The sequence below is a fragment of the Celeribacter sp. genome (assembly GCF_048259695.1).
Classification (GTDB): domain Bacteria; phylum Pseudomonadota; class Alphaproteobacteria; order Rhodobacterales; family Rhodobacteraceae; genus Celeribacter.
The window spans coordinates 170,737-216,344 of the sequence record NZ_JBLXHL010000007.1; the positions used below are offsets into that span (position 1 = coordinate 170,737).

The window sequence follows — 45,608 nt, forward strand, 5'->3', positions numbered from 1 at the left end:
CGAGACCCCCACCACAAAGGTGGACAGCATTGGCGTTGGCAAGCAGCAGCTTGTGGAGATCGCCAAGGCCTTGTCCAAAGATGTGAAACTGTTGATTTTGGACGAGCCGACAGCGGCGCTTCAGGAAAACGACAGCCGCAAATTGCTTGATCTGATGTTGGAGCTGAAATCGCAGGGCGTGACCTGTATTATCATCTCGCACAAATTGAACGAAGTGCGCTATGTCGCCGACACCGTGACCGTGATCCGCGATGGTCAAACCGTTTCCGCCCATGCCGCCAAAGGTCTGTCCGAGGACAGGATCGTGGCCGATATGGTGGGGCGCGATATGACGCACCGCTACCCTGAACATGTGCGCACACCGGGCGAGATGTTGATGGAGGTCGAGGCTTGGAATGTCTGGCATCCTGAGCACGGCGACCGGCAGGTGGTCAAAAACGCAGCGTTCAACGTCCGTGCGGGCGAGGTTGTCGGTATCGCGGGCCTGATGGGGTCGGGGCGCACGGAACTGGCCATGTCGGTGTTTGGCAAATCCTACGGGCGCAATATTTCGGGCAGCGTCAAACTGCACGGCAAAGAGGTTGATGTCTCCACGGTGGGCCGTGCGATTGACGCGGGTCTGGCCTATGTGACTGAGGACCGGAAATCTCTGGGTCTCGTGTTGGAGGAAACAATCCGGTTCAACACCACGCTGTCCAACCTTGAAGGGGTCTCCAAAGGCGGCATCCTCAACAAGAACGAAGAGACCAAAGCGGCGGAACGGTATCGCGAGGCCTTGGCCACGCGCACCCCGTCGGTGTTCCAAAAGGTGATGAACCTGTCGGGCGGCAACCAACAAAAAGTCGTTCTGGCCAAGTGGTTGTTTACCGAGCCCGAGGTTTTGATCCTCGATGAGCCGACGCGCGGGATCGATGTGGGCGCGAAGTACGAAATTTATACAATCATCAACGATCTGGCCGCCCAAGGAAAAGGCGTGGTTATGATCTCGTCGGAAATGCCCGAGCTTTTGGGCATGTGCGACCGGATTTATGTCATGAACGAGGGCGCGTTGGTCGGTGAATTGACCGCCGCCGAGGCGAGCCAGGAGCGCATTATGTCGCTCATCGTCAGCGAATAGGAGAGCAGGGATGGACAACACAAATAAAACGGGGCTCAAGGCCTACCTCGCCGCGAACTTGCGCGAATACGGTCTGTTATTTGCCCTGATCGGGGTCATGGCGTTTTTTCAGATCGTCACGAACGGCACGTTGCTGCGGGCGGTGAACATCACGAACCTGTTGCTGCAAAACTCCTACATTATCATCATGGCCCTGGGCATGTTGGTGATTATTGTTGGTGGCCACATCGACCTGTCGGTCGGGTCGGTCATGGGATTTATTGGCGCTTTGGCCGCTGTCATGATCGTGAATTGGAACATGAACCCGCTCCTCACCATCGCCATCTGTCTGGTCGCAGGCGGGGTCATCGGCGGGGCGCAGGGCTATTGGGTCGCCTATTGGCGCATTCCGCCCTTTATCGTCACGCTCGCGGGGATGTTGGTGTTTCGTGGCCTGTCGCTGTGGTTGCTGCACGGTCAGTCCGTCGGGCCGTTCCCACGTGAATTTACCGTGATCGCCAACGGGTTTGTTCCCGATGTGTTTCCTGCGGCGTGGGGCGAAAGCCTTGCCGTGATGACGGGTGTGCGTCAGGTCAATGTGTTGGCTGCCGTCATGGGATTTGTCGCGGCTGCCTTTGTGATCTGGCGCGGGATGAAACAGCGCGCCACCAACAAGGCCTACGGGATCGAAGACGAACCACAGAGCTTTTTCGTGGTCCGCACAGGGATTGTGGCCTTTGCGCTGATCTTTGTGATGTGGAAACTGGCAACCTTTCGCGGACTGCCAAACGTACTGATCACCATGGGTGTGCTCACCGTGATCTACGCCTTTCTCACCGAAAACACCGTGATCGGCCGGCGCGTTTACGCGATGGGCGGCAATGAAAAAGCGGCGAAGCTTTCGGGCATCAACACCGAGCGTTTGACCTTTCTCGCCTTTGTGAACATGGGTGTTCTGGCGGCGGCTGCGGGACTTGTGTTTGCCGCACGTTTGAATACGGCAACGCCGAAAGCGGGCTTTGCGCTTGAGCTTGACGTCATCGCGGCGGTGTTTATCGGCGGTGCGTCCATGTCGGGCGGGGTCGGAACAATTGTTGGGGCGGTTGTTGGCGCATTCTTGATGGGGGTGCTGAACAACGGCATGTCGATCATGGGCATCGGCATCGATTACCAACAGATGATCAAAGGCCTCGTGTTGCTGATGGCTGTGGTCTTTGACGTCTATAACAAACAAAAACAGGGGTAACGGATTATGTTGCTGTCACAAATTCAAAACGCGTCAGGCGGTATTAGCGTTGTCGTTCGCTCCGGCTCCGAGGCCTATGTGGTCCAGAATGCACCATCCTCCTATGCGCTCGCTATGGAGGCGGCGACAACGGGTCGCCCGCTTGCCGATGTGATCCGTGGGCACGGGTTTGGCGAGGCGGTGGATCTTGAGGCGGCCTATGCCGAAGGGCGGATGCTCTTGCCGATCCACCACGACGATCCGGCGCATTGCCACCTGACGGGAACGGGGCTGACCCATTTGGGGTCTGCCTCGACGCGCAGCTCCATGCACGCAAAGAAAGACAAAGAGGCGGTCATGACCGACTCGATGAAGATGTTCCAAATGGGTGTCGAAACGGGCAGGCCAGCGGATGGCGAGGTCGGCGCACAGCCCGAGTGGTTCTACAAAGGCAACGGTACAATGGCGGTGGCTGCGGGCAAGCCGCTGCATTCGCCCTCCTTTGCCGAGGACGCAGGCGAAGAACCCGAGATTGCAGGCATCTACATCAACGGCCCGGATGGGGTGCCGTTCCGTGTCGGCTTTGCCCTGTCCAACGAGTTTTCCGATCACATCACCGAGCGCGGCAACTATCTTTGGCTTGCGCATTCCAAATTGCGTCCTGCGGCCATCGGTCCCGAAATGCTGATCGGCGATTTGCCCGCTGACGTGCAAGGCATGTCGCGGATTTACCGTGATGGTGCGGTGTTGTGGGAAAAACCGTTCGTGTCGGGCGAGGCCAACATGTCTCACACCCTTGCCAATCTCGAACACCACCATTTTAAGTATGATATCTTCCGTCAAGAGGGCGATTTGCATGTGCATTTCTTCGGCACGGCGACCCTGTCGTTTGCGGATAGCATCCGCACGCAAGATGGCGATGTGTTTGAAATCGAAGCCGCCGATTTCGGTATGGCCCTGCGTAATCCTCTTGCTCAAGCGCCCAAAGTTGCCGGTACAACCAAAGTGAAAGTCCTGTAATATGAGTTTTAAACCCGCCGAATGGCCCCGCAAACTCCGGTCGCAATCCTGGTATGGCGGCAATAGCCGCGACACGATTTACCACCGTGGGTGGCTCAAGAACCAAGGGTATCCGCACGACCTGTTCGACGGACGTCCGATCATCGGCGTGCTCAACACGTGGTCGGAACTGAGCCCGTGCAACGGCAGCCACATGAAAGAACTGGCCGAAAAGGTCAAAGCAGGGATTTGGGAGGCCGGTGGTTTCCCCGTCGAGGTGCCTGTGTTTTCCGCGTCCGAGAACACCTATCGCCCCACCGCGATGATGTTCCGCAACCTTGCCGCTCTCGCGGTCGAGGAAACCATTCGCGGACAACCGATTGATGGCTGTGTCTTGCTTGTGGGCTGTGACAAAACCACACCGTCCCTGATCATGGGGGCCGCGTCATGTGACCTGCCGTCGATCGTTGTGACGGGCGGGCCAATGCTCAACGGTATCTACAAAAACGAGCGGATCGGTTCGGGGACGCACCTTTGGAAATTCTCCGAGGACGTCAAGGCGGGCAAGATGACCCAAGAGGAATTCCTCGAAGCCGAACAGGGCATGTCGCGCTCTACCGGTACTTGTAACACGATGGGAACCGCGTCGACGATGGCGTCGATGGCCGAGGCGCTCGGGCTTGCCCTGTCGGGCAATGCCGCGATCCCCGCCGTGGATAGCCGCCGCCGCGTTATGGCACAGATGTCGGGGCGCCGCATCGTGCAGATGGTCAAAGACGACCTGAAGCCGTCCGACATTATGACCAAACAGGCGTTTGAAAACGCTATCCGCACCAACGGCGCGATTGGTGGCTCCACCAATGCCGTCGTTCACTTGCTCGCGATGGCGGGCCGTGTGGGCGTTGATTTGTCGCTTGACGATTGGGATCGCTGTGGCCGCGATGTGTCGACCATTGTAAACCTCATGCCATCGGGCAAATATCTGATGGAAGAGTTCTTTTACGCGGGCGGTTTGCCTGTGGTGCTCAAGCGATTGGGCGAGGCGAACCAGTTGCACAAAGACGCGTTGACCGTGTCGGGCCAGACGATTTGGGACGAAGTCAAAGATGTGGTGAACCACAACGAAGACGTGATTTTGCCCGTCGACAAACCGCTTATGGAGCAGGGCGGTATTGCGGTCGTGCGTGGCAACCTTGCACCCAATGGTGCCGTTCTCAAGCCGTCCGCTGCGACGCCCGCCTTGTTGCAACACAAAGGCCGCGCGGTCGTGTTCGAGGACATCGACGACTATAAGGCCAAGATCAATGACGAGGATCTCGACATTGACGAGACCTGCGTCATGGTGATGAAAAACTGTGGCCCCAAAGGGTATCCGGGCATGGCGGAGGTCGGCAATATGGGGCTGCCGCCCAAGGTGCTGCGCAAGGGCATTACCGATATGGTGCGCATTTCTGACGCGCGGATGTCGGGGACGGCCTATGGTACGGTTGTCTTGCACACCTCGCCCGAGGCCGCCGCAGGTGGGCCGCTCGCCGTGGTGCAAAATGGCGATATGATCGAACTGGATGTTCCGAACCGCAAGCTGCACCTCGATATTTCCGACGATGAACTGGCCGCGCGTCTGGCCGCGTGGACCCCGATCCACGAACAGGCCACAGGTGGCTACGCATGGCTGCATCAAGCCCACGTCGAGGGTGCGGATACCGGTGCCGATCTTGATTTTCTCAAAGGGTGCCGTGGGGCGCCTGTCGGAAAGGACAGTCACTAATGGCGCGTAAAATCGCATTGGTCGGTGTCGGCAAAATCGCCATCGACCAACACATACCCTCTCTTGCGAAATCGGACGATTGGGACTTGGCGGCAGCGGTGTCGCGCAACCATCAGGTCGCGGATGTGCCAAATTACACCGATATGACCGAGATGCTTGCCGCCCATCCCGAGATCGGTGTGGTGAGCCTGTGCATGCCACCCGTCCCGCGGTTTGAATACGCGCGGGCGGCGATTGCGGCGGGGCGGCACGTGATGTTGGAAAAGCCCCCCGGTGCAACACTCTCCGAGGTCTACGCGCTTGAAAATCTGGCGCGTGAGGCGGGTGTGACGCTCTACGCCACATGGCACTCGCGCAAGGCGGCTCAGGTTGCTGCGGCAAAGGCGTGGCTTGCGGGGAAAACGCTTGAGCGGTTCACGGTGACGTGGAAAGAGGACGTGCGCAAATGGCACCCGAACCAGGACTGGGTGTTCGAACCCGGCGGTATGGGAATCTTTGACCCGGGTATTAATGCGCTGTCCATCGTGACCGAAATCTTGCCCGATCCGATCCACCTCGAAAAGGCGGTTCTGAACTTCCCCGCCAACCGTGACACACCGATTGCAGCCGATTTGGCGTTCTATCATCCCTATGGGGCCATCGTGTCCGCCGAGATGAATTGGGATCACAGCGGCGCAGATATTTGGGACATCGAGGCCGTATGCAAAGAGGGGGTTCTCAAGCTCGAGAAAGGCGGCGGGGTGTTGCGTCTCGACGGCGTTGAACAACCCGGCGCCATTGGCCAACTCGACGGTGAATATCCGCAGCTTTACGCCGATATGGCGGCATTGGTCGCATCTGGCCAAAGCGAAGTGGACCTGCGTCCGATGCTGCACGTCTCCGATGCGCTGACGCTTGGAAAGCGTAACGAGGTCGCTGCTTTCGAGTGGTAGGGCGTGCCCCTCGGACATGAAAAAAAGGACGGCCGTCGCATTGCGTTGGCCGTCCTTCAAGTTGCTCCCGTCACGACGGGAAACACGCAGTTCAAGCTGCGTTATGGGCGGTTTCCAATGGCACATACGATGCGTGAACGGGGTCCGCGCGATTGCGCCATTGGGCGTTGTTGACGGGAGCCTGCAACAGCGCCAGTTCCAGAGATGCAATCGTCACCGGAATGCGCAGCGACACATCGGCGAGCATCAGGCGATGGGTGCCGAACTCGTTCATGGAAAAATCATCTGACAGCAAAATAATGCTGAGACCGGGATGGCTGTCGCGCAAATGTCTGATGCTGTCGAACTGTGCCGCGATGCCGCTAAAGCTGTCGATATCGATGAACGCGTGCGTCACCGTGGTATCGTTGGCCAACGCAGCCCAAAGTGCCGCGTGATCCGTGCAGACGCGCACTGTGACATCATTGTCCTCGAGCATCGCAGGCAAGGTCCGGGCGAGTATATGGGACGCCGTCAATAGGCAACAATTGGCATCGAAGCCGTCAAAAATACTGAACATGGTACTCTCCCGTTTGGTTACCCGAAAGTTAGCACGCGTGTCCGGACCACGGGGCGGCGCAAATGGCGTTAACCATGTATCTTAAGTGTGGCGATGGCCCGTTAGTTGAGTGTTAACCATACCAAACTGCATGGATGGAGGCCTGTGAGGGCATTGGTGAGGGTGCAGGGTGGGGGGTAATAAGGCCCGATGCACTGTGGAAGCTCCACTGGGGGGTGGGACGCATTGCATCGGGCCAAACCGAACCCATATGGCGATATCACGAGGTCGTGATAGTGCCGCATGGGCGCGAGCAGGCTTGTTTTTTAGTAAACGGTGCGCCCCTTGAAAAGCTGCGCGAAAGGAGTTGTGCGGGCGCTTTGGTATAGAGGCGCGCGCGAGCAAGTGCGGCGCCGTGGAAAAATGATGTTGGAAAGTGAAGATTTCAGACCGGATTTGACCGGCGGATAAAACTTTTGAGTGACGGTGCGCTCCAATGAGATAGCCGTTACAACCTATGCGCCCCTGACGAAGGGTCCGCTACAACTTTATGTTAACCAAAAGACGCATGTTCAAACCTGCGCTCCTTGAGCGAAAAAATGACCAAAAAGGCCAGACATGAAACTTATCGGTTACACAATTGCATCCCTTCTGATTGCGGTTCTTGCATCTGCGATTGTGTGGGCGGTGTGGCATAATGTGTGGATGGCGGCCGTGTCGTACATCGTTTCCGGTAACGCCACGATGTTTGTTCTGGTGTATTCGAGCTTTCGCGCCCAGGTAGCGAAAGACGCAGCGCAAGACGCCAAGGAGAGGGGGCGCGCACACGCATGAGTGCCGTTCACGGGCATTGTGGGTGACGGACACGCCGAATGGTTATATACAGCAGTTTGCGGCACGGATCCGGTTTGTGTCATGTGGTAGATAGTTTTTATGGGGATCACTTTTGAAATTACTTCTTGCAGATGACCATGATCTGGTTCGCGACTCTGTCGCCGCCTATTTGAAGGGCGCCGGGATCGAGGATGTCGTCACCGCTGCCTCTCTTGAGGCAACCGTGACGCTGTTGCGCGAACAAGGTGGCTTTGACCTTGTGCTTCTGGATTACCAGATGCCGGGGATGAACGGGCTCAAGGGGTTAGAGCAGATTCTCCGCGAGTTTCCCGATACGCCCACAGCCATAATTTCCGGCACCGCCAGTCCCGATGTTGCGCGCCGCGCGATCGACAGTGGTGCGGCGGGGTTCGTGCCGAAATCCATGCCCGCGAAATCTATTGCAGGTGCGGTGCATATCATGGTGTCGGGGACTGTCTTTGCGCCATTTGAATTCATGCAGCAAAAAGATGCGATGACGGACACGGGCCTTACACCGCGTGAAACGCAGGTTTTGCGTGGCCTGTGCGAAGGGAAGACCAACAAGGAAATCGCGATCGACCTCAATCTGAGCGAGGTTACGATCAAGCTGCATGTGCGCACCCTGTGCCGTAAACTGGATGCCCGAAACCGCACCCATGCGGCGATGTTGGCGCGTGAACGTGGATGGTTCGAATAGGCGGGCATCACGTCATCCGTGCGTGAGAGCGCGTAACAGGCGGATCCCGAATGCGTCCAGATCTGCGGCGATATGTGCGTCAATCGCATCACTGACCTCACTCAAAAGCGATAGATAGTCGTTCAGTATCGGCGATTCCCGTAGGGCCGCAGACGGATATGCGTTCAGGTTCGCCGCACAATTCGGGGCGTGAGGCATCTGGACCGGCGCATACCCTGTACACTGGATGTGCGCGATCTTGCGCGTGGTATCAGACGTCATTTCAGATATTCGGGATTAATTGGTCGGCTTTGATGTGATCAGCCAGAACGGCGAGCATCGCGTGGGGAGATTCGCGTAGCCGCGTTGCGTGATCCGCCCCGAGCGCCATCAGGAATGTTTTGAACTCGTTTGGAAAATGCGGACCGATCGCGATGAGTTTTCGATCAGGCGTCCCCTCGATGAGGGCGCTGATGGTCCGCACGCGGTCCACGAGATTCGGGTCCATACTGTCGGAAAACAGACAGATATACTCGGCATCCACGGCTTTATAGAAATCACGCGCCCAGTCGAACGAGCATCGTGCGATGTGAAAGCGGGTTGGATCGATTTCGGTGCAGGGCAGGTGCGCGCGGTGGGGGAAGCCTACAAAAAGCAACCGGATCGGCACAAACGATGGCGTTGCGGCGACCGTATCTAAAGGTATGGTGTGGCGTGTTTTTCTGTTGTCATCCTCGTGTGCTTCCCTTTGGGTGGTCTTTTGGCTTTGAAAGGGCCAGTTAACCATAAATGCCATCGTTGGTTCCTATCGCGTTGTTTTTGTGCTAATTTTTTTCAATCTTTACGCAATCAACGCTAACACACCCGCGTTCGCGCCTTGATCTGCGCAGGGGTATGGTTCTGGATGTCATTGTTATTGTTGGTATAAACTTTGGTTTTTCCCTTGCCCGAAAGGCTATGTTTTTGGGGAGGCCTGATGCCGATGCGTGTCGCCCTTTGTGCGGTTGGCGTTGATCCGTGCGGGCTTTTGCATTCGAGTAGGCTGGCAATATATCCTTTTGGGTATTTGGATATACCTTAGAGAGGGTGTGAAAAACGAACCCCCCATGAGAATGTCCGACAGTATTTTCAAAAGGAGTGGATGTGTGAAAAAGATCTCGTTTGCCTGTTTAGCCGCGTTCTCGCTGTTGGCTTTCACAACCGTATCGGGTGGCGCTCAGGCGACCGGAAGCGGTCCCGTTCTGAGCGTTGTGGGGGATTTCGATCATGATGCGACAGTCGACACGGCCGTGTTCGAGCGTGCCGATCTGGATGCGATGCCCAACGACTCGTTTGAGACCACAACGATCTGGACCGAGGGGCCACAGGTGTTTTCGGGGGTCTACCTTGATACACTCCTGTCGTCGCTTGGCACGTTTGACGGCACCCTTCAGGTGGTCGCAATCAATGACTATATGGTGTCCATCCCGCTGACCGAGATTGCCGCGGGCGGTGCGCTTCTCGCGACCAGACGCAACGGCGACCAAATGTCGGTGCGCGACAAGGGGCCGTTCTGGATCGTCTACCCGTATGATGCCGATGATGCCTTTCGCAACGAAGTGATCTATTCGCGCAGCGTCTGGCAGGTCAAAGAGCTGCGCATCACACCTCCGGAATAAATCAGGTGGCACAACGCAACAGGGAACGCGGTTTTGTGGACCGCGCGATTGAGGCCAAGGGGGTCGCACTTGCGGCGATCCTCATCCTTGTTGTGTCCATCGCGGTGTGGGAAATCCTTCGATACGGGACGCAGGTGCGCAACGAGATCGAAGGCCTCGCCATCGCCAATTCCGATAGCCAACAGTGGTCTTTGGCGCAGTTGGAGGTGGAGTTCGACCAGATGCGCATTGCCCTGTTACAGGTCGATGACGCCACGGGCGCGGGGTTGGATGCCTTTGTCCAACGCTTTGATGTGTTTTACAGCCGCGTCAGTACGGTGACCGATGGCAATACGTTTGGCAACGTCCGAACGGACGAACGCATCAAGGACCAGCTTCGAAACGTGACCGCGTTCACACAAGATACAGCGCGGATCGTGGACGCAGGGGATGATGTTCTGCGGTCCGAGCTTGATGTGATCGAGATGCATATCAATGCGTTGGCGGTCGATGTGCGCGCGATTTCCCTACAAGGTGTGCGCGAATTTTCCGAAGTGGCAAAGGCGCAGCGCGAGCGCGTGTATGAATCGCTCTTGCGGTTGGGGGTTGTTGCGGTCGTTCTGGTGTCGGCATTGTCGTTCGGGATTTTCGGCCTGTGGTGGCTGTGGCAGTTCGGCGCACGTCAGACCCGTTCGCTGAGGTCGGCCAAGCTGCGTTTGGAATCGGTCATCAACACGGCTCTGGATGCTGTGATCGTGGTTGATTGCGAGGGGCGCGTGTTGGAATACAACCCTGCCGCCGAACGCATTTTCGGGTTCTCTGCGCGAGAGATGTGCGGAAACGATTTCGCGGAGATGATCGTCCCCGATCACTTGCGTGAGGGCCATCACCGCGGTTTTCGCAGATACCGCGAGACCGGAGAGGCGTCATTGGTTGGCATGGGGTTGGTCCAGATGGAGGCCCTGCGCAAATCGGGTGAAATCTTTTTGGTGGAGATGTCGATTTCATCTGTGCAGCTTGGTCATAAGGAGGTGTTCGTGTCCTATATGCGCGACATCACCGACCGTGTGGCCGCTGAACAGGAACTGATCTCGACCCGCGACAAGGCGATGGAAAGCGAGCGGGCAAAGGCGGCGTTTGTGGCAGTGATGAGTCACGAAATGCGCACGCCGCTGAACGGTCTGCTCGGCACTTTGGAAAACCTCAAGTCCACACCGCTGACGGATCACCAGAAGCGCCATGTGAGCACGATGGAACAATCGGGTGCCATTCTGCTCGGGCATGTCAATGATGTGCTTGATGTGGAAAAACTCGAATCGGGGATGTTCGATTTCGCCCATGTGCCATTCTCGGCGCTCGATCTGGCGCAGCGGGCCTGCGATACGATCGGGGCGGGAGCACGTGAGCGTGGCAATCAGGTGACGGCGGTCAGCGAGGGCGATGTGCCGCCCGCCGTGATCGGTGACCCGAACCGTATTTTGCAAATTCTGATCAATCTGGTGAGTAACGCGAACCGGTTTACCACCAACGGCGAGGTGCAGGTCGAGGTTGAATACCATCGCCGTGATGGTGAGTTGGAGTTTCGGGTTGTTGATACCGGCGTGGGCATTCCCGAAGCGGATCTCGAGCGGGTGTTCGACGATTTTGTCACTGTCGGCCTTGATCACGCGCACCGTGAGAGCGGGACGGGATTGGGTCTTGGCATTGCGCGGCGGCTTGTGCGCGGGATGAAGGGCGAGATCGGCGTGGAAAGCGATGTGGGCGAGGGCAGCGTGTTCTGGTTCCGCATTCCGGCGGCGGCGGGTGAGACGGCGACATGGGGCCATGCGGTCGATCCCGGGCTGTTGCGTCCTGCTGGCCAACCCGCGACGTCGCTGCGCATTCTGGTGGTTGAGGACAACGCCATCAACCGTGAGGTTCTGACCGAGATGCTGATGACCGGTGGGCATTCGAGCCGCTCGGTGGTGAATGGTCAGGAGGCGGTCGAGCTTACGGCGCATACGCCGTTTGATGTGATTTTGATGGACCTCAACATGCCCGTTCTCGACGGGCGGCTTGCCACGCGGGCCATTCGCAGCAGTTTGGGACCGAACCGTCAGACGCCCATTATTGCCGTGACGGCCAATGCATCCCCGCGGATTGCACAGGAATTGCGGGGTGAGGGGTTCACTGATGCGATCATGAAGCCGATTACCCTGCGTCGTCTGGCGGAGGTGTTGACCGTGCACACGGGCGAACGGATTGTGGCCACGCCGTCAGAGCCGTGCGTAGAGGGTCTGGATCTATCGGTGTTGGCCGAGCTTTGTGATATCCTCGGGCCCGAACGTGTGGCGCATACCTGTGAGCAGTTCATGCGTGAGGGACATGACCAACTGGCGCAGCTGCGTGAGGCGCGTGATGCCGGTGACGTGGCCGGCTACCAACAGACGGCCCATAAATTCGCAGGGGCCGCAGCCCTCGTCGGTGCGCTTGAGTTGCGGACGTCCCTTCAGGCGCATGACGCCAATGCCGCGCTTTACCTGACCCCGCCGTATGCTGCGAAACTGGATCAGGTGGCGCAGGTGTTCGCGCAAACCCGCAGTGCGATCTCACGCTATCTGGACCGCTTGCCCGCCGCGTGAGGGCCTGTGTTCTGCCAGGATCCTGTTCCCCGCCGTTGTCCCGCTCCGGTTCGATGTTGCATCCCGCGACCTTTTTCGTGGTGCGCGCGAGGGGGCCATGGCGTCGTTTCAGGTGAGCATCACTCCCCCTTCCGAATACACAGATGACCTACCAAAGGGACACGTTCAAAACGGAATTGGAACGCGATCGCGCTGCGTCGGTAAAGTGGAGGGAGAGTGACGCATCCGGATGTATCTTTGGGATAGTTGCCTCGATCAAATGGAGGTGTCTGGCGGCTCATTGGGCTAATTGCGGTTCAAACTGCGTCAGCGGACTAGCGTTGTAGGGCGAAGCGGTTAGGTTGCGCACAACACAGGAGAACCCGAATGACAATGAAAGCGGTTAAATCGCGTGAGGAGGAGGCTATCGAGCGCCCGGCTTCTATTTCAGTCCTGATTGCGGACGATCACACGCTTGTTGCTGATGCGATTAAAATGGTGTTGCTCGAAGAGCGCGATTTTGATGTTCGCGTCTGTAATTCCTACGGTGACACGCTAACGGCGCTTAAAGAGGGCGACGGGTATGACGTGGTTATGCTCGATATTTCGATGCCCGACATGCAGGGGCTCAAGTCGGTAAAGTCGGTTGTTGAGGCCGTCGGTGAGGGATCGGTTGTGATCTTTTCGGGAACGGCTGATGAGGATTTCATCTGGCAGGCATTGTCGATGGGGGCAAAGGGCTTCATCTCCAAGGCCCAAGCGTTCAAGAGCTTTCCCAACACCCTGCGTCTGATCGCGGACGGAAACGAATTTGTGCCGATTTCTCTGGCCCGGAAATCACAGGACGGTGTGCGCGGGACGAGTGCGATTGATGGCCGCGAGCGGTTGATCTTGCGTTCTGCCGCGGCAGGAAAGACCAACAAGGAGATCGCCATCGAGCTCGAAACCACCGAGGTCGCGATCAAGATGAAGATGCGGGCAATCTGTTCCAAACTGGACGCCCGTAACCGCACACATGCGGCAATGATTGCAAAGCAGACCGGCCTGCTGTGACGCCGGCGATGCCCGACGACACAGAATGACGACCCAAGCAATGAGGCGCCTTGCACCGTGTGGTGGGGCGCCTTTTATATGCGGTGAGGTGCGGTCACGCCCGCGACATGAGGCGAGCGGGCGGTTGGCGACGCGGGAATGGGGCGTATCGGGCGGGGCGTCCGGCTGACACTGCGTGGTGGCGCAATGCGTTCGTGACATTCACCGCAATTAGCACCGCAAACGGATGCGCCCGAAGCTGTCGCTAATAACTTCACTCATTGCGCTATGAGCGACGGTTGCCTCCCCCCGTGCGATGGCCAACGCGATGTTGCGGTGCTTGTGCGAGACGTCCACTTTACTTTGCGGAAAGGCATCATTCGCCTCTGTCATGAACAACGAATACAGTGCGGTTTGCACCGTTTCTCCCAAGGAATGGAGGAAGCGGTTTTGGGAAAGTTTCAGGATTTGTTTGTGGAACTCGTAGTCGGCCACGGCAAAGGCCGCCCGGTCTTTGGCAAATTCCATCTCGTCGCACAGCTGTGTCAGTCGGGCGGAATCCGTCGTATTTGCCATCTTGGCGGCCTTTGCCGCCGCCGCCGGTTCAAAAATCATGCGCACTTCGAACAGTTCCTCATAGAACTGCGTGGGGTTCTTTTGTGCGGCATGCCACATAAGCACATCTTCGTCGAACATGTTCCAGTCATCGGCCGCACGCACATGTGTGCCGACCTTTGCCTTTGACTGGATCAGTCCTTTCGCGATCAGCGTCTTTTTCGCCTCCCGTACAACGGTGCGGGACACCCCGAACATTTCACAAATATCGGGGTCCAAGGGGATCATGGTGCCGGCGGGATAGTCGCCCGCGACAATGGCCTGACCCATCTGGTCAACAACGAAAGTGGTATGGTTCGATGCCCTCTCGTCCCGCCCGTTGGGCTGAACAAAACTCATGACGGCATGACGAAGCCAGTTGCCGTTTTTTTGCGTGTCGTCGATGCCCACGTCAGTCCCTTTTGCAAAAGGATGAAAGCGAAGAGTAAACCCCCGATAACGATCTTTGTCCACCAACTCGACAGAGATCCATCGAAGACAATGAACGTCTGGATCAGACCCATAATCAGGATGCCAAAAAATGTACCGGCAACAAACCCGTATCCGCCCGTTAAAAGTGTACCACCAATCACAACCGCAGCAATAGCGTCCAGTTCAACGCCGACAGTCGCCAAGGAGTATCCGGCGGATGTGTAAAGGGAAAACACGATCCCCGACAGACCTGCAAGGCCGCCAGAAATTGCGTATACCCCGATGGTCGTTGATGCCAAAGGAACCCCCATCAAGCGCGAGGTGGCCGCCCCGCCGCCCAAGGCATAGACGTTCTGGCCAAACCGCGTGCGGTGTGCGACGAGCGTTCCCACGATGAAAGTCAAAAGCATCACTCCGCCGATGAGCCGAAAGCGACCGCCACTTGCGGTCTTCCAGTAGATTTGTTGGAGCGTGTCATAGAACGGGTGCAGGATCGGCACGGAGTCCGTCGACAAAACATAGGCGGCCCCACGCGCCAGAAACATGCCGGCGAGCGTCACGATGAACGCGGGCATCTCAAGGTAGTGGATGATTGCGCCCATGGCGGCCCCGAAGGTCGCGGTGATGACCAACACAAGTGCAAAGGCGGCCAGTGGATGGATGTTTGTATCGCGCAAGATCACCGCGAGGAAAACCCCCGTGAAGGCGATGACGGACCCGACGGACAGGTCGATTCCGCCCGACAGGATAACAAACGTCATCCCGACCGCGACGATGCCGAGGAATGCGTTATCCGTCAAAAGGTTGGCCACAACACGCAAAGACAGCATCGCGGGATATTGGGACGCACAAAGAGCATAGGCCACGATGAACGTTACGAGTGTGATTATGAGAGGCAGATGGCTTGAGCGGATCATCGCGGACCCTCCTTCAACACGGGTTTCGACTTGGATGGCGCATTCGGTGTCGAGGCGCGCATGATATAGTGCAAATGGGCAACTTTGGGTGACTGGATGACCAGAATGGCCAGGATCAAGAGAGCCTTGATGATCAGGTTGAACTCCGGCGGAAGGCCGGACAGCAGGATCAATGAGTTAACGGACTGGATGATCATGGCGCCAAGCAGCGATGCCGTAATGGAAAAGCGCCCGCCAAGAAGCGAGTTGCCTCCGATCACAACGGCGAGGATCGCGTCCAGTTCGAGCCAGAGCCCCGCGTTGTTTGCGTCCGCGCCCTGGATGTCCGCGGCGACAATGACACCCGCAATCGCAGCACCTATGCCGGAAACCACATAGACACAAACAAGCAAAACGCGGCTATTGATCCCCGCAAGGCGCGATGAGGCTTCGTTGATGCCGATGGCTTCGATCAACATCCCGAGGGCTGTCTTGCGCACAAGGAGGCCCACAAAGGTGCCCAGAACAATCCAGATCAAAACGGGCGTCGGCACCCCGAACACTGTCCCCGCGCCAAGGTGAATAAGGCCGGGGTCGAGAAATGTCAGAATGGTGCCGCCGGTGATCAACTGTGCGATGCCGCGTCCGGCGACCATCAGCACCAACGTGGCAACGATGGGTTGAATGCGCAAGACCGCCACAAGGATACCGTTCCACAAGCCGCATAGCATGCCGACGGCGAGAGCGCCGGTGACGGACACAAAAACGCCGTGTCCCTCCACGACCAGAGAGGCCGCTGTCGCACCTGCGATTGCCATAACGGCCCCCACGGACAGATCAATGCCTTTGGTCGCAATGACCAGGGTCATGCCGAGACAGAGTAGGGCCGTAGGCGCGCCACGGTTCAGAACGTCGATCCCGTTGCCGAACAGGCGGCCGTTTTGCATTTCGACCTTCAGAAAGTCGGGAAAGACGATCAGGTTGAGGGCCAGTACAATGGCCAGAATGATCAGTTGCGGTGTAATCCGCCGCACGAATGCGGAACGCATCATGTTACGCCCTCCGTTTGTGGGTCGGCTGCAATGGCCTTTATGATGTTGTCTGATGTCACCTCGTCGCCAACGAGTTCGCCAACCTGTTTGCGGTCGCGCAATACGATGACACGGTTGGAATAGGCGACGAGTTCTTCCATCTCCGAAGAGGCCACAAGGAGCGCCATGCCGTTTTGTTGGAGGCGCTCTATCAAGGCGATGATTTCCGCATGTGCGCCGATGTCGATGCCGCGTGTGGGTTCGTCGAGGATGAGAAAATCCGGTTCGGTGGCGAGCCAGCGCGCCAACAGCGCCTTTTGTTGGTTGCCGCCCGATAGCAACCGGATGGGCATATCCAGATTGGCCAAACGGATATCGAGTGTGCGCACGTAGTGTTGGGCAATCGCATCGATTTCTTTTCGTGGAATGGGGCGCGTCCATCCGCGCCGGGCCTGTAGGGCCAGTGCAATGTTGTCGCGTACACTCAGATCCCCCACAATGCCTTCGGTTTTGCGATCCTCGGGGCAAAGGGCAAACCCGTGGGCCACAGCATCGCGAGGGTTGCGCAGCTGAATCTCTTTTCCGCGCAGCTTCAGACGCCCGTGGTCTGCTTTCACAGCGCCAAAGATCAGGTTTGCCGTTTCGGTCCGCCCCGACCCCAACAGCCCCGCCAAACCGACAACCTCGCCTTCGCGAAGGTCAAGCGAGAAGGCATCAAGCATACCGGTTTTATGCAGCCCGTCGATTTCGAGCAGGGTATGGCCCTCAATCTGACTGGCGGGTTTATTCACGCGTGTGGCCAGTTGACGGCCCAACATCAGTGTAATCACGTCGTTTCGTGTCGCGGTCTCCAGATCAATACGCCCCACGACCTGCCCGTTGCGCAGCACCGTCGCGCAATCGCAAATGTCGAAGACCTGATCGAGGAAATGGGTGATAAAGACCACAGCAAGGCCGCGTTCTTTCAATGTGCGAATGACGCCGAAAAGCAGCTGCACTTCCTCATTATCAAGGCTGGCGGTCGGCTCGTCGAGGATCAGGATTTTCCCCGACATTTCAACGGCACGCGCAATGGCGACGACCTGTTGGATTGCAACCGAAAAACTCGAAAGAAGTTGCGCGGGGTCGATCTGGACGCCGAAGCCTCGCAGTGTCTCCCGTGCCGCGGAATTCATCTTGCGCCGGTCCACAAACGGGCCGCGCATGGGCTGACGGCCAAGGTACAGGTTTTCGGCCACGGTCAGGTTCGGCAGGAGATTCACCTCCTGATAGACGGTGCCGATGCCGAGTGTCTGGCTGTGGTGGGTTGATTTGGGATCGACGACTTCTCCCCCCAATTCGATCTCGCCACCATCACGGCGATAGACGCCCGTCAGACATTTGATGAGGGTCGACTTTCCCGCGCCATTTTCACCCAATAGCGCATGGATTTCGCCGCGGTGAAGGGTCAGATCGACATTGTCGAGCGCAATGGTGCCGGGAAAGAATTTTGATATGCCTCTCGCGTGGAGCGCGAGGTGGGGGTCATTCGTCATAGAAGGGTCCTTGGGCGGATGTGCGGAGATGACACCGCGCGAGGGTCGCACGGTGTCATCGGGTTGATCAACAGGGATAGTCGTGCCCGTGTTGGGTCAGTAGCCCAGACCCTTCTTCTCTTCGTAGATCGCCTGATTGTCGTCGGCCGCAGTATAGAGGCGGCTTTCGGTTTGGATCCACTTGGCAGGGACTGTGCCGTTTTCCAAATAGGCTTCGAGCGCATCCAGAGCCGGACCTGCCATGTTGGGCGTCAGTTCGATCGTGGCGTTCATTTCGCCCGCCGCGATGGCAAGGTGCGCGTCCGGAACGGCATCGATAGCGACGATTTTGATATCCTCGCCGGGTTTCAGACCCGCCTCTTTGATCGCCTGAATCGCGCCTACGGCCATGTCATCGTTGTGGGCATAAAGCGCACAGATGTTCTCGCCTCCTTCTGCCTTCAGGAAGCTTTCCATCACGACCTTTCCCTGGCTCCGCGTAAAGTCACCCGTTTGGGACCGCACGATTTCAAGGTTGTCGTGGCCTGCAATTGCGTTGCCAAAACCGGTTTTGCGGTCGATTGCGGGGGAAGAGCCTGTGGTGCCTTGAAGCTCGACAATACGGCACTGTGCGCCGGCTGTTTCGTCCACCAACCATTGCCCCGCGACTTCGCCCTCATGGACCAGATCGGACGTTACGGCGGTCAGGTACAAGTCATCGGATGCGTCGACCGTGCGGTCCAAAAGGATAACGGGGATGTCGGCATCTTTGGCTTCTTCCAGAACGCCGTCCCAACCCGTTGCAACAACAGGTGCAATAAGAATGGCGTCAACGCCTTGGGCGATGAACGAGCGCAACGCGGAAATCTGGTTCTCTTGTTTTTGCTGCGCATCCGCGAATTTGAGGGTGATCCCGCGATCTTCTGCTTGCTGCTTTGTGACGGTGGTTTCCGCAGCGCGCCAACCGGATTCAGAGCCGATTTGTGAAAAGCCGATGGTCAGGTCCTCTGCGGCCACTGCGAGTGGGGACAAGATAAGGACGCTCGAAAGTAGTACTTTTTTGATAGACATGGTGTTCCTCCCAAAACATGTTGTCCTGCCAATAAGTATTACTTTAATACTTTTGTAAATCTTTTTTTTACAATCTGCATGACATCGGTCTCAATACAAGGGCGCCCTGATGGGATGAACGGGCCAATCTGAACCGTTGCGTTGGGTGGGTTTTCGGGTCTCGATCCGGCCGCTGTGTGGGGCGAAGGGGGCATGAACGTGGCGCGGCCACAGTCCCTTGACCGGATGCAGGCATGCTTTGGGGATCAACCGAAAGGATACAAAGGCGCCTGTTGCGGTTGTGTGACGGTCATCCATGATCGAACGGGGGAGGAGCGCGATCCGGCTGTGCAATGCGACCGCCAAAGAGGTCGGGACATGTTTGGCGGAAAGCTGTCCGGCTTAAATTGCGTCGGTGTGGGGTGGGGGAGCGCACTTGTCGCCTTTCGCAAGGCGTTCGACCAAATCGTGAAAGTGCAATGGTAGCGGAGGAGGGACTTGAACCCCCGACACGCGGATTATGATTCCGCTGCTCTAACCAACTGAGCTACTCCGCCGAAGTGCCGCGTAGGTAGTCGGTCCCGCGCGGGGGGTCAAGAGGGAAATTGCCATATTGTTTCGCTTCCCGAGCGGCAGCGTGCTTGTTGCCGGACGAGGCTTGTCCTACTTTGCCTCAAATCAGGGTCAAGGGGTCATCATGACAGACAAAAAATGGGATTTCTGGATTGATCGAGGCGGCACCTTTACGGATGTTGTCGGGCGTGATCCGCGCGGGACATTGCATAGCCACAAGCTGTTGTCGAACAATCCCGAACGCTACCGTGACGCCGCAGAACAAGGTGTGCGTGATCTGTTGGGGTTGAGTGCGGACCAACCGATTCCAGAGGGCGCGATTGCCTCGGTCAAAATGGGGACCACCGTGGCCACCAACGCGTTATTGGAGCGCAAAGGCGAGCGGGTTCTGTTGCTGATCACCCAAGGTTTCGGGGATATCTTGCGCATCGGCTATCAGACGCGCCCCGATCTTTTTGCGCTCGATATCAAACGTCCGGATCTTTTGTATGAAACGGTTGCCGAGGTGCCTGAACGCCTTGCCGCTGATGGGTCGGTTGTGGTGCCTTTGGATGAGAGCGCGGTGCGTGGGGTGCTTCAACGTGCGTTTGAGGACGGAATACGTGCGGTGGCTGTGGCCTTTGTTCACGCCTATCTGGAGCCTGCCCACGAGATCCGCGTGGCGCAGATTGCGCGTGAGATCGGCTATACCCAAGTGTCGACCTCGCACGAGGTGTCGCGTCTGGCCAAGCTTGTTTCGCGCGGCGACACCACGGTGGTTGATGCCTACCTGTCACCGATTTTGCGCCGCTATGTCGAACAGGTGGCCGGGGCGCTATCGCTTGGCGTCTCGTGCGAGCGGTTGCTGTTTATGCAATCCAACGGTGGACTGACCGATGCGGCGTTGTTCCAAGGGCGCGATGCGATCCTGTCGGGACCCGCGGGCGGCATTGTCGGCATGGTGCGCACGGGTGAGGCCGCGGGATTTGGCCGCTTGATCGGGTTCGATATGGGCGGCACCTCCACGGATGTCAGCCACTATGCGGGGGCGTTCGAACGCAGTTTCGAGACCGAAGTCGCCGGCGTGCGGATGCGTGCGCCCATGATGGATATTCACACGGTGGCCGCAGGTGGCGGATCGATCTGTTCGTTCCGTGACGGGCGGCTGCAAGTCGGGCCGGAGAGCGCGGGTGCGGATCCCGGTCCCGCCGCCTATTGCCGTGGCGGGCCGGTTACGGTCACCGATTGCAACGTGTTTCTGGGCAAGCTGTCGCCTGATCATTTCCCACCTGTGTTTGGCCCCGATGGCAATGCGCCGCTTGATCTGGATGCGGCGCGTTGCGGCATCGTGGCACTCACCGAAGAGGTCAATGCCGCAACGGGTCAGAGCCTTGATCCCGTCGAGGTGGCCGAAGGGTTTCTGAAAATCGCGGTCGACAATATGGCCAACGCGATCAAGAAAATTTCGGTCGAACGCGGCCATGATGTGACGGATTATGCCCTGCAATGTTTTGGCGGTGCGGGCGGGCAACATGCCTGTCTGGTGGCCGATGCGCTCGGGATGCGCCGTGTGTTGATCCATCCGTTCGCCGGTGTTCTGTCGGCCTACGGCATGGGACTGGCCGAGGTACGTGCGCTGCGCGAACGACAGGTGGACAGCCCCGTTACCGACCTCGATGCGGCGCAAGCACTTGCGCAGGACCTCGCCGAGGATGCGCTGTCCGAGGTCGCCGCACAGGGCGTCAGTGCCACGCGCACCGAGGTCCGTGCGCACCTGCGGTATGACGGGTCTCACCAGACACTGGATGTGGCGTTTGGCGATGCCGCGTCGATGGCGGCGGATTTTCATGCGGCGCATCGGGCGCGGTTCGGTTTTGCCCGCGAGGGGCGCGCGCTGATTTTGGATATGGTGGCGGTCGAGGCCATTGGCGACACCGGCGAGGCCCCCGCGCCCGCCGCGATGGGACAGGGCGCGGCGCATCCTGTGGCGCATCTTGATGTGGCGGCTTCGGGGTGGGGGCGCGTGCCGCTTTACGCCCGCGACAGCCTGTCCCGCGAGACGGTAATCCGTGGTCCCGCGATCATCACCGAGCCGACCGGCACCAACGTGATCGAACCTGATTGGACCGCCACGCTCGACGCTTTGGGCAATCTCGTTTTGACCCGTGACACGGCGCCCGAACGGGCGCTTGCGGCGGGGACTGAGGCCGACCCTATTTTGCTCGAAGTCATGTCGAACCTGTTCATGTCGGTCGCTGATCAAATGGGTGCGACACTGGCCAACACGTCGTGGTCGGTGAACATCAAGGAACGGTTTGATTTTTCCTGTGCGATTTTTGATGCCCGCGGACATTTGGTTGCGAATGCGCCGCATGTGCCTGTTCATCTCGGGTCGATGTCCGACAGTATCCAGACAATCATCCGACTGAATGCCGACGCCGCTGATGGTGATGCGTTCGTGCTCAATTCGCCCTACCGTGGCGGGACGCACTTGCCTGATGTGACCGTGGTCACGCCGGTGTTTGTGGATGGGGTGCCGGCCTTTTGGCTCGGCGCGCGCGGGCATCATGCCGATATCGGCGGGCGCACCCCGGGATCGGCTCCGCCCGACAGTCGCACCATCGACGAAGAGGGCGTTTTGATCGACAACGAACGCCTTGTGGCGGCGGGTGAGTTCCAGGAGGGCCTGATGCGCGACCTCTTGTCGTCGGCGCGGTTCCCCGCACGTAATATCGACCAGAACATCGCGGACCTACAGGCGCAGGTGGCCGCAAACGAGACGGGCAAACGCGCCCTTTTGGATGTCGTGGCGCGCTACGGGGCGGATGTTGTGACGGCCTATATGGAACATGTGCAAGACAACGCCGAAGCCTCGGTCCGTGCCGTGATCGACCATCTGCAGGACGGTGATTTTACCTATCCGATGGATGAGGGCGCACAGATCAGGGTGGCGGTGCGGGTGGACCGCGCCGCGCGTCGTGCGGTGGTGGACTTCACGGGGACAAGTGCGCAGCAGAGCGGAAATTTCAACGCGCCTTTGTCGATCTCGCGGGCCGTGGTGCTGTATGTTTTCCGTACGCTTGTTGGCAAGAATATCCCGCTCAACGAGGGGTGTTTGGCGCCGTTGGACATCATTGTGCCAGAAGGATCGATGCTCAACCCCCGCGCCCCTGCGGCGGTGATTGCGGGCAATACCGAAGTTTCACAGGCGGCGTGCAATGCGCTGTTCGGGGCGCTCGGTGTGATTGCGGGCAGTCAGGGGACGATGAATAATTTCGTATGGGGAAATGCCACGTTCCAGAACTACGAGACGATTGCGGGCGGAACGGGGGCGGGGCCGGATTTTGACGGCTGCGACGCGGTGCAAAGCCATATGACCAACACGCGCATGACCGATCCCGAGATATTGGAAACGCGGTTCCCCGTGCGCCTTGAGGCGTTCAGCATTCGTCACGGGTCAGGCGGCAAAGGCAGGCACACGGGCGGGTGCGGCTCTGTGCGCCGGTTGCGTTTTTTGGAGCCTGTGACTGTCACCACATTGTCGTCCCACCGCGTCATTGCGCCCTTTGGTGTGGGTGGGGCCGAGGGGGGGGCTGTCGGGTTGAATTACGCCATCTTGCCTGATGGCACGCGGGTCGATCTTAAGGGTAACGACGAGATTGATTTGCCCGCGCAGGGTGTCTTTGTGATGGAGACGCCGGGCGGTGGCGGGTTTTCGTAAGCGCACCCGCGACATGGGACGCGACATGGAAAAGGGGCCGTGTGGCCCCTTTGGGTCGCTTGGTGTCATGGGGCTTACGCCTTGGAAAAGCTCCATACCGTCTCTTGGCGGTAGCTCTCGCCGGCTTTGAGCAGGCACGACGGGAACCCCGTTTGGTTGGGACCATCGGGCCAACGCTGTGGTTCCAACGCGGCACCGCTAAAGGCCCCGTAGGGTTTGCCGTTCAGGCCGACAAAGGGCGCAGACGAATTTCGTCCCGCGTCATAGACTTGCAGTCCCGGTTCGGTGGTGTCTATGCGCAAGGTCAGGCCGCTGGTTCCTGATAACGTGCAGGCGTGTTGTAGCGATGGAACGGGGGCATCCGACAGGCACAGGTTGTGATCGATGCGCGGTGTGTTCTCCCCCAAGGCGCGCCCCCTGCGAAAATCGAAACCGGTGTCCGCGACAGGCGCCACACCGGTTGGAATGAGGGCCGCATCGACGGGCGTGTAGCGATCGGCGGGGGCGGTCAGCGTGTGACCCGTGATGGTCGCGTGGCCGTCAAGCGACCAATAGGAATGGTTGGCGATATTGATATAGGTGTCTTTGTCTGTCTCGGCCTCAATGACCAGTCGCAGATGTGCAGGTGCATCGACCGAGAACCGCGCCCGCAAAGACCGGACCCCGGGAAAGCCGCCTTTGCCATCGGGCAGGGTGAGTGTGAGGGTTAGAGCGCTTTCGGTATGGCTCTCGATGTCCCAAATCTCGCGGTGCATCCCGTCAGGGCCGCCATGCAGACAGGTGGTGCCTTCGTTCGCGGTGAGGTTCAGGGTCGCGCCATTCAGGGGCACGCTTGCCCCCGCGATGCGGTTGGCTACGGGGCCGACCAGGGCGCCGTAGTACTGAAGCGGTCCGGCATCGTAGGCGGCAAGGTCGTCCGACCCCAATGTGAGCGGGTATGCGACACCTTTGAGGCGGACATCATTCACGATGGCGCCGAGGGTCAGGATGGTGACGCTCAACTCACCTGCGTGCAGGGAAGCCGCCTCGACCTTGCGGCCATCGGCGGTGGTGCCAAAGGGACGTCTCATAGGATCACCTGATGTTCTTTTTGGCCCATGGCCACGTTGTCGATTGCAAAGACACAGCCGTGTGCGTCGCTCTTGGCGAGATCGTCGTCGGGGAGGTTTTGCTGTGCGGATGTCACGAACATGGTGGTGCCATCCACGCCACCGAATGCGGGGCAGGACGATTGCAAGCCGCCCACATCCACATAGCGCAACACCTCGCCTGCGGGGGAGTAGCAACACACGCGGTATGCGCCCCACTGTGCGTTCCACAGGTTGCCGTCCGCATCGACGACGGAACCGTCGGGATGGTTCGCGCTTGCGATAAAGACCTCGGGTTTGCCGTGGGGCCACCCGTCATCGTTGAGGGCAACGCGCATGATCTGATCGGTGGCCGTGTCACAAAAGTAGGCCGTTTTGCCATCGGGGGCGAAGCTGATGGAGTTGGTAATGGTGATGTCGCCAAACAGCTTGCGCAATGTTCCGCGATAATACCGGTAGATCGCGCCGGCGTTTGCCTCGGCGTGTTTGCCCATGGTGCCGATCCAGAACCCGCCTTGCGGATCGGCGCGGCCATCGTTGGACCGTGTGTCGGGGTTGTCGGCCTCAAGGGCGCAAACGAACGAGGTCTCCCCCGTCTCGATGTCAAAGGTCGATAGCGCGGTTTCGGACGCCATCAACAGGGTGTCCTCGTCGACCCAACCTGCCGCAGAGACATGTTCGTCGAATTGCCATGTCACTGTCTCGTCATCGACTCGGGTGTGCAGGCGCATTCCCATGATGTCGAACCAGAAAAGTTGGTTGCGCAACGGGTGCCACAACGGGCCTTCGCCCAATTCGCATTTTGTATCGTCGTAAACGTAATAGCTCATTTTCCAGCCTCATCTTGTGTGGCCGCCAAAGCGCGGGCGCGGGATGCGACCTCATCGCTGGCGATCCGTTTGGCAAAATCATTTGGCCCCATGTCGCACCTCATGGAACGCTCCGTGGGTCGGTCCCGAATTGGGTGTGGGCGGCACATAGTCCCGCCAATGTCATGGCGGTGGCATCGGTGCGAATAGCGTCGAGGCCTTGGGCTTTCAACGCGCGCGCGTAGAGTTCTGCGAGGTTGGTGTCGCCTATCAGGGCAAGAGGTTGGCCAAGCCAATAAGGTTTGGATGCGGCGATCTCGGCGCCGATCAATAGGCCAGACAGGCGGGCTTTGGCGGTCTCGCACGGCATTGCGTTGAGCAAGCCTTCTGCGCGGAGTGAAAACAGTTTGGCGGCGAGTTTTTCGGGGCGCGACAGGACTTCGTCTACCGCCGTGTCAAATGCCGCCGCATCCCATCCCTCCGAGATGACGAAGTGGCGTAGGACGGTGTGACCCGACAGGGCGGCAAAGAGTTCGCCCGTCATCACGGTCTGGAATGATACGATTTCGCGCGCACTCATATGAACCCATTTGGTGTGCGACCCCGGAAGGGTAATGACACCATCGAAATCGGGGTGAAGGGATTGAAACCCCGCGATCTGGGTCTCTTCGCCGCGCATGACATCGGCAGGCGACATTTGGCACACACCCGGCACGACATGCACCTCAAGGCGCGGATCGGTGGTGGGCGCACGGGTCAGTTTCGTGGCGGTGGGCGCACAGGGCGCGCGGATATATTCGGCCTCTACCCATCCTTGGCGTGCGCCGATCATGCCGCAGGCAACCACACGGGTTTGCCCCGCAGCAAGCCAGTCTGTGATCAGGTCGAGCAAGGCGGCCTCGAAATCGTCGGGCAAAAGCGACCCCATGCCTTTGTCTGACCGGGCTTTGGCCAGAACTGTGCCGTTCGGCCCCATGGCCCAGGCGCGAAGTGAGGTGACACCCCAGTCGACGGCGATCCAGTCTGCTTTGATCATCACAGTCCCCAATTTTCAAAAGTCATACTATTGACGCAACCTTTATCGCGTGCGCGGGGGCGCTTGCAACGGATGAAATGCGAACAGGGGGTGCGTGCCCGATCATGAACGCAGCTGGGCGGGATAGCCGGCGTCATTGAGCGCCTTGAGGATTGCGGCGTCACCGGCGGTGGAGCGCACATCGATTTCGCGGGTTTGCATGTTGGCCTCGATTTCAACACCGTCATCGACGGCCTCGAGGGCTTCGGTGATGGCGGCGCTGCAATGGCCGCAAGTCATATCGGGAACGGAAAAGAGAGACATAGCAAAGGCCTTTCATGGCTGGTGTGTGTGGTTTCAGATTAACGCATGGACGGGCGGTTGCGTTCACTTTTGTGCGCAGCGCCTTGACGGTTTGTCCCATTGTTACCTAGGTGGAGGTGAAACTGCCAGAGGCGAGGTTTATGAAATGACGACGATCCGTTTGAGTGTGGCGAACATGACCTGTGCGTCCTGTGTGGGACGCGTTGAACGTGCGCTCGGGGCGTCTGAGGGGGTGCATTCGGCCAGTGTCAACCTCGCCACGGAAACCGCAGAGGTGACGTTTGATGCGCCTGCCGATCTGGCGAGCTTGAGTGCTACGCTTGCCAAAGCGGGCTATCCCGCACGGGTTGAAACATTCGTATTTGATGTCGAGGGCATGTCGTGTGCCTCTTGTGTCGGGCGGGTCGAACGGGCGTTGGCGGCGACCACGGGGGTTGTCTCGGCCTCGGTTAATCTGGCGGCTGAAACCGCGAGTGCGACGGTTGTGGCGGGTGTCACGGATGCCGACGCGCTGCGCCGCGTGATGGATGGCGTCGGGTATCCGGCCAAAGCACGGGAGCAAGATGCGCCACAAGTCGACCGCAAAGCCGAGGATGCGCGCGGGTATCGGGGGCGCTTGATCCTTGCCGCTGTCCTGACCTTGCCTGTGTTTGTGGTGGAGATGGGCGGCCACTTGGTCCCCGCGTTCCATCATTGGTTCATGGGCGTTATGGCGCCGCAAGTGTGGCGGCTTGTCCAGTTCATCCTGACCCTTGCCGTTCTTGTCGGGCCTGCGCGCGGGTTTTTCGTCAAGGGCATTCCGGCGCTATTGCGCGGGGCGCCCGAAATGAATTCCCTCGTCGCGATGGGGGCGGGATCGGCCTTTGCCTATTCTTGCGTGACGACATTCGCTCCGTGGCTGTTGCCGTCATCGGCACGGAATGTCTACTTCGAGGCCGCCGCGGTGATTTGTACGCTGATCCTGTTGGGGCGGTATCTGGAGGCGCGGGCCAAGGGGCGCACAGGTGAGGCGATCCGTAAGCTCGCCGGAATGAAAGTCAAAACCGCGCGTGTCGAGCGCAGCGGCGAGGTGGTCGATGTGGCGATTGGCGAGGTAGCCGTTGGTGATGTCTTGCATCTGCGTCCGGGTGAAAAGATCGCGGTCGATGGTGTTGTGGTGAGCGGTGAAAGCCACGTAGACGAGGCGATGATTTCGGGTGAGCCCCTGCCCGTGGCAAAGGCCGGGGGCGCGGGCCTGATCGCGGGGACGGTGAATGGCGAGGGCGCGATGCGCTACCGTGCGCAAAAGGTCGGCGGTGACACCATGTTGGCGCAGATCATCCGCATGGTCGAGGATGCGCAGGGCGCCAAGTTACCGATCCAGACGCTCGTTGATAAGGTGACGATGTATTTCGTGCCTGCCGTGATGGGCCTGGCCGGTTTGACGGTTCTGGTCTGGCTGATATTCGGTCCTGATCCGGCGTTGCAATATGCGCTTGTGGCGGGTGTGTCGGTTTTGATTATTGCCTGTCCCTGTGCGATGGGGTTGGCCACGCCGACGTCGATTATGGTGGGCACAGGCCGCGCCGCGCAGTTGGGCGTGCTGTTTCGCAAAGGCGATGCCCTTCAGGCGTTGCAAAGCGTCAAGGTCGTGGCCTTTGACAAAACGGGGACGTTGACCGAGGGCAAGCCCGTGGTGACGGATGTGGCGCCGTTGAGCGGCGATGAGGCGACGGTTCTTGCGTGTGTCGCGGCGGTCGAGGCGCAGTCCGAACACCCTATCGCCAGAGCGATCGAGCGCCTTGCGCAGGAGCGTGGATTGGCGTTGCCCGAGGTGGCGCAATCACGGGCGGTTGCGGGTCAGGGTGTGCGGGCTCGGGTCGGCGCGCAATCGGTGTTGGTTGGCAATCTGCGGCTGATGGAGCGTGAAGGTGTTGCGGTGGCGGCCTTTTCCGGGCCGCTTGAGGCCTTGGCCGATCAGGGGCGCACGCCTGTTCTGGTGGCGATTGATGGCGTGCCGGCAATGGTCCTTGGCGTTTCCGATCCCGTGCGCGAGACCTCCCGCGCAGCGGTTGATATGTTGCACGCTCGTGGGCTGTCGGTGGTGATGGTGTCGGGTGACACGACCCGTGCGGCACAGGCGATTGCGGCCGAGTTGGGGATCGAACGGGTCGAGGCCGAGGTGCTGCCCAAGGGCAAGGCCAAGATTGTTGCGGCGCTTCGGGCCGAATTTGGCGAGATCGCGTTTGTCGGGGACGGGATCAACGATGCGCCTGCACTGGCCTCCGCGGATGTCGGGATTGCCGTTGGCACCGGTACGGATGTGGCCATCGAGGCGGCGGATGTGGTGTTGATGGGGGCCGATCCGCGCGGGGTCATCACGGCCTTGGATTTGAGCGCTAAAACCATGCGCAATATCCGTCAGAACCTGTTTTGGGCCTTTGCCTATAACGTTGCTCTCATTCCCGTGGCTGCGGGGGTTCTTTTCCCGCTGTGGGGTCTTTTGTTGTCCCCGATGTTGGGCGCGGGGGCGATGGCAATGTCGTCGGTTTTCGTGATTGGCAATGCCCTCAGATTGAGCCGTGTGGGTGACGTTAAGTAAGGGGATCGCGTTATTTCCCGCTCCTGTGGGCCAATTTCAAGATGTCGTGCGGTCCTCTACATCTTGAATATATCCAGACGCTGCTGTCGTTATCTGGTGGTAAAATGGCGTTTTTTGTCAGCCGGTATGAGAAAAATCTAGCAAGTGATTCGACTATACGTTAGTATCGAGAGTTGAGCGTAATGATAGCTGTGGCCAAATTCGGGATACACGGCACATACTTGAGCAAAAGTGAATATGTACAATGGTAGGTTTACAATTTACCGTCCGCAACACTGCGGGCGAAATCGACACAGGCAGTCTTTCTCTCGCGGGTGATGTCGAAGTTATCCGTATGGCGGGGATCGAAGATATTTCCTTGAATACAACGCAGGCCGCGATTTCCGGTTATGCGCGCGACGGCGGGGATTTGGTCCTCACGTTGGTCGGTGGCAAGGAAATCCGCCTTGAGGGGTATTTCGTTGGCGGCGAGAAGGAGCTTCTCCTCTCCGAGCGCGGATTTATTTCCGAAGTCGAGTTTGCGGATACATCCGAGGGCGTACTTGTTGCGAGCTATGGCGATGTCGATCTGTCCGGCAAGTGGAGCGAATACGACCAGATGGTCTTTCTCGACCTTGAGCGGATCGAGCCGGTTGTTGCCCCGATCGCGGGCGCATTGGGTCTGGGGCCGCTTTTGGGTCTTGGTGGCGGTGCTGCGGCGGCTTTGGCAGCGGGGACGATCATTGATGGCAATGGCGGCGGGGGCGGCGTTGCCGATACAACCGCGCCCGACGTCACGATTACGGATGGCACCGAGGGCACCGGAACAATCGTCAATGGCGACGATTACGATAGTGGCAGCTTCACCATTTCGGGTGATGGCGAGCCGGGCGCGACGGTTGATGTGACGGTCAATGACACCACCGAGACAACTACGGTGGGTGAGGACGGCTCCTGGTCGGTTGATTTCGACAGTGATACGATCGACGAGGGCGAATACTCCACGGATGTCACTGTGACGGCCACCGACGAGGCGGGCAATTCGACCACCGTAACCGATACGCTTTTGGTGGATACCGAGGCCGAGAACCTGACGTTTGATACGGTTGCGGGCGACAATGTGATCAATATCGACGAGGCAACAGGCGATGTGACTGTTTCGGGGACATCCGAGGCGGGCGCGACGGTTGTCGTCACGATGGAGGGTCAAGAGGTCACCACAACGGTCGGTCAGGATGGAACGTGGAGCGCTGTGTTCGACGGATCGCAATTTACGGTCGGCACCTACGATAGCACGATTTCCGCGACGGTGACGGATGCGGCGGGCAATGCCGCGAGTTATGCGCACAACGTTCACATCGACCTCGAAAGTAGCCTGACCGTGAATGCGGGATCCGCAGGCGGGGATGGCACGGTAAACCTTAACGAGATGCAATCCGGTGTTGCCTTGTCCGGTACGGGCGAGGCGGGGTCCACTGTGGTGGTCACGGTCGCGGGCGTGTCGCGCACGACGACGGTCGGTGGCGATGGGTCGTGGACCGTCAACTATGCCAACGGCACGCTGCCCCAAGGCACCTATGACGCCAATGTGACGGCGGTGTCCACCGATGCGGCGGGCAACGTCTCGACCACATCCGGCATGTTCCATATTGATACCGAGATGGGGGTCGCAATCGATCCGAACCATTCGGGTGGCGACAGCATCGTGAACCTGAACGAAAGCGGTCAGCCGTTGACGTTCTCCGGCACGGCCGAAGCGGGTTCGACTGTTGTGGTGACGCTACAAGGTGTCGAAATGACGACGACCGCCGGCGCGAACGGCGTGTGGAATGTGACGCTTCCTGCAGGGACTTTGCCCTCGGGTGAATACAATACGACATTGACGGCTGTGGCTACGGATGCGGCGGGCAACTCCGCGACCTCTGCGACCTCCGTGCGCGTTGATACGATCGCGGGCAACGTGTCCCTGTCGTCAAGCCCGGTTGAGGGTGACGATGTTATCAACTTCGAAGAGGCTTCTGACGGTGTCTGGATCACAGGTACCGCGACGCCGGGTCTGAATGTTGTCGTGACTTTGGGGGATGCGTCCCACACGGTCCGGGCCTCGTCGAGCGGTTCGTTCGCGGTGAAATTTGCCGCAAGCGAAGTGATCGCAGGCGAATACATGACCGAAGCGACAGCGACGATCACCGATGATGCGGGCAACACCAAAACGGTGACGCGCGCCATTGAGGTCGACACATACGTTACCAATTTCAATAACCTGTCCGATTTCGGCGGCTCTGACGGTGTCGTCAACAAGGTCGAAGCCGACGCGGGCGTCGAGTTGAACGGTCAGGTGGAGCCCTATTCCACGGTGGTCATCACGGTGGGCGGATCCGAGTTCACTGTGGCCGCTAATGGTGCGGGGGCATGGTCCTACACGCTGCCTGCGGGCACTATTCCGTCGGGCGAAGGGTCAATGCCAATTCAGGTGATCGCAACCGATCCTGCGGGCAACGTGGCGACCCTGTCCGACACGCTGACCTATGACACGCTCGTTACCGAGCTTGGCATGAACAGCACTGTTGGTGGTGCTGACGGCGTGTTTAACGGCGCGGAATTGGATGGCGGTCTTGTCCTGTCGGGCGAGGTCGAGGCCGGTTCGGTTGTGTTTGTTACCGTTGATGGCGTGCGCCAACAGGCGAGTGTTGATGGCAATGGCAACTGGACGGTGTCCTACGGGGATGGCGTTATTGCCGGCGGTGAACGCTTTGCGGATGTGACCATCGAGGCGCGGGACGCGGCGGGCAACACATTGACTGAAAGCTCGACGATCGAAATCGACACGATTGGCACCGAGCCCGTTGTCGAGGCGGTTATGCGCGACACGACGGGCATCCGTTCGGTGTCCATCGAGACGACCGACGATGATGTCACGGCCTTTGCCGTCAGCGAGGCGGGGCAGGTGACCGAAGTGTCGTCCACCAACCTTGACGTTGGCGAAGAGACGATGATGGTTTTTGGCAACAAGGTCCCGAACGGATCGCAAATCGTGCTGTCCTCCGAGGACACGGCGGGCAACCAGTCCGACACATTGTTCGTGCTCGACACCACAAACGAGCGTCCTGATGGCGCGATGTTTGATGTGGACCTCGATAACGTGGGTCTTGACGGGTTCGAACTTGGCGCGATTGACCTCCAGTTCGTGAACGGTGGTCAGGTCACGCTCAACGCGGCTGATCTGGATCGTCTTGCCGGTGTGGACCGTGCGATTACCATTCACGGTGGCGAAGACGACCGTGTGGTGCTCGAAGGTGCGACAAACACGGGTCAATCGACCGAGATCGACGGAGCAACCTATGATGTCTACACGATGGGCACCGAAGGCCAGATCCTTGTCGACCACGATATCGAAGTGGTGCTGCCGTAACGGACACGCAAGTGTCCTTACGGATCCAGTTCGCGCGGGTGTTGAGTGAGGGTTTTATGCGCAAGGGTCTTTCAATTTGTATCGTGATCGGGGCCACGACAGCCCTGTCAGGATGCATGGACGCCCCCGTGATGTCCAAGCTGTCCGAGGTCAGGCCGGTGGCCTTTATGCGCGACCAAATGGCGGCGACGCCCGCCGTTGATGCGGGGGCGTCGCAACTTGCCGCCGCCAATACGGATACGGGATCGGACATCATTTCGGGGCTGATTGCGCGGCGCAGTGTGTTGGATGCGGGATCGCCCTACGACCAACTGGCGTCCACCTTGCTCGAAACGTCGTCCGGTGTGGCACAAGCAGAACTGCGGGCGGCCAAAATGCGGTCGGTCTCGCGTGATAAAAACTGGTTGCCCACAATCGGCCCCTCCATTTCGCTGACCTCGCTCGGGGAGTTTGCGGCGGGTCTGTTGATCAATCAGGTCCTTTACGACAACGGCAAGAAAAAAGCCGAACGCGAATTTGCCGCCGCCGATGTCGAAGTGGCCGCAGTGGCCTTGGCCCAGGACGAAAACGACCGCGTGCATTCGGGGTTGGAATTGTTGGTGGTGGCCGCCGAGGCGCGTGAAAAATCGGTTATGGCGACAAGCGGCCTTGGCCGGATGCGCGAATTTAACCGTGTTGTGAGCGAACGTGTGCGTGGCGGGCTGTCCAGTCTTGCCGACGAGCGTGTGGTTCATTCCAAAATCTCCGAGATGGAACATGAAGCCGCGACCCACCGCGAGGCCCGCGACAGTGCCATAGACGAATTGGGCGCGATGATGTCGGGGCATTCGGTCCCCGAGTTGACCGAACCACGCGGAATAAAGCTCTCTTCCTCATCGCTCGAAAGTCTTGATGTGGTGCGCGCACGGGCCGAGGCCAAACGGGCCGCCGCCGAAGCGCGGGTCGAGCGTGCCTCGCTTTTGCCTGCCTTGTCTGCCACGGGCGTGTTGGGCAACAACGGCTCGGCCTCTCTCGACTATGAGGGTAGCGGATTGGGGCTTGGCACCCGCGCCGAAATGGACGCGAGCAAAGCCCGCGAAGAGGCGTCTCTTGCCCTCGTCGGGCGGGCGCAAGAAACGGCTGCACGTCAACGGTCGCGCCTTGAAAGCAGCTTGGAGGCCTTGCAGCGCAAGGAACGCGACGCCGCCGATCTGGTGCAACAATCGCGCTCCAACTACCGTTTGTTCCAGGACCAGTTTGAAGCGGGGAAAAAGACTGTCATGGATGTTCTGAACGTCTATGAGCAAATGATCCGTGACGAGTTGAAACATATCGATGTGAAATACGACATTGTTCAAACACAGCTGGAAGCAGCCCGTTTGGCCGGTACATTGGCAAACGGAGTAGAGATTTGAGCACAGGACGTAAATTGGCATTCAAGATCACGTCAGCGCGTCCTATCGCGCCCAAGGATGTGTCGAACAAAGCCAAGGCGCCCGAGAGCAAAATCGGACCGATGACGGTCCATTTGGGCGGCCGGTCGCAACCGGCGCCGGTGGTCGCACCGCCGAACGCCGATGTGGTCGATCCTCACCAAGACAAGAAACGCGCCGCTGCCAAGGCTGTGCGGGCAATGGCCGCCAAATCTGCGAAAGACGCCAAGGACCGCGAAGAGCGCCTTGCGCGGGAGTTGGTCGAGGAGCGCCGAGCGCGGGAAGAGGCCAAGGCCAAACGGTTTGCCCGTGCGCGGTCCGCTTCGGATGTCTCGGAACCTGTGAAAAAAGATGCCGAGACCGTAAAGGCCGAAGCAAAAGCCCGCATGGCCGAGCGTCTCAAGAGCGAGCGCCTTGTGGCGCAGACGGCGGCGATGGCAAAGGCCGCGCCCGTTGTTATGGCCACGGTCGAGCCACAGCGCGCCCAACCGCAAGAGCCACAGCCCGTCTCGCCACAATCCGCACCACAGGCAATTGCACCACACACCGCAGCCGTCCCGAGCGACGTACGTCCACCTGCGCCCGAAGCAACAGCACCCGAAGCAACAGCGCCATCGAGCGTGTCGAAGCAAACCGTGCAACGCGCCGAGCTTGTCACCCTGTTGGCGTCGCGGTTTGGTGTTCTGGCCACGGTGTCCGATGTGCTCGATAGTTTCGGGGCGCAGTCGGGCGATATCGCGCCCGCCACAATGGCACAGGCCCTCAAACAGACGGGCCTGGACGCCGAGGTCGCGACCCTCACGGCACTTAAACCCCGCGTATGGCCTGCGTTGGCCTATATGACGTCCGGTCATATCGTATTGGTTCTGGGCCAAGAGGACGGCGTGTTGAAAATTCACGACCGCTCTGCGCCCGACCACACGGCAGAGGTTTTGCAAGCCGAATTTGCGCCCTATTTTTCCGGTACGATCGTGCGGGCGGGCAAGACGCTTGAGGCGCTGTCGCGCTCGTATGTGCCGAACCTTGAGAGCGCGCATTGGTTTTGGGGGCAGTTCAAAGGGTACAAGCGTCAAATCGGCGAGATTGCGCTCGGGTCGCTTGTGGCCAATATGTTGGCTGTCGCTGTCGCGCTGTTTTCCTTGCAGGTCTATGATCGCGTGATCCCGCACCAAAGTCAGGCCACGTTGTGGGTTCTGGCGCTTGGCGCCGGTGTCGCCATTGCGCTTGAGGCTGTTCTCAAACTCGCCCGTTCGCGCCTCATGGACGGGTCGGGGCGCCAGATCGAGACCAAGGTGCAATCGCTGTTGATGGACCGGATTTTGGGAATGCGTTCGGATGCGCGGCCCAATACGCCCTCGGGACTGTTTTCGGCCATGCGCGAATTCGGCTCGGTGCGCGAGTTCTTTACCTCCACCACCATCGGCACGGTGGCGGATATTCCGTTCATCTTTTTGTTCTTTGCACTTGTCGCCTCCATCGCCGGCCCCGTGGTGTTCTTGCTCATCGCGGGCGCCATTCTCATGGTTGTCCCGGGGTATTTTTTCCAAAAGCGGATGATGCAACTGACCAAAGAGACCCAAGGGGCCTCGGCGCAGGCCTCGCGGTTGTTGCATGAGGCGGTGTTTGAACTGGACACGATCAAATCGCAGCGTGGCGAAGACCGGATCAAACGGATTTGGGATGAGTTGAACCTGTTGTCCTCGGTGAAATCGTCGGAACAGCGCAAACTCGCGGGGCTTTTGACATTCTGGGCGCAGGCCGTACAGCAATTGACCTATGTCGGGGCTGTGGTGGCGGGCACTTACCTTGTCTTTGCGGGGGAATTTACCGTCGGGACAATTATTGCCACGGGTATTTTGACGTCACGTACCCTTGCGCCACTGGCGCAATTGTCGGGAACTCTGGCGCGGTGGAGCAACGTGAAAACGGCGCTCAACGGGTTGGATGTGATTGCCGATTCCGCCCAAGACAACGACCCGACGCGCAGCTATTTGCGTCGCGAAACCATTACGGGTGAATTTGCGCTGCGCGAAGTGCAATTCCGCTATGACGCCGATGGTGCGCCGAGCCTCGATATTCCCGGTCTTGATCTCAAGGCGGGTCAAAAGATTGCTGTGCTCGGGGCCAACGGCTCGGGCAAGTCGACCTTTTTGAAACTGCTTGCGGGGCTTTATGCTCCAAGCCAGGGACGTGTGATGCTCGACGGGGCAGAGATGAACCAGATCGATCCGCGCGATGTGCGTCGCAACGTCGGCTATCTGGGTCAGGATGTGCGCCTGTTCGCGGGGACGTTGCGTGACAACCTGTCGCTTGGCGGGCTGCATCATGGCGATGACCACCTCTATTGCGCCCTTGATTTCGCAGGTCTCGGTGCGTTCGTACGCAGTCACCACCGCGGGCTCGATCTTGATATTCGTGACGGTGGCGAGGGGCTTTCCGTCGGACAACGCCAGTCGATCGGATGGGCGCGGTTGTGGCTTCAAAATCCGTCTGTGTGCTTGCTTGACGAACCGACCGCCGCCCTAGATCAGGCACTTGAGGCGAAGCTGATCAAACGGGTCGCGGGGTGGCTGGAGAACCGCACAGCAGTGATTGCCACGCACCGTATGCCGATTGTGGACCTGACCGACCGTGTGATGGTGTTCAAGGATGGCCGCATGGTTGTGGATGGCCCGCGCGATCAGGTCACCGCCCACCTTGCCAAAGTGCAAGGAAAAGCCTGATGGTCACGCTCGACAATGTGCTTGAAAGAGATCTCGACAAACCCGGTTGGGTGATCCGGATCGCGGCCTTGGTGGTTGTGGTCTTTATCCTGTGGGCGTCGATTGCCACGGTCGACGAAATTGTGCGCTCTGACGGTGAAATGATTTCCTCCTCGCGCTCGCAGATCGTTCAAAACCTTGAGGGCGGTATCCTGTCGGAGATGCTCGTCGAGGAGGGCGATACGGTCGAAAAGGGTCAGGTTCTGGCCCGTTTGCAAGGCACAGAATTCCGCACCTCCACCGATGACCTCCAAGAGCAACTTGACGCGCTGAGTGTGCGCCAGTTGCGTCTTGAGGCCGAACTCAAAGGCGAGGATGCGTTTGATGTTCCCGAGGATCTGGCCGCACGTGCCGAGCGTGTATTGGCCTCGGAGCGGGCGCTTTTGACCGCGCGGACGGCGGATTATCTGGCCCGGAAAGACGGCGCCATGGCCGTGTTGAAACAGGCGGAGGCCGAGCGGTCCCTGATGGAGGATATGCTCACCAAAAACGTTGTCGCCCTGATCGAAGTGACCCGCGCACGCAAAGCCCATTCGGACGCACAGGCAAAATACAACGAAACCGTGAGCCAGACCGAGTTGAAACGGGCCGAGGAGTATTCGGAAACGCTGCGCGAAATTGCCTCGGTTCGACAGGCGCTTACACTTGCGCAGGACCAATTGGGCCGTACCGTGATTACATCGCCCATGCGCGGGATTATCAACGAGTTGACCGTGACCACCATTGGCGGCGTCATCCGCCCGGGAGAGGAGTTGGTTCAGATCATTCCTGTGGACGAGGAGTTGTTCATCGAGGCCCGCGTGCGCCCCGAAGACATCGCCCATGTCGAGCCGGGGCAGGCGGCCACAATCAAACTGTCCGCCTATGATTACACCATCTACGGCGCACTCAAAGGCGAGGTGAAAGTTGTCTCTGCCGATACGTTCAAGGACGAGCGCGACCCCAATGCCGAGCCCTATTACCGTGTGACCGCGACGGTCGATTTGGGGGGGCTTACGGATCGTCAAAAGAACATCGAGATCCGCCCCGGTATGCGCGCACAGGTCGAATTGCACACAGGCTCAAAGACCTTTTTGCAGTACCTTTTGAAACCGCTCTACAAATCGCGTGAGGCCTTTCGCGAACCGTAAAGGGGCGATAGGCTGATACGATGACAGATACCCCGATCAGAGATGCCGCGACGGTTATTGTCCTACGTAAAGGGGGCGATGACGGGCCGCGCGTTTTGTTGGGGCAGCGCGGTCATGGTGCGGTGTTCATGCCCGGAAAATTCGTCTTTCCCGGGGGGGCGGTGGATGCGGCTGATTTCAATGCGCCTTTGTGCGGATCACTTTCGCCGCTGTGCCAGACGCGATTGGCGTCAGAGGCCGATCCCGCGTTGGTCCATGCCCTTCCCGTGGCGGCCTTGCGCGAGTTGCGTGAGGAAACGGGATTGGTGGTCGAGGATGTGACAGGGTTGTCGTTTGTGTTTCGTGCCATCACGCCGCCCAAACACTCACGCCGCTTTGATGCGCGGTTTTTCCTTGCGGATGCCGCCGCGATTGCGGGGGACATTGATGATTTTAGCCGGGCCGAAGATGAGCTGTCACACCTGCAATGGGTGACGCTGCAGGCGGCGCGCCGCTTTGATCTCCCGTTTGTCACACGGGTTGTTCTGGGCGAAGTCGAAGCCGCATTGCACGCGCCGCAGCCGCCCGATCATGTGCCGTTTTATGATCATCGTGGCCCTATCGGATCGGTGCGCGCCATTCGGTGACGGGCCTTAGAGGTGGTCGTTGGCGTCTTGTAACAGGCGTTTGTGTTTGCGCATTTCGGTCAGCATGTGGCCGAAAGTAGAGATCCCTTTTTGGTGCGCCATTCCGACCATTTTGATGAACACATCCGCTGTCGCAATCGTGTCGCCCATTGCGGTGTGGCGTGCCTCGGGCGGGATAACCACGCCGAGACGCTCACAGATCGCGTCGAGCGTGTGTTCCTGACTTTGGCCGAAAACCACCGCCGAGAGCAACACCGTGTCGAGCACAGGATTGGTGAATTTCGCCCCGATGCCGGTTTCGTGGCGGCGCAGGAATTCGAGATCAAAGGGCGCGTTATGGGCGACCAGAACAGCGTCCCGCGCAAAGGAATGCAATTGGTGTCCGACGACATTGATCGGGGGCGCATCTTTCACCATCGCATTGGTGATGTGATGGACGGCGGTGGAGGATGCGGGGATGTCCCGACCGGGATTGACGAGGCAGTCGAAGTGTTCGCCCTGCACGATCTTGTTGTTGACCACGCGCAGCGCTGCAATCTGGCAAATCTCGTCGCCCTGCGAGGGCAATAGCCCTGTGGTTTCGGTGTCGAACACGACATAGGTCAGGTCGGTGAGGGGGGCGTCAACGAGGTCTTTGGGCGGGGCTTTGGCCAAGAGGTCGAAATCATAGGCCACGGTGCGGCGGCCCTCTCCCGCTTGGCGGCGCGGACGGCGGGCCTTGCGGAGCGGCAGTTTGAGAACGGCCCGCGAGCCGCGCCCCTCTTCGGGCCAGATTTCGGTGCCATGCATATCAAGGATCGCGCGACCAGTCATATGGGCCAACCCCACGTCGATGTCGCGCCGCATCCACTCATCCAGACGATCCACGGACAAGGGTCCGCCCGACCACCCGAGCGCAATCATCGCGCCGGTCTCCTCGGGCGTGATGAGCAGCGACAGTGCCTTTGCCCCGTCGCGCGTGAGATGTTGGGCCACATGATCAATCAAGGAGATGATTTGAACGGCATCAATCGTCAGGTCGATCGGGTCAGGTACATCCGCGGAAAGTGCGATGCCATCGTCCTCGAACCGGGCGGCGAGGGCATCGCATAGGTCCGCGCCGCGCACGAGACCCATCGGCCACCAATCGCTTTTGGCGGCCTCATATGCGGTGTCGATCTCGCTGAATTCGGTGATGAGTGCGGTCATCTCCGATATCATCGCCGCGTCCAGACGGGCATCGCGGCGCAGGGTTTCATCGCAGGCACGGGCGTCGAGTGTGGTTTGCAAGGTCGCCACCGATGGGCGCAACCGGTTGATCAACCGCCGCAATAGCGCCTCGCGTGCAACATGCACGGCCAGATCGTCGGTCACATCATCAAGGGTCAGAACATAGGGCGGGGTGGGTTCGCCTGAACTTGGCGCATGCATCAGGCGCAGACGTGCCGCGAGGGTGCGACCGCCTTGTGTGGTGGCAACGGTCAAGGCAATCACATGGCCGTCACCGCCTTCGCCCGCGCACAGGCGGCGATAAGCGGAGCGGATCGGAGCTTCGCGCAGGAAGTCGAAAATCGAATGATCCAATCCCGGTGCGTGATCCGCGCCGAGCAATTCTGCGGCGGCACCATTGTAAAAGGCGAGTTTGTGTGTGCCGGACAAAAGTGCGACGCCGAACGGCATTTCCGCCGAGAGGGCCGCCAGTTTTTCCTTTTCCTCGACCAGACGTGTGGTTTCCTGAGCCACGGATTCTGCCAGTTGATTGCGCGTTGTGCTCAGGTTCTTGGTTACGGCCCGTGCGGCGGGGGCCAGATCGCCCAGATATCGGGCGGTGGCCTCGTCCAGCTCGTCGTCTACATCCGCATGGGCGCGTGCGAGCATTCCGCCCGAAAGCCGCTGGATCGGTTTGGCGATGTTTTCATCGAACATCAGCCAGATCCATACGGTCACACCAAGGATCGCAAAGCCGGACACAGCGCCCGCGAATATGAACCCGTCGAGGGCCGCGGGGATGCCAAGGCGGTGAAAGCCGAAATACAGCCCTGCCGAAACCGCGCCAATGCCCGCAGCGGACAAAAACGCAAAGAACAAAAAGACGCGCAGACGCAGGGACCAGTGTTCAATTCTCATGGTTGTGTCCCTTGTGACAGGCGGGTCACGGCTGTGATCAAATCCTGAACCGCGAATGGTTTGGCGAGAAAGGCATCCGCACCCAGTGCCATCGCCTTGCGGCGCTCGGCGGGGGCGGTGCGGGCCGACATCATCAGGACAGGCGTTTGGCCCAACTCGGGATCGCGGCGCAATTGTTGGCAGATTTCATAGCCCGACATTTCGGGCAGGGTCACGTCGAGAATGACAAGGTCGGGGGTGATGGCGCGCAGGTTGGGCAAGGCTTGAGACCCGATGGCCGTGCGGGTGACGCGGTAGCCTTCGCGTTCGAGCAATAATCCGACCGCTATGGCGATGTTGTCTTCGTCCTCAACGAGCAGGATATGGCGTGGGTCGTGCATCGTTGTTTCCCCTCCCTCATATGTGGTGCGCCCTATTCGAGCGCGGTGCAGGCCTGTGCCAAAATCGGATCTCCCTCCTCCAGAGTGATCCAGTTGGCTCCTGCGAGATCGGCCTCGAGGTTGCCCGAGAAGCCTTTGAAAATATCGGCGCGGCGTCCCAGTTTGCAATCGAATGCCACGGGGACGATGGCGCCCTCTTGCCACCGCGACATCAAGTATAGGTTGGTGGCCACGGTGGTGTCTTTGATCTGGACCTTGCCCATATCCACCGCGATGAACCGTGTGGTGACAGGCACGAGAAAGGTCCATGGCCGCCAGATTTGCTTGCGCTCGATCGAGGCGGCAACAACCGTGTCGGGGCCAAGTGCCACTGCGGTGCGGTCAAGCCACGAATACTCGCTCCAGACCGCAAAGCCGAGCATGGCCAGACCGGCGGCGGCGGGGGTGATCCATCGTGGCAAGGCATTGCGGGTGAGTTTCTGGATCAGCATCACGAGGCCCGCGATGCCCCCACCGAGGGCGATAACAGCAATGAATTCGAGAAGCATGGGGTGGGCCCTTTTGTTAGCTGCGCGCCGATGAGGAACCGAGCGAGGATTGCATAGTGCGCACGATCACGAAGGCATCGCGCAGGTGGGAGCGCTCAAAGGCGGGAATGGCCGAGGGGCTCAGGTAGTTGTCGGGCGCTGTGCCTGTGCGGACCTGTTCGGCCTGGTGTTCCAGACGGGCGGTTGCGATGGTGTCATAGGCGGCCAAAAGGTCGGCCCCGCCGGATTGCGAAATGACGCCTGCTTCAATTGCGGCGTCGATGCGCGCACGGGTGTTGACCGCCGCACTGCCGCTTTGGAGCGCATAGACGCGGCCCAGATCGACGAGGGGGACGACCCCGTTGTGTTTCATATCGAGGTGGCCGCGTTGCTCGCCCGATTTAATGGTCGCGAACCCGCGCAGCATACCAAGGGGCGGCGTGTGTTTGAGCGAATTGGAAATCATATAGGCCACAAAGATCGAGTTCTTTTTGGCCGCGGCCAGAGCGGTCTCTTGCAGTGGTTTGAATAGCGTCTTGTCGCCCGCAATCGGGCGCAGGTCGAACATCACGGAGGCGAGCATTTGCGCCTCGCCATCGGGTTTGTTGATCCATGCGTCGAAATAGCCCTCCCATACCGAAAGCCGTTGGCACCACCGGTCCGCCATCGCCATCATGTCGCCGGGGCAATAGACGTAGCCACAGGCGTTCAACCCGTCACAGACGTATTTGGCCATGGCGTTGAAATAGGCCATATCGGCCTCGGTGGCGGCGTTGTCGATGATGAGGCAGTTGTCCTGATCGGAGACGCCTGTTTGTTCTTGGCGGCCTTGGCTGCCGCAGGCGGCCCACAGGTAGGGAACGGGGGCGTCACCAAAGGTGCTTTCGTACATCTTAAGCAGACGGCGGGTGACGATATCTGTCACATCGGTGATTTTTCGGGTCACAACGTCATGGGGCAGGTGCGCCCCCACCAGTTGCATCAAGAATGTAGGAAGGCGGGCGGTGACTTCGGCCATCTCCGCAATGGTTGCGGCTTTGGTCAGTTCGAAAATCATCTGCGTTTGCGACGAGCCGAAAAAGCCCGTGATGTCGGTTTGGGTGACCATACCTACGAGGCGACCGGCCTCGGCAATCGGCAGGTGGCCGATTTTTGCCTCGAGCATGGTTTGGATCACATCGGTCCCAAGTGCGGAGGGCTCCAGAGTGATGGGGTCGGGCGTCATAATCACGCGGACGGGCAGGGTGGTGTCCATGCCTTCGGCCAACACCTTGTTCGTCATGTCGCGCACGGTCACCAGACCCTTGAGGGTCGCACCTTCGGTGACGGCAAGGCACGATACACGGCGGTCGCGCATCAGACGCGCACAGTCGAGAATGGCCATGTCGACAGGACAGGTCACAGGGTCTTTGGCCATGAGGTCCGAGACGTGTTGCGTCATCAGGCCTGCGGCAGCCTGCGGGCGGGCCTGACCGCGATTGAAATAGCGGGCAAAGGCGGGATTGCGGGCCACCTCGGCCTTGAAGGCCTGCGGTGCGAGCACCAGAAGTGTGGCGTCCGAGACGGCGGTTGCGGTGGTCGCGGCCATACCGTCGCGCAACAATCCGCGCTCACCGAAATGGTTGGATTTTTGCAAAAGCGAGACCTGCCCGCCGTTTACATCGGTGATTTCGACAGAGCCGTCTTTCACCAGATAGAGCCCCTCGAGCAGATCGCCGTGGACATAGATCGTCTCGCCCTCTTTGACCTGTTTGCGGGCAAAGGAGTGCGCCAGTTCCTCCAACTCGGCGCGTGGCAGCACGTCATAGGGGTGGGCGGTTTCGAGAAAGGTAAGGATCTTGGTTGAGGCGGTCATCGTGGGGATCCGTCGGCTGAATTGAAAAGGGCGCGAAAGCTGTGTAGCCTCCGCGCCCGCAGTATGGAGAGGGGCCGGCCCGAGGGCTAGCCCAAACCCGTTTTAGTGGTCCACTGCGGAGCCTGCGCCACGCGGAACGCGGATGCTCTCGACCAGTTCGGCGATCTCGTCAGGAACATCATCGGTTGCGTTCGAAACGGTGAAGGCAACGATGAAGTTGACGGCCGCGCCGATTGCGCCAAAGGACGTCGATTTGATCGACAAGAGCAGCGGATTGCTGTCGTCAAAGGATGCTGTTCCCGGAATGAAGAACCACCCCTTGTGCAGGAAGATGTAGACGAGCGTCACACCCAGACCTGCGAGCATACCCGCAACCGCGCCTTTGTTGTTCACGCGCTTGGAGAAGATCCCCATCATCAAGGCAGGGAAGATCGAGGATGCAGCCAGACCGAAGGCAAGCGCCACGGTTTGAGCGGCAAAGCCCGGAGGATTCATGCCAAGGTAGGTCGCAACCAGGATTGCCACAGCCATGGAGATACGAGCGGACAACAGTTCGCCTTTTTCCGAAATCCCCGGGTTGATCTGCGACTTGATAAGGTCGTGCGACACAGCCGACGAGATCGCCATCAACAGACCCGCCGCGGTTGAAAGTGCCGCCGCAAGGCCACCCGCAGCCACCAGTGCGATCACCCAACCGGGAAGGTTGGCAATCTCGGGGTTGGCAAGCGTGATGATGTCACGGTTCACGTTCAGCTCGTTGTCAGCGCCACCATTATACTGGATGAGGCCGTCACCGTTTTTGTCCTCGAACCCGAGAAGACCTGTTTTCTCCCAGTTCTTCAGCCAGTTGATGTCGTTGCCACGTGCATCCACGCCCGCTTCGATTTCATCCACGGACAATGCCGCACTGGTTGTGCCATTCGGGTAGAAGGTGTCGATCAGGTTCACACGCGCCATTGCGCCCACAGCGGGAGCCGTGAGGTAAAGGAGCGCGATAAAGACCAGGGCCCAACCCGCAGACGACCGTGCAGCGGCCACGGTCGGAACCGTAAAGAAGCGCACGATGACGTGGGGCAGACCGGCGGTCCCGATCATGAGGGACACGGTGAACAAGAACATGTTCAGGGTCGTATCCGACTGTTTGGTGTACTCGGCAAACCCGAGATCCGCGAGCATCCCGTTGAGTGTTTCAAGCAGCGGCACACCCGTTGACTTGGCATCTGCAAAGAGACCGAGTGGAGGAAGCGGGTTGCCGGTGAGTTTGAGCGAGATAAAGATCGCAGGGATGGTGTAGGCCGTAATCAACACAACATACTGGGCCACCTGCGTGTAGGTGATGCCCTTCATGCCGCCGATCACCGCGTAGAAGAACACGATGGCCGCCCCGATCAACAGACCTGTTGTGTTGTCCACTTCGAGGAAGCGCGAGAACGCAACGCCAACGCCTGTCATCTGGCCGATCACATAGGTAAGCGACGCTACGATGAGACAGATAACAGCCACGGTGCGGGCCGTTTGGCTATAGAAACGGTCGCCGATGAACTCGGGCACCGTGAACTTGCCGAACTTGCGCAGGTAAGGCGCGATGAGCATGGCGAGAAGCACGTAGCCACCCGTCCACCCCATCAGGTAGGCAGAGGTGTTGTAGCCGCCAAAGGAGATGATACCGGCCATCGAAATAAACGAGGCTGCGGACATCCAGTCGGCGCCGGTTGCCATGCCGTTGACGATGGGGTTAACCCCACGGCCAGCCGCATAGAATTCAGATGTGGACCCCGCACGGGCCCAGATCGCGATACCGATGTAGAGCGCAAAAGTCGCGCCCACAACGATGAGGTTGAGGGTAAACTGATCCATTCTCCGGGTTCCTTATTCGTCGACGCCGTGTTCTTTGTCGAGTTTGTTCATTTTGATCGCGTAGGTGAAGATCAACACGAGGAACACGATAATCGAGCCCTGTTGTGCGAACCAAAAGCCCAGATCCGTCCCGCCGATTTTGATGCCCGAAAGCATTGGACGGAACAGGATACCTGCACCGAATGAACACAGGAACCAGATCACGAGGCTAACGCCGATGATCCGTTTGTTCGCTGCCCAGTAAGCATTATTTTGTGAGTTGTCCGCCATTTGCGGCTCCTCCCTTTTGTCCCCGATCACGGTGCGGATCAAAGGCCGCTTGCCGTAATCATTTAACTGCAACACCGCGTTATGCGTGTGCCGCCTCCCTTCCCAGTCGACCCGCAATCGCGGGTCGGGGATCGTACCGCCACCTCATGTTGTGGTAGCGGTACTCAACTTATACCACATTCACGCTGAGGTTGCGTAAAGAGAATTCGCAATCAATTCGTCGACGACGGATGGGTCGGCGAGGGTTGAAGTGTCTCCGAGGGCGCCGGTGTCGTTTTCGGCGATTTTGCGCAGGATGCGGCGCATGATTTTGCCGGAGCGGGTTTT

General features: G+C 59.2%; 34 protein-coding genes and 1 tRNA gene (1 of these 35 running past the window's edge). 17 read left to right on the forward strand and 18 right to left on the reverse strand.

Annotated features, from left to right (window positions below):
- The 5 genes in view from mmsA to ACN0Q0_RS13795 are tightly spaced (at most 10 nt apart) and all read left to right on the forward strand, a layout consistent with a single transcriptional unit that may run on beyond the window.
- Nucleotides 1–1,117, forward strand: partial view of a multiple monosaccharide ABC transporter ATP-binding protein gene (gene mmsA, locus ACN0Q0_RS13775; protein WP_417243979.1) — the 3' portion only. Its footprint begins 398 nt before the window's first position; the window shows 1,117 of its 1,515 coding nt (coding positions 399–1,515); the start codon falls outside the window, past its left edge; its stop codon occupies nucleotides 1,115–1,117.
- Between the two features lie 10 nt (nucleotides 1,118–1,127).
- Nucleotides 1,128–2,342, forward strand: a complete 1,215-nt coding sequence (mmsB, locus tag ACN0Q0_RS13780; protein WP_417243980.1) for a multiple monosaccharide ABC transporter permease — start codon at nucleotides 1,128–1,130, stop codon at nucleotides 2,340–2,342.
- A gap of 6 nt (nucleotides 2,343–2,348) precedes the next feature.
- The gene (gene araD1, locus ACN0Q0_RS13785) at nucleotides 2,349–3,341 is read left to right on the forward strand and encodes an AraD1 family protein (RefSeq protein WP_417243981.1); all 993 of its coding nucleotides are present in this window, start codon (nucleotides 2,349–2,351) and stop codon (nucleotides 3,339–3,341) included.
- Nucleotide 3,342: 1 nt separating this feature from the next.
- On the forward strand, nucleotides 3,343–5,088 hold the full coding sequence (gene araD / locus ACN0Q0_RS13790; protein ID WP_417243982.1) for an L-arabinonate dehydratase: 1,746 nt from the start codon (nucleotides 3,343–3,345) through the stop codon (nucleotides 5,086–5,088).
- Nucleotides 5,088–6,020, forward strand: a complete 933-nt coding sequence (locus ACN0Q0_RS13795; RefSeq protein ID WP_417243983.1) for a Gfo/Idh/MocA family protein — start codon at nucleotides 5,088–5,090, stop codon at nucleotides 6,018–6,020. The genes araD and ACN0Q0_RS13795 overlap by 1 nt, the downstream gene beginning before the upstream one ends.
- Before the next feature lie 91 nt (nucleotides 6,021–6,111).
- Here ACN0Q0_RS13795 and ACN0Q0_RS13800 read toward each other — a convergent pair whose 3' ends face one another.
- Complete coding sequence (locus ACN0Q0_RS13800; RefSeq protein ID WP_417243984.1) at nucleotides 6,112–6,579, reverse strand: hypothetical protein; 468 nt, start codon at nucleotides 6,577–6,579, stop codon at nucleotides 6,112–6,114.
- 597 nt (nucleotides 6,580–7,176) lie between these two features.
- Here ACN0Q0_RS13800 and ACN0Q0_RS13805 point away from each other — a divergent pair.
- Nucleotides 7,177–7,392 (forward strand): hypothetical protein, encoded by a 216-nt coding sequence (locus ACN0Q0_RS13805; RefSeq protein WP_417243985.1) that lies wholly within the window; start codon nucleotides 7,177–7,179, stop codon nucleotides 7,390–7,392.
- Between the two features lie 112 nt (nucleotides 7,393–7,504).
- Entirely contained in the window at nucleotides 7,505–8,110 is a 606-nt protein-coding gene (locus tag ACN0Q0_RS13810; RefSeq protein ID WP_417243986.1) for a response regulator transcription factor, read from the forward strand.
- A 262-nt stretch (nucleotides 8,111–8,372) separates the two neighbouring features.
- Here ACN0Q0_RS13810 and ACN0Q0_RS13815 read toward each other — a convergent pair whose 3' ends face one another.
- Nucleotides 8,373–8,885 (reverse strand): hypothetical protein, encoded by a 513-nt coding sequence (locus ACN0Q0_RS13815; RefSeq protein WP_417243987.1) that lies wholly within the window; start codon nucleotides 8,883–8,885, stop codon nucleotides 8,373–8,375.
- 349 nt (nucleotides 8,886–9,234) lie between these two features.
- On the opposite strand from ACN0Q0_RS13815, the gene ACN0Q0_RS13820 reads away from it, so the two are divergent.
- The 3 genes from ACN0Q0_RS13820 (at nucleotide 9,235) to ACN0Q0_RS13830 (ending at nucleotide 13,379) form a co-directional block, all read left to right on the forward strand.
- Nucleotides 9,235–9,747 carry an oxidoreductase gene (locus ACN0Q0_RS13820; protein WP_417243988.1) on the forward strand — a complete coding sequence of 171 codons (513 nt, stop codon included), beginning with the start codon at nucleotides 9,235–9,237 and terminating at the stop codon, nucleotides 9,745–9,747.
- Between the two features lie 35 nt (nucleotides 9,748–9,782).
- A complete protein-coding gene (locus tag ACN0Q0_RS13825; RefSeq protein ID WP_417243989.1) occupies nucleotides 9,783–12,347 on the forward strand; it encodes an ATP-binding protein in 2,565 nt (854 codons plus the stop codon).
- A gap of 366 nt (nucleotides 12,348–12,713) precedes the next feature.
- Nucleotides 12,714–13,379: a response regulator transcription factor gene (locus tag ACN0Q0_RS13830; RefSeq protein WP_417243990.1), complete on the forward strand. Its 666-nt coding sequence runs from the start codon at nucleotides 12,714–12,716 to the stop codon at nucleotides 13,377–13,379.
- A 210-nt stretch (nucleotides 13,380–13,589) separates the two neighbouring features.
- Here ACN0Q0_RS13830 and ACN0Q0_RS13835 read toward each other — a convergent pair whose 3' ends face one another.
- The 6 genes from ACN0Q0_RS13835 to ACN0Q0_RS13860 form a co-directional block, all read right to left on the reverse strand.
- Complete coding sequence (locus ACN0Q0_RS13835) at nucleotides 13,590–14,363, reverse strand: FadR/GntR family transcriptional regulator (RefSeq protein ID WP_417243991.1); 774 nt, start codon at nucleotides 14,361–14,363, stop codon at nucleotides 13,590–13,592.
- Nucleotides 14,309–15,301 (reverse strand): galactofuranose ABC transporter, permease protein YjfF, encoded by a 993-nt coding sequence (gene yjfF, locus ACN0Q0_RS13840; RefSeq protein ID WP_417243992.1) that lies wholly within the window; start codon nucleotides 15,299–15,301, stop codon nucleotides 14,309–14,311. Before yjfF ends, ACN0Q0_RS13835 begins: the two co-directional genes overlap by 55 nt.
- Nucleotides 15,298–16,332, reverse strand: a complete 1,035-nt coding sequence (locus ACN0Q0_RS13845; RefSeq protein ID WP_417243993.1) for an ABC transporter permease — start codon at nucleotides 16,330–16,332, stop codon at nucleotides 15,298–15,300. The genes yjfF and ACN0Q0_RS13845 overlap by 4 nt, the downstream gene beginning before the upstream one ends.
- Entirely contained in the window at nucleotides 16,329–17,846 is a 1,518-nt protein-coding gene (locus ACN0Q0_RS13850) for a sugar ABC transporter ATP-binding protein (protein WP_417243994.1), read from the reverse strand. Before ACN0Q0_RS13850 ends, ACN0Q0_RS13845 begins: the two co-directional genes overlap by 4 nt.
- A 96-nt stretch (nucleotides 17,847–17,942) precedes the next feature.
- Entirely contained in the window at nucleotides 17,943–18,896 is a 954-nt protein-coding gene (gene ytfQ / locus ACN0Q0_RS13855) for a galactofuranose ABC transporter, galactofuranose-binding protein YtfQ (protein WP_417243995.1), read from the reverse strand.
- Nucleotides 18,897–19,355: 459 nt separating this feature from the next.
- Nucleotides 19,356–19,432, reverse strand: a tRNA-Met gene (locus tag ACN0Q0_RS13860).
- 140 nt (nucleotides 19,433–19,572) lie between these two features.
- Between ACN0Q0_RS13860 and ACN0Q0_RS13865 the strand changes: the two genes are divergently transcribed.
- A complete protein-coding gene (locus ACN0Q0_RS13865) occupies nucleotides 19,573–23,148 on the forward strand; it encodes a hydantoinase B/oxoprolinase family protein (protein ID WP_417243996.1) in 3,576 nt (1,191 codons plus the stop codon).
- Nucleotides 23,149–23,222: 74 nt separating this feature from the next.
- Here ACN0Q0_RS13865 and ACN0Q0_RS13870 read toward each other — a convergent pair whose 3' ends face one another.
- The 4 genes from ACN0Q0_RS13870 to ACN0Q0_RS13885 all read right to left on the reverse strand — a co-directional run bounded on the left by ACN0Q0_RS13870 (nucleotide 23,223) and on the right by ACN0Q0_RS13885 (nucleotide 26,384).
- Nucleotides 23,223–24,218, reverse strand: coding sequence for an aldose epimerase family protein (locus ACN0Q0_RS13870; protein WP_417243997.1), 996 nt, complete (start codon nucleotides 24,216–24,218; stop codon nucleotides 23,223–23,225).
- On the reverse strand, nucleotides 24,215–25,066 hold the full coding sequence (locus ACN0Q0_RS13875) for an SMP-30/gluconolactonase/LRE family protein (RefSeq protein ID WP_417243998.1): 852 nt from the start codon (nucleotides 25,064–25,066) through the stop codon (nucleotides 24,215–24,217). The genes ACN0Q0_RS13870 and ACN0Q0_RS13875 overlap by 4 nt, the downstream gene beginning before the upstream one ends.
- Nucleotides 25,067–25,166: 100 nt before the next feature.
- Entirely contained in the window at nucleotides 25,167–26,081 is a 915-nt protein-coding gene (locus tag ACN0Q0_RS13880; protein WP_417243999.1) for a 2-dehydro-3-deoxygalactonokinase, read from the reverse strand.
- A 102-nt stretch (nucleotides 26,082–26,183) separates the two neighbouring features.
- On the reverse strand, nucleotides 26,184–26,384 hold the full coding sequence (locus ACN0Q0_RS13885; protein ID WP_417244000.1) for a heavy-metal-associated domain-containing protein: 201 nt from the start codon (nucleotides 26,382–26,384) through the stop codon (nucleotides 26,184–26,186).
- A 145-nt stretch (nucleotides 26,385–26,529) separates the two neighbouring features.
- Here ACN0Q0_RS13885 and ACN0Q0_RS13890 point away from each other — a divergent pair, with 145 nt between their 5' ends.
- The 6 genes from ACN0Q0_RS13890 (at nucleotide 26,530) to ACN0Q0_RS13915 (ending at nucleotide 38,286) form a co-directional block, all read left to right on the forward strand.
- Nucleotides 26,530–28,965, forward strand: coding sequence for a heavy metal translocating P-type ATPase (locus ACN0Q0_RS13890; protein WP_417244001.1), 2,436 nt, complete (start codon nucleotides 26,530–26,532; stop codon nucleotides 28,963–28,965).
- Nucleotides 28,966–29,209: 244 nt separating this feature from the next.
- Nucleotides 29,210–32,356 carry an Ig-like domain-containing protein gene (locus tag ACN0Q0_RS13895; RefSeq protein ID WP_417244002.1) on the forward strand — a complete coding sequence of 1,049 codons (3,147 nt, stop codon included), beginning with the start codon at nucleotides 29,210–29,212 and terminating at the stop codon, nucleotides 32,354–32,356.
- A 56-nt stretch (nucleotides 32,357–32,412) separates the two neighbouring features.
- Entirely contained in the window at nucleotides 32,413–33,750 is a 1,338-nt protein-coding gene (locus tag ACN0Q0_RS13900; RefSeq protein WP_417244003.1) for a TolC family protein, read from the forward strand.
- A 476-nt stretch (nucleotides 33,751–34,226) separates the two neighbouring features.
- Entirely contained in the window at nucleotides 34,227–36,491 is a 2,265-nt protein-coding gene (locus tag ACN0Q0_RS13905; protein ID WP_417244016.1) for an ATP-binding cassette domain-containing protein, read from the forward strand.
- A complete protein-coding gene (locus tag ACN0Q0_RS13910) occupies nucleotides 36,491–37,660 on the forward strand; it encodes an HlyD family type I secretion periplasmic adaptor subunit (protein WP_417244004.1) in 1,170 nt (389 codons plus the stop codon). The genes ACN0Q0_RS13905 and ACN0Q0_RS13910 overlap by 1 nt, the downstream gene beginning before the upstream one ends.
- 20 nt (nucleotides 37,661–37,680) lie before the next feature.
- Complete coding sequence (locus ACN0Q0_RS13915) at nucleotides 37,681–38,286, forward strand: NUDIX hydrolase (RefSeq protein WP_417244005.1); 606 nt, start codon at nucleotides 37,681–37,683, stop codon at nucleotides 38,284–38,286.
- A 6-nt stretch (nucleotides 38,287–38,292) separates the two neighbouring features.
- Here the strand turns inward: ACN0Q0_RS13915 and ACN0Q0_RS13920 are convergent, their stop codons facing one another.
- The 6 genes from ACN0Q0_RS13920 to ACN0Q0_RS13945 all read right to left on the reverse strand — a co-directional run bounded on the left by ACN0Q0_RS13920 (nucleotide 38,293) and on the right by ACN0Q0_RS13945 (nucleotide 45,281).
- Nucleotides 38,293–40,392: an exonuclease domain-containing protein gene (locus tag ACN0Q0_RS13920; protein ID WP_417244006.1), complete on the reverse strand. Its 2,100-nt coding sequence runs from the start codon at nucleotides 40,390–40,392 to the stop codon at nucleotides 38,293–38,295.
- Nucleotides 40,389–40,772 carry a response regulator transcription factor gene (locus ACN0Q0_RS13925; protein WP_417244007.1) on the reverse strand — a complete coding sequence of 128 codons (384 nt, stop codon included), beginning with the start codon at nucleotides 40,770–40,772 and terminating at the stop codon, nucleotides 40,389–40,391. Before ACN0Q0_RS13925 ends, ACN0Q0_RS13920 begins: the two co-directional genes overlap by 4 nt.
- A 32-nt stretch (nucleotides 40,773–40,804) precedes the next feature.
- Nucleotides 40,805–41,320 (reverse strand): hypothetical protein, encoded by a 516-nt coding sequence (locus ACN0Q0_RS13930; RefSeq protein WP_417244008.1) that lies wholly within the window; start codon nucleotides 41,318–41,320, stop codon nucleotides 40,805–40,807.
- A 16-nt stretch (nucleotides 41,321–41,336) separates the two neighbouring features.
- Complete coding sequence (locus ACN0Q0_RS13935) at nucleotides 41,337–43,154, reverse strand: putative nucleotidyltransferase substrate binding domain-containing protein (RefSeq protein ID WP_417244009.1); 1,818 nt, start codon at nucleotides 43,152–43,154, stop codon at nucleotides 41,337–41,339.
- Nucleotides 43,155–43,256: 102 nt separating this feature from the next.
- Nucleotides 43,257–45,011, reverse strand: a complete 1,755-nt coding sequence (locus ACN0Q0_RS13940; protein ID WP_417244010.1) for a sodium:solute symporter family protein — start codon at nucleotides 45,009–45,011, stop codon at nucleotides 43,257–43,259.
- A 12-nt stretch (nucleotides 45,012–45,023) separates the two neighbouring features.
- Nucleotides 45,024–45,281 (reverse strand): DUF4212 domain-containing protein, encoded by a 258-nt coding sequence (locus ACN0Q0_RS13945; RefSeq protein ID WP_417244011.1) that lies wholly within the window; start codon nucleotides 45,279–45,281, stop codon nucleotides 45,024–45,026.
- Nucleotides 45,282–45,608: the final 327 nt, after the last annotated feature.

Coding starts and splice junctions, on each gene's coding strand:
- ACN0Q0_RS13805 (WP_417243985.1), top strand. CDS start 7,177: ATGAAACTTATCGGTTACACAATTGCATCCCTTCTGATTGCGGTTCTT.
- ACN0Q0_RS13900 (WP_417244003.1), top strand. CDS start 32,413: ATGCGCAAGGGTCTTTCAATTTGTATCGTGATCGGGGCCACGACAGCC.
- ACN0Q0_RS13800 (WP_417243984.1), bottom strand. CDS start 6,579: ATGTTCAGTATTTTTGACGGCTTCGATGCCAATTGTTGCCTATTGACG.
- ACN0Q0_RS13815 (WP_417243987.1), bottom strand. CDS start 8,885: ATGGCATTTATGGTTAACTGGCCCTTTCAAAGCCAAAAGACCACCCAA.
- ACN0Q0_RS13795 (WP_417243983.1), top strand. CDS start 5,088: ATGGCGCGTAAAATCGCATTGGTCGGTGTCGGCAAAATCGCCATCGAC.
- ACN0Q0_RS13940 (WP_417244010.1), bottom strand. CDS start 45,011: ATGGATCAGTTTACCCTCAACCTCATCGTTGTGGGCGCGACTTTTGCG.
- ACN0Q0_RS13915 (WP_417244005.1), top strand. CDS start 37,681: ATGACAGATACCCCGATCAGAGATGCCGCGACGGTTATTGTCCTACGT.
- ACN0Q0_RS13925 (WP_417244007.1), bottom strand. CDS start 40,772: ATGCACGACCCACGCCATATCCTGCTCGTTGAGGACGAAGACAACATC.
- ACN0Q0_RS13910 (WP_417244004.1), top strand. CDS start 36,491: ATGGTCACGCTCGACAATGTGCTTGAAAGAGATCTCGACAAACCCGGT.
- ACN0Q0_RS13905 (WP_417244016.1), top strand. CDS start 34,227: ATGGCCACGGTCGAGCCACAGCGCGCCCAACCGCAAGAGCCACAGCCC.
- ACN0Q0_RS13865 (WP_417243996.1), top strand. CDS start 19,573: ATGACAGACAAAAAATGGGATTTCTGGATTGATCGAGGCGGCACCTTT.
- ACN0Q0_RS13870 (WP_417243997.1), bottom strand. CDS start 24,218: ATGAGACGTCCCTTTGGCACCACCGCCGATGGCCGCAAGGTCGAGGCG.
- ACN0Q0_RS13885 (WP_417244000.1), bottom strand. CDS start 26,384: ATGTCTCTCTTTTCCGTTCCCGATATGACTTGCGGCCATTGCAGCGCC.
- ytfQ (WP_417243995.1), bottom strand. CDS start 18,896: ATGTCTATCAAAAAAGTACTACTTTCGAGCGTCCTTATCTTGTCCCCA.
- ACN0Q0_RS13945 (WP_417244011.1), bottom strand. CDS start 45,281: ATGGCGGACAACTCACAAAATAATGCTTACTGGGCAGCGAACAAACGG.
- ACN0Q0_RS13850 (WP_417243994.1), bottom strand. CDS start 17,846: ATGACGAATGACCCCCACCTCGCGCTCCACGCGAGAGGCATATCAAAA.
- ACN0Q0_RS13920 (WP_417244006.1), bottom strand. CDS start 40,392: ATGAGAATTGAACACTGGTCCCTGCGTCTGCGCGTCTTTTTGTTCTTT.
- ACN0Q0_RS13845 (WP_417243993.1), bottom strand. CDS start 16,332: ATGATGCGTTCCGCATTCGTGCGGCGGATTACACCGCAACTGATCATT.
- ACN0Q0_RS13880 (WP_417243999.1), bottom strand. CDS start 26,081: ATGATCAAAGCAGACTGGATCGCCGTCGACTGGGGTGTCACCTCACTT.
- ACN0Q0_RS13935 (WP_417244009.1), bottom strand. CDS start 43,154: ATGACCGCCTCAACCAAGATCCTTACCTTTCTCGAAACCGCCCACCCC.
- ACN0Q0_RS13875 (WP_417243998.1), bottom strand. CDS start 25,066: ATGAGCTATTACGTTTACGACGATACAAAATGCGAATTGGGCGAAGGC.
- ACN0Q0_RS13895 (WP_417244002.1), top strand. CDS start 29,210: ATGGTAGGTTTACAATTTACCGTCCGCAACACTGCGGGCGAAATCGAC.
- araD (WP_417243982.1), top strand. CDS start 3,343: ATGAGTTTTAAACCCGCCGAATGGCCCCGCAAACTCCGGTCGCAATCC.
- ACN0Q0_RS13830 (WP_417243990.1), top strand. CDS start 12,714: ATGACAATGAAAGCGGTTAAATCGCGTGAGGAGGAGGCTATCGAGCGC.
- mmsB (WP_417243980.1), top strand. CDS start 1,128: ATGGACAACACAAATAAAACGGGGCTCAAGGCCTACCTCGCCGCGAAC.
- ACN0Q0_RS13930 (WP_417244008.1), bottom strand. CDS start 41,320: ATGCTTCTCGAATTCATTGCTGTTATCGCCCTCGGTGGGGGCATCGCG.
- ACN0Q0_RS13890 (WP_417244001.1), top strand. CDS start 26,530: ATGACGACGATCCGTTTGAGTGTGGCGAACATGACCTGTGCGTCCTGT.
- yjfF (WP_417243992.1), bottom strand. CDS start 15,301: ATGATCCGCTCAAGCCATCTGCCTCTCATAATCACACTCGTAACGTTC.
- araD1 (WP_417243981.1), top strand. CDS start 2,349: ATGTTGCTGTCACAAATTCAAAACGCGTCAGGCGGTATTAGCGTTGTC.